This is a genomic window from Vibrio sp. V09_P4A23P171, from assembly GCF_963875615.1.
In the GTDB taxonomy this organism is placed as follows: domain Bacteria; phylum Pseudomonadota; class Gammaproteobacteria; order Enterobacterales; family Vibrionaceae; genus Vibrio; species Vibrio anguillarum.
Genome location: NZ_CAWNMR010000070.1, coordinates 115,344 through 162,258, shown reverse-complemented (window position 1 = coordinate 162,258; position 46,915 = coordinate 115,344). Strand labels below are relative to the sequence as shown.

Here is a 46,915-nt window from a genome sequence, read left to right as displayed (position 1 = left end):
AAGAGACAGGGGTTAGGGTGGGGTGTCTCTTTTGATTGATTTTGTACTTTTCGAATTACACCCCCTCCCAGCCTCCCCCTAGAAGGGGGAGGAGCCAAAGAATGTTTCCTCTAGAAAGGGTAGATGACAACGAATGTTTCCCCATTTCTAGCCCATCATTTCCCCATCTGTATTCATTTTGTAATTGGTCTGACCAATAATATTGCTGTTTTAATCGACTATTGTTATCAAAGTGTTTAAGCGTGGGCTGTTCTATGATTTAGGTCAACTTTTGGCTGGACAGCTACGTTTTAATTATGTTAATTTCTGCACCAACTTGAAATTGGTATTACCAATTGACTGCAAAGAGTAGAAGAATAATAAATTATGGCTTATCAAAGGATTCGTCAGCCAAAACTCTCTGATGTAATTGAACAGGAGTTAGAAAGGCTGATAGTGGAAGGAACACTCTCTCCGGGGCAACAATTGCCTCCAGAACGAGAACTGGCAAAACAGTTCGAGGTGTCTCGTCCATCCATTCGTGAAGCCATTCAACGCCTCGAAGCCAAGCGTTTATTAACCCGCCGTCAAGGTGGAGGTACGTTTGTCAGTGAGAACATTTGGCAGAGTTTTTCTGATCCTCTGCTAAATTTATTGTCTAGCCACTCTGAAACCCAGCTCGATCTATTGGAATCGCGCCACGCGATGGAAGGTATTTCAGCTTATTTCGCAGCATTGCGTGGTACTGAGGAAGATTTTGCTCGCATTCAAGCCTGTTTGGCGAGAATTGGTGAACAACAAGCGAAAAAAGAGGTCGAAGCAGAAGCGTCTGCGGTGGTCGCGTTTTTAGTCGCTCTTACTGAAGCGGCCCACAACGTGGTGCTTTTGCATATTGTTCGCAGCCTCGCTCCTTTGCTTGAGCAAAATGTTCTACAGAATTTAAAACTATTACACCGCCGCCATGAAGTGGTGGAGAAAGTAAGTAGACACCGAGCTAATATCGTGGATGCGATCGTTTCTGGTCAGCCGGAAAAGGCGCGCGAAATGTCCCATTCTCACTTAGCTTATATCGAAGAAACATTGCTGGATTTGACCAAAGAAGAGTCTCGTCGTGAGCGTTCGTTGCGCCGAATTCAGCAGGGTAATGAGTCGTAACCTACGGCGAATTGCTTGTTTTATAGATCCAACCAATAGAAGGATAGATCGCCATGTCTGACATGAAGCATGACGTAGATGCACTGGAAACTCAGGAATGGCTAGCCGCCCTTGAGTCAGTTGTACGTGAAGAAGGTGTAGAACGCGCTCAGTTCTTACTTGAGCAAATTCTAGATAAAGCACGTCTAGACGGTGTTGATATGCCAACCGGTATTACCACGAACTACATCAACACCATTCCAGCTGCGCAAGAACCAGCATACCCAGGTGACACAACGCTTGAGCGTCGCATTCGCTCAATCATCCGTTGGAACGCGATTATGATCGTTCTACGTGCATCGAAAAAAGACCTCGATCTTGGCGGCCACATGGCGTCATTCCAGTCTTCTGCTTCGTTCTACGAAACATGTTTTAACCACTTCTTCCGTGCGCCTAATGAAAAAGATGGCGGTGACTTGGTTTATTATCAAGGTCACATCTCTCCAGGGATCTACGCACGTGCGTTCGTTGAAGGCCGCCTAACGGCTGAGCAACTTGACAACTTCCGCCAAGAAGTGGATGGCAAAGGTATTCCTTCCTACCCACACCCGAAATTGATGCCTGAATTCTGGCAATTCCCGACCGTATCTATGGGTCTGGGTCCAATTTCTGCAATCTATCAAGCGCGTTTCCTCAAATATCTTGATGGCCGTGGTATGAAAGACACTTCTGAACAGCGTGTATACGCGTTCCTAGGTGATGGCGAGATGGATGAGCCAGAATCACGCGGTGCGATTTCATTCGCCGCTCGTGAGAAGCTTGATAACCTATGTTTCCTTATCAACTGTAACTTGCAACGTCTAGACGGCCCTGTCATGGGTAACGGTAAGATCATCCAAGAACTTGAAGGCCTATTTAAAGGCGCAGGTTGGAACGTTGTTAAAGTGATTTGGGGTAACAACTGGGATTCTCTACTGGCGAAAGACACCACAGGTAAGCTGCTTCAGTTGATGAACGAAACCATCGATGGTGACTACCAAACATTTAAAGCGAAAGATGGTGCTTACGTGCGTAAACACTTCTTTGGTAAATACCCAGAAACAGCGGCGCTTGTTGCTGATATGACTGACGATCAAATTTTCGCGCTGAAGCGTGGTGGTCACGAGTCTTCTAAACTGTACGCAGCCTTTACTAATGCTCAAGACACGAAAGGCAAGCCAACCGTGATTCTGGCGAAGACCGTTAAAGGTTACGGCATGGGTGAAGCGGCAGAAGGTAAGAACATCGCTCACCAAGTGAAGAAAATGGACATGACTCACGTGCTGCAACTGCGTGATCGTCTTGGTCTACAAGATCTTCTGACGGATGAAGCTGTGAAAGAGTTGCCATACCTAACATTGGCAGAAGGCTCGAAAGAGCACGAATACTTACACGCTCGTCGTAAAGCGCTAAAAGGTTACACACCTCAACGCTTGCCTAAGTTCACTCAAGAACTTGTGATTCCAGCGGTTGAAGAGTTCAAGCCTCTGCTTGAAGAGCAAAAACGTGAAATCTCAACCACAATGGCGTTTGTCCGTGCGTTGAACATTTTGCTCAAAGATAAGAGCATTGGTAAAAATATTGTGCCAATCATTGCAGATGAAGCACGTACTTTCGGTATGGAAGGTCTGTTCCGTCAAATCGGTATCTATAACCCACACGGTCAGAACTACACTCCTCAAGACCGCGATATCGTTTCTTACTATAAAGAAGCGACTTCAGGTCAGGTACTGCAAGAAGGGATCAACGAGCTGGGCGCTATGTCTTCATGGGTTGCTGCTGCAACTTCATACTCGACAAACGATCTGCCAATGATTCCGTTCTACATCTACTATTCTATGTTTGGTTTCCAACGCGTTGGCGACATGGCATGGATGGCAGGTGACCAACAAGCACGTGGTTTCCTATTGGGCGCTACCGCTGGTCGTACGACGCTGAACGGTGAAGGTCTACAGCACGAAGATGGTCACTCGCACATATTGGCGGCAACGGTCCCTAACTGTCTTTCTTACGATCCAACATTTGCTTACGAAGTTGCAGTCATCATGCAAGACGGTATTCGCCGCATGTATGGCGATCAAGAGAACGTGTTCTACTACCTAACGCTGATGAACGAGAACTACGCAATGCCTGAAATGCCACAAGGCGCTGAAGAAGGTATTCGTAAAGGTATCTACAAATTAGAAAGCTACGCTCCACAAGGAACGACTGGCTCTAAAGGTAAAGTTCAGTTAATGAGCTCAGGTACGATCATGAACGAAGTACGCAAAGCGGCTCAAATCTTAAGTGATGAGTACGGCGTGGCTTCAGATGTTTACTCAGTAACATCATTCAATGAAGTTACTCGTGATGGCCAAGCATGTGAGCGTTACAACATGCTTCACCCTGAAGCGCAGCCGCAAGTACCTTACATTCAAACGGTAATGGGTAGCGAGCCTGCCATCGCAGCAACTGACTACATGAAGAACTACGCTGAGCAAGCGCGTGCGTTTATCCCGGCTGAATCATACAAAGTACTAGGTACTGATGGTTTTGGTCGTTCTGATAGCCGTGAAAACCTACGTCGTCACTTCGAAGTGAACGCAGGTTACGTGGTGGTTGCCGCGCTAAGCGAACTAGCGAAACGTGGTGATGTTGAGAAATCAGTTGTGGTTGAAGCGATTAAGAAATTCAACATCGATACTGAAAAAACAAACCCGCTATACGCTTAATTAAGGTAGGAAAGAATAATGGCAATCGAAATTAATGTACCGGATATTGGTGCGGATGAGGTTGAAGTTACTGAGATTCTTGTCAGCGTTGGCGACAAGGTTGAAGAAGAGCAATCTCTTATTACTGTAGAAGGTGATAAGGCTTCTATGGAAGTACCGGCTTCTCAAGCGGGTATTGTAAAAGAAATCAAAGTAGTCGCTGGCGATAAAGTATCGACCGGTTCACTTATCATGATTTTTGAAGCAGAAGGCGCAGCGGTCGCAGCTCCAGCAGTGGAAGCTGCACCAGTTGCGGCTCCTGCTGCCGCGGTTGTCGCTGAGCTTAAAGAAGTTCACGTGCCAGATATCGGCGGTGATGAAGTGGAAGTCACTGAAATCATGGTCGCAGTCGGCGATTCAATCGCAGAAGAGCAATCTCTACTGACGGTTGAAGGTGACAAAGCCTCAATGGAAGTACCTGCTCCATTTGCTGGTGTACTGAAAGAGATCAAAGTGGCCGCTGGCGATAAAGTATCGACAGGCTCACTGGTGATGATCTTTGAAGTGGCGGGTTCCGCTCCGGCGGCAGCCTCTGCTCAAGTGGCAGCACCTGTAGCTGCAGCACCAGCCGCTTCGGCAGCAAAAGAGATCCACGTACCGGATATCGGTGGTGATGAAGTCGAAGTGACGGAAATCATGGTGGCGGTTGGCGATACCGTGAGTGAAGAGCAGTCTCTTATCACCGTTGAAGGCGATAAAGCATCAATGGAAGTTCCTGCGCCGTTTGCTGGTGTTGTGAAAGAAATCAAAGTTGCAGCTGGCGATAAAGTGTCAACAGGCTCTCTTATCATGGTGTTTGAAGTTGCCGGTGCAGCGCCCGTTGCCGTAGCGGCCCCTGCGCAAGCAGCGGCTCCAGCCGCATCAGCGCCAAAAGCGGAAGCGGTAAAATCAGCGGTGGCAGCACCTGCCGAGTTTGAAGAGAACAATGAGTACTCTCACGCATCACCGGTTGTACGCCGTATTGCGCGTGAATTTGGTGTTAACCTAGCGAAAGTCAAAGGTTCTGGCCGTAAGAGCCGCATCCTAAAAGAAGACGTGCAAAACTACGTGAAAGAAGCGCTGAAGCGTCTTGAATCGGGTTCTGCCGCAGTGGCTTCTGGTAAAGGTGATGGCGCCGCGCTTGGCTTGCTACCTTGGCCAAAAGTGGACTTCAGCAAGTTTGGTGACACAGAAGTAAAACCGCTTTCACGTATTAAGAAGATCTCTGGTGCTAACTTGCATCGTAACTGGGTGATGATCCCACACGTTACCCAATGGGATAATGCGGATATCACCGAGCTTGAGAACTTCCGTAAAGAGCAAAATGCGATTGAAGCGAAGAACGACACTGGCATGAAGATCACCCCACTGGTGTTCATCATGAAAGCGGTAGCGAAAGCACTAGAAGCATTCCCATCGTTTAACTCTTCACTTTCTGAAGATGGCGAAAGCTTGATTCTGAAGAAGTACGTGAACGTGGGTATTGCTGTTGATACGCCAAATGGTCTTGTTGTTCCTGTCTTCAAAGATGTGAACAAAAAAGGTATTTATGAGCTATCAAGAGAGCTGGCTGAAGTATCGAAGAAAGCCCGTGCAGGTAAACTGACCGCTGCAGACATGCAAGGTGGCTGTTTCACTATCTCTAGCTTAGGTGGTATCGGCGGTACAGCGTTTACGCCTATCGTTAACGCGCCAGAAGTCGGTATCCTTGGGGTATCTAAGTCTGAGTTTAAGCCAGTGTGGAACGGTAAAGAGTTCGAACCACGCCTACAACTGCCACTATCACTGTCATACGATCACCGTGTGATTGATGGTGCGGAAGGTGCGCGTTTCATCACATTCCTAAATGGCGCGCTATCAGACATTCGTCGTCTGGTTCTGTAAGCCAAGTTTAGTGAAAGAGAGGGCGGCCGTTAAAGCCGCCCTTGTTAACACGAATAATTGAACAATTGGATTATGAAGGTTTTTTTCTTAATCGAATTGTCGTCTAGCTCACAGGCTAAATGGATTTACTTTTCACACCATTAACATCTCTGTAAACTGTTGCGGTCTGAAAATAATTCGTTTTAATTCATTTGTTTTAAGTAATTGGCTCAGTCATGGGTTTAATTCATTGGATTAAACACTAAAAACAACGAGAACATCCACTCAGCCTGTTAGGGATAATGACTACAAGAGGTCAAAATGAGCAAAGAAATCAAAGCCCAAGTCGTCGTACTTGGTGCCGGTCCTGCTGGTTACTCCGCTGCATTCCGCTGTGCAGACTTAGGTCTTGAAACAGTACTTGTTGAACGCTACAGCACCCTTGGCGGTGTGTGTTTGAACGTGGGTTGTATCCCATCAAAAGCGTTGCTGCACGTTGCAAAAGTTATCGAAGAAGCGAAAGCATTGGCCCAGCACGGTATTGTGTTTGGTGAACCACAAACGGACATCGATAAAATCCGCCTTTGGAAAGAAAAAGTTATCAACCAGTTAACGGGCGGTCTTGGCGGCATGGCGAAGATGCGCAAAGTGACTGTCGTGAACGGTTTCGGCAAATTTACTGGCCCTAACGCCATTGAAGTTGAAGGTGAAGACGGCAAAACTGTGGTTAACTTTGATAACGCCATCGTTGCAGCTGGTTCTCGTCCAATTAAACTGCCATTCATTCCTCATGAAGACCCACGCATTTGGGATTCAACGGATGCACTTGAACTGAAAGAAGTTCCTGGAAAACTGTTGATCATGGGGGGGGGTATCATCGGTCTAGAAATGGCGACGGTTTACCACTCGCTAGGTTCTAAGATTGATGTGGTTGAGATGTTTGACCAACTTATCCCAGCGGCGGATAAAGACATGGTTAAAGTCTACACCAAACGTATCAAAGACAAATTTAACCTGATGCTTGAAACCAAAGTAACCGCTGTTGAAGCAAAAGAAGATGGTATCTACGTTTCAATGGAAGGCAAAAAAGCACCAGCGCAAGCTGAGCGTTATGATGCGGTTCTTGTTGCTATCGGCCGTGTACCAAACGGTAAGCTGATGGATGCTGAAAAAGCAGGTATTGAAGTGGATGAGCGCGGCTTTATCAATGTTGATAAGCAAATGCGTACTAACGTTCCTCATATCTTCGCGATCGGTGATATCGTTGGTCAACCAATGTTGGCGCACAAAGGTGTGCATGAAGGCCACGTAGCGGCAGAAGTAATTTCTGGTAAGAAGCACTACTTCGATCCTAAAGTTATTCCTTCAATTGCGTACACTGAGCCAGAAGTGGCTTGGGTTGGTAAAACTGAAAAAGAAGCCAAAGCAGAAGGCATTAACTACGAAGTCGCGACATTCCCATGGGCAGCTTCTGGCCGTGCTATCGCTTCTGATTGTGCTGACGGTATGACTAAGCTTATCTTTGATAAAGAGACTCACCGCGTTATTGGTGGCGCTATCGTTGGTACTAACGGCGGCGAACTGCTTGGTGAAATCGGTTTGGCTATCGAGATGGGTTGTGATGCAGAAGATATCGCTTTGACGATTCATGCTCACCCAACGTTACATGAATCGGTAGGCCTTGCTGCGGAAGTATTTGAAGGCACGATTACTGATCTGCCAAACGCAAAAGCGAAGAAGAAAAAGTAACTTCAACGCTGATGCGTTAAATTGCCGGTTAGTTAAATAGTAAAAACCGCTGAATTCAGCGGTTTTTTTATGCTCATAATTCAGAGACTAGGAAGTTAAGCCTAGTGATCTTTTTTATAGATGCAGAGCATGCTGAGGTAGCTTTTCACGAGTACACCCATGCTGGCTTCGTCTTGTATGCGATTTGCTTGTACAAACAGTGAGTAGAAGATACCAAGAAAGAGCGTAGCAAGATGTTCTGGTTCATGCCGATCGCACACTTCGCCACGTTCAATGGCTTTGATAAACATATTTTGTACCAAAAGTTGATTAGTACGATTGGTGGAGACAAAAAGTGGCCACACTTCTTCGCGCGTTGAAGCGCTCCATTCAAACCATACTTTTAACCAGTGACAATCTTCAATCACAAGAGAAATCATCTTAGTGGTGATGTTGGTTAAGTTATCTTTCGCATGCAAATCAAGATCAATATTATCTGCGAGGAAGTTTGAAAACTGACGTACAACATGAGTGAGTACGTCGTCGACTAAATCTTCTCGGGTTGGAAAGTAGTTAAAGACAGTAGCGACTGAAACTTGGGCGATTTCAGCAATATCTGCGTGGCCACCTCGGCCTATTCCCCGTGTAGCAAACACTTCAAGGGCGATTTCCATCAGTTGAAGTTTGCGTTTTTGTGGTGATAAGCGAGTTCTGGGGCGTTTTTCTATCGATGTTTCCATGAGTTGTTAATCCTTGCCAATGACTGTTGAATTGAGCTTTTCGCTCTAATGATTATTTTGTTAGTTGCTTTAAAGCTTTATGAGTGTACTGCTGCATATGGTTGAGGTCAACGTTTCGAGTTTGTTTTTTGTGCGATTGTGTTAAATCTTATCGGATTCAACGTGTTTTATTGTGTGTTTTATTGATGTGACGTATGTGCTGTGAAGGTGTTCGCGGCAGCGTAGGAGCTTTTTTTCATCATATCCAGAGTTTTGCTAATTATTTAACTATCCTGTGTGGCAGTGGTACTATACGCGCCAAGCTAGTTACGCGACGCCATCATTAAACTGCGATGATCGTAGCGTGTCGCATCACCCGAAAAGAGAACAGTATGAAACATACAGTTGAAGTGATGATTTCTGAGCAAGTGGTTCAGGAACGAATTCGTGAATTAGGCAAACAAATCACAGAGCATTACCAAGGTAGTGAAGATCTGGTACTGGTGGGCTTGTTGCGCGGCTCATTTGTCTTCATGGCAGACTTAGCTCGCGCGATCGACTTAGTTCATCAAGTCGATTTTATGACCGCGTCAAGCTATGGCAACACGATGCAAAGCTCACGTGATGTGCGCATTCTGAAAGATCTGGATGATGACATTAAAGGTAAAGATGTGTTGCTGGTAGAAGACATTATTGATACGGGTAATACACTAAATAAAGTAAAAGAAATTTTGTCTTTACGTGAACCTAAATCCATTCACATTTGTACTTTACTGGATAAGCCTTCACGCCGTGAAGTACCTGTAGAGGTCAAGTGGATCGGTTTTGAAATCCCAGATGAATTTGTCGTGGGCGTAGGTATCGACTACGCGCAAAAATATCGTCACCTACCTTACATTGGTAAAGTTGTGCCGCAAGCGTAATTTTGCCAGCGATAATAGAATGCCCACTAAATAGTGGGCATTCTGTATTTTTAACTACAGTTTTAACGGCAATTAACACGCTGTTATCGACACAGCAAGTTATGTTGCGCATTAAGAATTTTTTCCATCGCTTTTTGATAGGTGTCGTTGACTCGCTCACGTGAATCGCAGCGAACGCCTAAGTATTCCAAACGTCCGTCTTCAATACCGTAGACCACGCCATGCAGCTCGACATCTTGGCCGCGCTCCCATGCGTTTTGCAGTACGGTTGAGTTACCTAAATTATACACTTGCTCGGCAACGTTGATTTCGCACAATTTGTCGGCTTTATCTTGTTCTGGCATTGCATCTAAGTAGGTACGGTGCTTAAGGTATAAGTCACGCACGTGCAGTAACCAGTTGTTGATTAAGCCCAGCGGTGGGTTATCAATCGCTGCGTTGACGCCACCGCAGTCATAGTGCCCACAGATGATGATGTGCTTGACCTTCAGTACGTCAACCGCGTACTGCACCACAGAAAGGCAGTTAAGGTCAGTGTGAATCACTTGGTTTGCAACGTTGCGGTGTACAAACAGCTCACCAGAATAAAGCCCAGTCAAACGCTCGGCCGGAACTCGGCTATCAGAACAACCAATCCATAGAAAATCTGGGTCTTGCCCGCGAGCGAGTTTTGCAAAGTACTCAGGACGTTCAGCCTTAATCGATTCAGACCAACGTGAGTTATTTTCAAAAAGCTGTTTCAGTTCTGGCATCTCACTTCCCTTAAAAATAGTTCAATCGCATCAATGGTAATGCGCAAGAATAGGCCTGACTATACACAATGTTACAATTCTGTTCTCTTATAAAATGACAAAACACTCACTCATCTGACGAGTTTTCCTAGTAAAAAAATTAAACTGCTTCCATCGCTATTTGGATGGTCAACAGAGAATCAATCACATGTAAAATAATGGTTAATTATTAGAATGATGATTTGTTAGAGTGAGACAACCTATTTTGAGTATGAGGAAAAGCATTGTGTTTAGAGGCCGTTTTGCCGATATCGACCTAAAAGGTGACGTCTTTGGTGGCGTCACGACCGCGATTATTTCACTGCCACTTGCCTTGGCTTTTGGTGTGGCGTCTGGTGCGGGTGCAGAAGCAGGGCTTTGGGGAGCAATATTGGTGGGGCTGTTTGCTGCCTTGTTTGGTGGTTCATCTACATTAATTTCTGAACCCACAGGGCCAATGACGGTCATTATGACGGCCATTTTAACCAGCATGGTGGCGCGTTATCCTGAAACGGGGCTTGCAGTTAGCTTCACGGTTGTCATGATGGCAGGCGCTTTTCAGATTGTACTTGGCACTTTAAAACTCGGGAAATACATCACCTTAATGCCCTATAGCGTGATCTCTGGCTTTATGTCAGGAATCGGGGTTATTTTGATTATCCTGCAGTTATCACCGCTGCTTGGTCAGGCGGCTCCCGCTGGGGGAGTGATGGGAACGTTAACCGCGTTGCCCGAGATCATTAGCCAGATGAAGTTCAGTGAGCTCTTTCTTGGTTTGTTAACCTTAGGCATTTTATTTTTTCTCCCGGCTCAATATCGCAAACAAGTGCCCGTTCAATTGGTCGCTTTAGTCGGCGTGACGCTTGTTTCGGTACTGTTATTTGATAGCGATGAGATCCGCCGTATTGGTGTGATCCCTGCTGGCTTACCCTCTTTTGTTATTCCAACCTTTAATGCCGAGATGTTCACCACCATGGTGATTGACGCTTTAGTACTCGGTACGCTCGGCTGCATTGATACTTTGCTCACCGCGGTAATTGGCGATTCTCTAACGCGTAAAGAGCATGATTCCGATAAAGAACTGCGAGGGCAAGGGCTGGCTAATATGATCGCGGGTTTATTGGGTGCGTTGCCAGGTGCAGGTGCAACCATGGGTACGGTGACCAATATTCAGGTCGGCGCGCGTTCTCCTCTGTCTGGTGTAGTTCGTGCCTTAGTATTAGCCTTAGTGGTGTTGGTGGCGGGAGGCTTAACCGAACCGATTCCAATGGCTGTATTGGCAGGGATTGCGGTGTATGTTGGTTTTAATATTCTTGATTGGAGCTTTATCCAACGCGCGCATAAAGTGAGTGTGCAGGGGATGGCCATCATGTATGGTGTGATGCTGTTAACTGTCTTTGTCGATTTGATTGTTGCGGTTGGCTTGGGCGTTTTTATCTCAAATATTTTGATCATAGAACGCTTGAGCCGCGAGCAAGCTCGCCAAGTGAAAGCCATTAGTGATGCTGATGAAAACGATGTGCCATTGACTGACAGCGAACGAGCTTTATTGGATAAAGCCAATGGTAAGGTGCTGTTTTTTTATCTCTCAGGGCCGATGATTTTTAGTGTATCTAAAGCGATCGCTCGCCAGCACAATCACATCAGTGACTATGAAGCGATGATTTTAGATCTTACTGATGTACCTATGATTGATGTGACGGTTGGGCTTGCTTTAGAAAACGCGATTAATGATGCCTTAGATGCCCACTGCGCGGTCTACTTACTTTGCCCAAATGTGCACACCAAACAGCAACTGGAAAAGTTTCATATTTTGGATCTGGTGCCAACCGAGCAGACTTTTTCGTTTCGTTATGAAGCGCTCAATGCTGCGGTTAAGCAGGTAGCCCAAAATCGTTAAGCGTTAAGGTTGTGCAAGAATGAATTACGCAGATCGCTGGATCTGCGTTTTTTTATTTTATCAATTTCTAATATTGGGTTGAAAAACGCGAGCCTTAGCAGCACATTGGATAGGTTAACATCACAAAGAGTGATCCGTGGAATGTACGCATTAGAAATAGAACAATTACGAAAAACTTACGCTGGTGGGTTTGAGGCCCTAAAAGGGGTGAGTTTACAGGTTGAAAAAGGCGATTTTTACGCACTGCTTGGGCCCAATGGGGCCGGGAAATCAACCACCATTGGCATTATCTCTTCGCTGGTCAATAAAACCTCTGGCACCGTTAAAGTGTTTGGTTTTGATATTGACAAAGATCTTGAACTGGCCAAGCAACATATTGGTTTAGTACCGCAGGAGTTTAACTTCAACCAGTTTGAAACGGTTGAACAAATTGTGTTGCAGCAAGCTGGTTATTACGGCGTGACGAAAGCGTTAGCGAAAGAGAGGGCAGAGAAGTACCTCTCAAAACTCGATTTGTGGGAAAAACGTAAAGAGCGTGCACGTAATCTTTCTGGTGGTATGAAACGCCGTTTGATGATTGCTCGAGCCTTAATGCATGAGCCTAAGTTGCTGATTTTAGATGAACCTACCGCCGGTGTGGATATTGAACTGCGCCGCTCGATGTGGGAGTTCTTAACTGAGATTAACGCGCAAGGGATCACCATTATCTTAACCACGCACTATTTAGAAGAAGCGGAGATGCTGTGCCGCAATATCGGCATTATTAACCGAGGTGAGCTTATTGAAAATACCTCGATGAAGGATTTGCTGGCCAAATTACAGCTCGAAACTTTTATTTTAGATATCGCAGAGAATTCTCCGCCAGCACCACAACTCAGTGGTGTGATCTCGCAAACCATGCTCAACGGTTCGTTACAAATTGAGTTGGAGAAAACGAAAGGGCTAAATTCAGTCTTTTCACAGTTAACAGAACAGGGAATTACGGTGCTTTCGATGCGCAACAAAGCGAACCGCCTTGAAGAGCTGTTTGTCAGCATCGTTCAACAGCAAAGCCGAGGATAATCATGATGTATCGTTTATATTGGACGGCTTTTTGCAGTTTGCTGACTAAAGAAATCAACCGCTTTACGCGTATTTGGGTGCAAACCTTAGTACCACCAGCCATCACCATGACGCTCTATTTCATTATTTTTGGCAACCTAATTGGTTCGCGTATTGGCCAGATGAACGGCTTTAGCTATATGGAATATATTGTCCCGGGCTTAATCATGATGTCGGTGATCACTAACTCATACTCGAACGTCGCCTCTTCTTTCTTTAGTGCGAAGTTTCAGAAAAACATCGAAGAGTTGTTAGTTGCGCCTGTACCTAACTACGTCATTATCGCCGGATTTGTGATGGGCGGGGTAGTGCGTGGCTTGCTGGTGGGTACGATAGTGACCCTTGTGTCGCTGTTCTTTGTTGATCTCAAGGTCGATCATTGGGGGATTATTGCGGCGACGGTTTTTCTCACCTCTGTTGTGTTCGCTTTAGGCGGCATGATTAACGCCATTTTTGCTAAAACCTTTGATGACATTTCGATTATTCCTACCTTTGTATTGACGCCATTAACCTACTTAGGTGGGGTATTTTATTCGATCAGCCTATTGCCTGACTTTTGGCAAGCGGTATCGAAAATCAACCCAATCGTCTACATGGTTAATGCCTTCCGTTACGGTTTTCTTGGTGTGTCGGATGTGGGAATTGTTACCTCGTTCAGTGTGCTTGGTATTTTTGTAGTGGCCCTGTATGGGGTTGCGCATTATCTGGTTTCGCGTGGTATTGGGTTAAGGACTTAATAGAGCCTCCCCCTTTTAGGGGGAGGCTAGGAGGGGGTTCACCCCACCCTAACCCTCCCCTTGAAGGGGAGGGAATTAGTTTTGTGAGCGTTGGGAGTAAGCTATTTATGATGATAGATGTGGTTTGCTAAAACCGTGTGGCCCCATTTTCTCGCCCATAAGTACGTGTCTGTAGATAGCCGAATTTTGCCCTGAAAATCGCTCTGAAGGCTGTTTTTGACAGTTAACTCGCCCGTTTAACATAATGGGAATAATAAACACCATAATATATTCACGGACAAAAAAGTAAGCTCTCGGTAAAGAGATTTGCTGACGTATGTTAGAACTTAACGTTTAGTCCTACGAAGACAGCATCGGACTCGAAATCGTTGGCTAAGAAAAATTTACGGTATTCGACATTAAAGCCGACCGTGTTGAAGGCAACTACTTCGGCCCCAAGTCCATAATATGGGTTGAAACCCTTGTGCGATTCGGTTCTCTCTGCCTGACCCGTAGGGGTGAAGGTTTTCTCAACGTTTGAGTAGTTTGCACCACCTAGCGCATAAAGATTAAAAAACGGAATAGGAGAAAGGCTGGCTTTGAGGCCAAGGTAGCCTGTTGAATAATTTACTTGCTGTTTGGTTTGGCCAAAAGTGGTGGAAATAATATTGTTGGTCATACCATCGACTCCTGCATAACCAATCTCTGTAGAGAAATTAGGGTGAAACTGGTAAGAATAGTCAATTTTTCCCGCGAAGCCTGAATCATCCCAATCATTTGGCCCTTCGGTACCACCGTAACCAATCCCAACGCCAATTTGATGGTTTACCGCGTAGGCGCTAGAAGAAATAAGCAATAACAATGTTAAGAAAGGTATTTTCATAGTGATTTTTGTTCAATACTAAATAAGTAGTTATCTACATTTATAATAGATATAGCTGTTATGCACATTGTGTTTTGTTTTATTTTTGAACTAAATTGGCAAAAAACTAGATTTGATATGTTGATTTAACATAATTGTACTCAATGTTTATTGTCATTTCATAAATCTTAGCGGTAGTAACTAACCTCAAAAATGATCAAATTTTAACTCTCTAATCGCTATAGGTAGCTTGAAAAAGGCACATTTCCAATCAAACTATATTGTTCTCCGATAATCGCGTTAACCTCAGTTAAATAACGATACAAAAAAGGTCGCTCCTTATGGGCGACCTTTTAAATATATGGTTTTGAAGTGAAAATGAGTCATCACTTGAAATAGCAATTACTCTTCTTCAGGGTCCGCTTTCGTTTCGGCGCTAAATTCCAACACTTGGTTGTCGATTAAGCGTACTTTACCCAGAAATGCAGACACTAAGATCACCGCTTGTGTGGTCTCATTCGAGATCAGTTGCAGCGTTTTGGCATCGCGAATAAACAGCTCATCAGGGTGCAGACCTGCGGCGCGCAGTTGATCACTGGCATCTTCAATGATCGAGGCGTAATCGTCGCGGCCACCACGCAGTGCACTGCTTATCCAACGCATGGTACGAGCAAGGACAGGCGCACGTTGGCGTTCATCTAACGTCAGCAGCCCGTTACGTGAACTCATCGCCAAGCCATCCATTTCACGGACGGTAGGGACGCCGACAATCTCGATATCCATACAAAGATCGCTGACCATTTGACGGATCACCGCTAACTGTTGAAAATCTTTTTCACCAAAACAGGCAACATTCGGCTGCACTATGTTGAACAGCTTAGCGACTATGGTTGCAACGCCACGGAAATGCCCTGGTCTTGATGCGCCTTCTAGCATATGAGAAAGCCCCGGTACTTCAACAAAGGTCTGTTTTTCTAATCCTTGCGGGTACATTATTTCTGGGGTTGGTGTAAAGACCAAATCAACCGCTTCCGCGTTGAGTTTGCTTAAGTCTTCATCCAGTGTTCTCGGGTAGTTATTTAAGTCATCCGCGCGGTCAAATTGCATCGGGTTAACAAAAATACTGACCACGACCACATTGCCCTCTTCACGTGCTTTACGCACTAGGGTTAAGTGGCCTTCATGTAAATTGCCCATGGTCGGTACAAAAGCGACTCGGCGGCCTTCACGCTTATACTGTTTGATCTGCTCGCGAAGAGCTGAAATGTCAGCAAAAGTTTGCATGAATATCTCCTTTAGGCGATGGTATGAGCGTCATCAGGGAAAGCGGCACTTTCTACATCTGCGATGTATTTTGCGACGGCTTTACGCATATCCCCTGTTTCAGCAAGAAAGTTTTTCGAGAATTTTGGCATGTAATTCGCCGAAATTCCGAACATATCGTGCATTACTAGAATTTGTCCATCGGTCACGTTACCTGCGCCAATGCCAATCACTGGCACATCAAGCACTTCGGTAATTCGCGCTGCTAGGCTGGCCGGTACACACTCTAATAACACAATTTGTGCGCCCGCTTCTTGGAGCGCCAACGCGTCTTTGACCATTCGGTCTGCTTTTTCTTGGTCGCGGCCTTGTACTTTATAGCCACCAAAAATATTGACCGATTGTGGTGTTAAACCAAGGTGTGCGCAAACCGGAACCGCGCGTTCAGTCAGCATTTTCACCGTCTCGACCAGCCAATCACCACCTTCGATTTTGACCATATTTGCACCCGCTTGCATCAATTTAGCGGCGCTTTCACAGGCTTGTTGTGGTGTGGCATAGCTCATAAAAGGCATATCAGCCATCAATAAACAGTTAGGGCTACCAGCACGCACGCTGCGTGTGTGGTAGGCAATCTCTTCGACGGTGACGGGTAGGGTATCTGTGTGACCTTGTAGCACCATGCCCAGAGAATCGCCCACTAATAATACAGGCATCTCTTGGCTTTCAAAAAGCTGAGCAAAGCTTGCGTCATACGCGGTGACGGTTGCAAATTTACGACCTTGTTGTTTCCATTGGATCAGATCGTTTATGGTGATTTTTTTCATTAAATGTCCTTACGAGGCGCTGGCGAGTGCCAAATACCGAGCCCGTTACGTTCGACGAGCGGTAACAGTTGATTAAGCTCAGTCCCATCAGGGAGTTGTAAACTTGGTGCAATTTCGGCGAGCGGATAGAGCACGAATTCACGTACTTTCATTCCGTAGTGAGGAATGGTCAATCGCTCGGAATCGATCACCTCATTGCCGTAAAGAAGAATATCCAGATCGAGTGTTCTTGGCCCCCAACGTTCTTCTTTGCGAACACGCCCCTGTTCTAACTCGATGCTTTGGGTACAATCGAGCAGTTCAAGTGGCGTTAAATCGGTTTCTATCGCAACCACCGCATTGATGTAATCGGGCTGGTTTTGTGGCCCCATCGGTGTACTACTGTACAAGGATGAGGCGCTTAAAAATCGAGAGTGTGGCAAACATTTCAAGGCTTCAATGGCCTGCTTAGCTTGCGCGATTGGGTCGCCTAAATTACTGCCAACAGCAATATAAACGAGAATCATGATTCTGGGCGGCTCTTTTTATTACGTGGGCTTCTGCGGCGGCGTACATTCGGCTTGTTACTTGCGCCACTTTCCAAATCATTTGCCATCGCTTGGCGCATATCCCGCCCGGCGCTTTCAAAGGTTGTCCACCAGTCAGCCAGCTTCTTCGTCTCTCCGCCTTCGATCTCGCCACGCATTTGTAGAAAATCAAAACCCGCTCGGAATTTGTTGAGCTCCATAAGGCGGAAGGCTCGTTTCCCATTGCGACGTGGTAAGCGCAACTGCAATTGCCAAATTTCGCGAATTGTCGCGGTATGACGACGAGGTATCGCAAGGGTTTTCACCACTTGGTCAAGGATGAGGTTACTCGCTTCCATGACGGCGTCGTAATAGGCGAAATTACGCTGCTGCATTAACGCATCAGCCAGTTTCACCGTCGGGTACCAGAACATGGCAGCAAACATGAAGGCTGGGTTGATGCGTTTACCTTCTTCAATACGCAGGTCGGTTGAATCTAAGACCAGATCCAACATCTGTTCTGTGTGCGAGTCGTAGTCTGGAGTGAACTCTTGAGCTATCACAGGGAACAACTGCTGGAACAGGTTGTACTCACGCATTAAGTGGTAGGTTTCTAAACCGTGGCCAGTTTGCAGCATCTTTAGCGATTCTTCGTACAAACGTGCCGCAGGAATATCTTGCAGTAAAGGAGCAAGATGTTCGATTGGGTCGGCTGTTTCTTCTTCGATATCGAAATCGAGCTTGGCCGCAAAACGAATCGCACGCAACATGCGCACTGGGTCTTCACGGTAGCGCGTTTCAGGATCGCCAATTAAGCGGATGAGCTTATCTTCTAAGTCGTCCATGCCGCCAGCATAATCATGAATGCTGTAATCACCGATGTTGTAATACATGGCGTTAATCGTAAAGTCCCGGCGTTCTGCATCTTCATCAATGGTGCCGTAGACGTTATCACGCAGCAGCATACCCGCTTCAGATTGTGCTGAGACGTTTTGGCTCGGTTCTTGATGGTGTCCACGGAAAGTCGCCACTTCCACTACGTCGCGGCCAAACATGATGTGCGCTAAGCGAAAGCGACGGCCGATCAAGCGGCAGTTTCGAAACTGTTGGCGTATTTGCTCTGGTGTTGCATTAGTGGCGATATCAAAATCTTTTGGTGTCTCACCTAATAGTAGGTCGCGTACTCCACCACCGACTAAATAGGCGTCAAAACCTGCGCCATGAAGTCGGTATAGCACCTTGAGCGCATTATCGCTGATTTGCTTGCGCGAAATATTGTGTTCATCACGAGTGATAATATTTAGAGCTAAGTCTTGGTAAACGCGATTTTCGCGTGGTGTATAGTCGTTTTTATTCATGTGCATCTGGCAATAATTGGTTTTTGCCAACCTTGCTTTTGTTATTTAAAGTGCCCGTTCGGGACGATTTTGCGGCTAATCATAGCGTAAGGATAGCCTTTTGAGAATCACGGTGTGATCTCGATCTCCCGAGGGAGTTGTTCAACGTGCCAATTCTGACTGCCCCAAAAGATAATTTCATCGATGGAAGCGTCGCTAATCTCTTGTTTTATCTCAAACCCTAAAAAGCGCATTGCCTTAAGCAAGGTAGGTTTAGGATTTTGAATATCAATGGCTGTGGCATGATTCTGTTTGGATAATTTATTGCCATTACCATCCATCGCGAGCGGCAGGTGAAGGTAGCTTACCGGAGTTTTATGTAAGCAATGATACAAGCTGATTTGTCGTCCTGTTGGTTCAATTAAATCGGCTCCCCGCACCACTTCCGTCACTCCTTGATTGATATCATCGAGCACTACGGCAAGATTATAAGCAAATAAACCGTCACGTCGCTTAATGATGAAGTCTTCCTGTGCTAATGCTTTAGGAATGTGAATTTCGCCATGTTTTTGGTCGAAAAATGACTCTACCGGTGTATCAACACGCAACCTAACCGCGCAATCTTCGGTTAATGTTGGTTTTTTATAGCGGCATGTACCGGGATAAAAGCCACCCATCTGTTTAATTTGTTTACGCGTGCAATCACAATAATAGGCTTGCCCTGATTCAAGCCAAGCCTCAATTTGATCTTGGTATAAAATGTGGCGCTGGCTTTGATAAACTACCTCGCCATCCCAATGCAAACCATAGGCTTCGATGGCTTGAAGTATCAGGGTGGAGGCTCCTGGCATTTCCCTTGGCGGATCTAAATCTTCGATGCGAACCAACCACTTACCTTGCTGTGATTTTGCTTGAAAGTAGCTGCCAAGTGCAGCGATCAAAGAACCAAAATGAAGTGGGCCTGAAGGTGATGGGGCAAATCGGCCAATATAGTGCATTGCGATTCATCCAAGTTACAAGTTATTTGGGTATCGAGTGAAAACAAAAAGGGAGCTTTAGCTCCCTTTTTTAACACAAACAAAAGGTAAGATTAACCTTGCATCTGTTTTTCTTTAAGTTCGGCTAGCGTTTTGCAGTCAATGCAAAGGTCCGCTGTTGGTCGAGCTTCTAAGCGACGAACGCCGATTTCCACGCCACAAGATTCACAAAAACCAAAATCATCTTCTTCAATTTTGCTTAATGTTTTTTCAATTTTCTTGATCAAGCGACGTTCACGGTCACGGTTACGCAATTCCAAGCTGAATTCTTCTTCTTGAGAAGCGCGATCAACGGGATCGGGAAAGTTTGCGGCTTCATCTTGCATATGGTGAACGGTACGCTCAACTTCTTCACGAAGTTGGTTGCGCCAAGCACTTAAAATTTTTGTAAAGTGAGCTATTTGCTCAGGTGACATATACTCTTCACCTGGCTTTTCCTGATACGGCTCAACACCTGCAATGGCTAGGATGCCTATCGCTTTTTTCTTTAATTCCGGCATGCAGCATCTCCTACTAACACCTAGTCAACTGCGCGAGCAGCTAATTTTAGGCGGGTATCTATAGCAAAAAGATCTATAGGAGGCAAACACTCAATCGTAAACTTATTGTCAATGTGAAGGCGCCATCAATTTTTTGTCACTAATGGGCGAATTCTACAGTGTTAACGAGCTTGATTTCATTCCTTGAAAGTACAGCCTTGTAGCACAGTACTTCCACCCCTTCTTTTTGCGCTTGTTTCAATAATAGTGAATAGTTTGCGTCTATATGGAGTGCAGGCGAGACTTTTTCAATCCCTGAATGCAAAACAGCAAACAAAAGTACTGCTCTGCTTCCACTTTTTGCCATTTCCGTTAATTCACGCAAATGCTTTTGTCCACGCGTTGTAACGGCATCGGGGAAATAACCTTGTCCTGAATTGCAGGCGACATCGTCGTGTGGAGAGTAACGCTCATCCAATAAGGTGACGCTTTTCACTTCTATATAGCACGTCGGTTTAGAGGGTGATTTGAGCAAGATATCAATTCGGCTATTTTCTTGGCCGTAGCGCACTTCAGTTTGTAATTGCTCATATCCTTGCAGCTCTTTGATGATGCCGTTTTGAATCGCTTCTACTGCCAGCGTATTCGCCCGAGCCGTGTTGATGCAAATGCAGTGGCCTTGCTGGGTTTCAGCCAGCTCCCAACTGTGTGGGTATTTACGTTTAGGGTTGTCTGAGGTGGAGAACCAGACACGATTACCCGCCTCGGCGCAGCCCGTCATCGCGCCAGTATTGGCGCAGTGAATAGTCTCTTGTTGACCATCGGCAAACTCAATGTCGGCCAAAAAACGCTTGTAGCGTTTGAGTAAGGTCGCGGATCGAAGTGGAGGATTGAACTGCATTTATCTACTGTTTTTATGTACAATGTTGCCGCCATTTAACCATAAGGATTGCACATTGTCACAATTGCCCATTCAAGCTGTGATGCCCGATCTGCTGGCGGGAGTACAAGCTCACCCACAGATGATTGTCAAAGCCGCTCCCGGTGCGGGTAAGTCGACCCATTTCCCGTTACAGCTATTAAAAGAGCAATTATTCACGGGTAAGATCATCATGCTTGAACCGCGTCGTTTGGCGGCGCGCAGTATTGCTTGCTATTTAGCGCAGCAATTAGGTGAGAGTGTTGGGCAAACCGTCGGCTATCGTATGCGTGGTGAGAGTAAAGTCAGCGCAGCGACGCAGCTTGAAATTGTGACAGAAGGGATCATGACACGTATGATCCAAACCGATCCTGAGCTAAGCGGAATCGATCTCTTGATCTTCGATGAGTATCACGAGCGGAGTATTCACGCGGATACGGCTCTCGCACTCAGTTTGGAAGTGCAATCAGCGCTGCGAGAAGATCTTAAAATCGTCGTAATGTCAGCAACCTTAGATCAACTGGCACTGCAGTCATTATTACCCCAAGCGCTTTATGTGCAATCTGAAGGTCGAGCTTATCCAGTTGAAGTGCGCTATGCACCGCTGCGAGCCAATGATTATCTTGTGCCGACGATGAGCAAACAGATTGAAGGCTTGATGCGAGCTGAAAGTGGCTCTCTGCTGGCATTTTTACCTGGCGTTTCAGCCATTAAACAGCTTGAACAGCAGCTCGCACACTTAGCCGATGAGTTTGATATTTGTCCTTTATACGGGCAGTTGAGTCTACAAGCGCAGCAAAAAGCGATTGCGCCTGCAGTAGCTGGCAAACGAAAAATTGTGCTAGCGACCAATATTGCCGAAACATCGCTGACCATTGAGGGGATACGCTTAGTGGTGGATGCAGGGCTAGAGCGGATAGCGAAGTTTGATCTTAAAACGGGCATCACTCGTTTAGAGCAAGTGAAAATTGCCCAGTCATCGGCGCAGCAACGCACGGGGCGCGCCGGACGTCTAGAATCTGGCATCTGTTTGCGTCTTTACAGCGAAGCACAATATAAGCAGCAACCCCAAGTGCCGAGCGCGGAAATATTGCACAGTGACTTAGCGCCTTTGGCGATGGAGCTTGCGCAGTGGGGTGTGGTGTCGGTCAACGATTTGCCTTGGCTGGATACTCCACCACCAGCATCGATGCAGCAAGCTTGGAGTCTATTGCATACACTTGGTTTGATGGACAGCAAACAGCAGCTCAGCGCATTGGGTAAAAAAGCGCAGTCACTTGGTGTGGAACCAAGGCTGGTGAGTATGCTGCTCAAAGCCCATAAAACGAGTGATTCAATGCTAAATACGGCGCTCGCTGTGACCGCTTTATTGGAAGAGCCTGAGCGTAATGTGCTGGATTTACAACATAGCTTAATGCGTTGGCAGCAAGCGACTCACCCTAAAACACAAAACCTACATCAGCGTGCCACGACGCTTGCGCGCGCACTCGGTGGCCAATTTCAGCTAACACAAGTAGATGAATCATTGTTGGCGTTGGTGCTGAGTTTGGCTTTTCCCGATCGCATTGCCCAGCGTCGCAGCGAGTCGCAACGGGGGCAGTTCTTACTGGCGAATGGTCACGGCGCGCAAATGCGTGACGATGAACGCCTCGCGGGCGCGCACTATTTAGTGGTGGTGGATTTAATGCGCAGCGGCTCACAAGCGAGCCAAATCTTTGTTGCGACAGAGTTGGATATTGATGCACTGCAAGCCCATTTCCCAGAGCTATTTAGTACACAAGAACGAGTCGATTGGGATGAGAAAGCGGGGAAACTGTGCGCGGAAAGGCTAACCCTGTGCGGTAAATTGGTTATTGAGCGTGAAGCGCTGCCAGAGCCTGCTCATGAAAAAATGACGCAAGCCTTGCTCAATTATGTCCGTCGCAAGGGGTTATCGGTATTACAGTGGAGCGAAGCGGCGAGCGCTTTATTAACGCGCATGCGTTGCGCTGCGCAATGGCTACCGGAAGCGGCATGGCCTGCTGTCGAGGAACAAGCGCTGCTTGATGATCTTGAAATTTGGTTAGCCCCCTATTTAGTCGGAGTAAAATCGGTCAAAGCGTTAGCGAAAGTACCGCTTTTTGATGCGCTCAATGCCTATTTAGGTTGGCCATTAAACCAAGAGATTGATCGCTGGCTTCCAACTCACCACCCGCTACCCACAGGTAATCGAGCCGCCATTCGTTATCAACTGGGCGCGGAGCCGATGCTGTCGGTTCGTATGCAGGAGATGTTTGGCGAGCAAGATTCCCCCACCATCGCTCAAGGGCGTAAAAAAGTGGTAATGGAACTGCTCTCACCTGCGCAGCGGCCTTTGCAGGTAACTCAAGATCTCGCCGGTTTCTGGCAGGGCGCTTATAAAGAAGTACAAAAAGAGATGAAAGGGCGTTACCCAAAACACGTTTGGCCTGATGATCCTGCCAACCACATAGCGACGACGAAAACTAAGCGGCAATTAGCACAATGACAACCCAGAAAAAGCCTACGGGCATTCAAAAAAATAGCGTAAAAAAACCTTCACGTCGCCCGGCCAAGAAGCCTTCACCGCCACGCAAAGCATGGTGGAAAATTGTGTGGGGTATTGGCTGGAAACTGAGCCTTGCACTGGCTGCGGTGCTGTTGTTTGTTGGTATTTACCTAAATAGCGTGGTCAAACAACGCTTCGAAGGCCAGCTTTTTGATTTACCGACCGTCGTGTATGCGCGCATTTTGAATTTAGCTCCCGGTGATGACATCCCGCTGCAAGAGCTGCGCAATGAGCTTGATGTACTCAACTATCGCAAAGTGAACCAACCACGCTATGCTGGCGAGTACTCTTCATCATCAAGCAAAATTGAGATCATCCGCCGCCCTTTTGAGTTTGCCGATGGCCCTGAGCCTGACCGCCATGTGATGCTCCATTTTAATGACAGCGGTTTAGTTCGTATCCAATCTCTTGAGCAAAAAGGGGATTTGGGTTACTTGCGTATTGAGCCCAAAATGCTCGGCATGCTTGAAAAAGGCAACGATGAGCAGCGGCTATTTTTACGTCGTGATCAGTTTCCTGAAGTGATGGTGGATGCGTTGCTTGCGACCGAAGATCGCTATTTTTATCAACATGATGGCATCTCTCCATTTGCGATTGCCCGTGCTTTAGTGGCCAACATTAAGGCTGGGCGCACCGTGCAAGGCGGCAGCACGTTAACTCAACAGCTGGCAAAAAATATTTTCTTATCTAGCGATCGAACCTTATGGCGTAAAGTGCGTGAAGCTTATATGGCGCTCATTATCGACTATCGCTACAGTAAAGATCGCATTTTAGAAGCCTACCTAAATGAGGTCTATTTAGGGCAAAGTGGCGGTGAGGCGATTCACGGTTTCGGCCTCGCCTCACGGCTTTATTTCGGTCAACCATTACAAGAATTGCGCATTGATCAATTAGCGTTGTTGGTGGGCATGGTTAAAGGGCCTTCTTATTATAACCCTGCGCGTTACCCTGAACGTGCTAAAGAGCGTCGCGACTTGGTTTTAAAGCTGATGATGCAGCAAGATATTTTGACGGCTAAACAGTTTGAACAAGCGGCCAGTCGACCGTTAGATGTGCAAAAGCATCCTCACATTGCCAGCCGGCAACCCGCGTATTTTCAGCAGTTAAAAATTGAACTGAAAGAGAAAGTGGGCGAGATCTTCAAAGCGGATACTGGCTTGCGCGTTTTTACCTCGCTCGATCCTGTTTCGCAAGCCAAATTGGAGCTGGCGATTGATCGACAAATTCCAGTGCTTTCCAAAACGGCGGGGAAAAACTTAGAAGCCGCAGCAATCGCTGTTGATCGAACCAGTGGTGAAATCCGTGCCATGGTTGGCGGTAAACAGACCGGTTATGACGGCTTTAACCGCGCTTTAAATGCAAGCCGTCCTATCGGCTCGTTAGTCAAACCAGCGGTCTATCTCACCGCACTCGCACAGCCAGATAAATACAACTTAGCCACCACGCTTATCGATAAACCCATCACACTCAAAGGGAACAAAGGCGAAGTGTGGTCACCGCGCAATTTTGATCGTCAGTTCCGTGGTGAAGTGCCGCTGTATCTCGCGTTAGCTAAATCACTTAATGTGCCTACGGTACAATTGGGCATGCAGCTTGGGATTGAACAAGTTTCTGACACTTTAGTGCGGCTCGGTGTCAACAAAGAGGAGATCCGTCCTGTACCGTCGATGTTTCTTGGCGCGTTCTCTCTGACGCCTTATCAAGTGGCGCAGATGTACCAAACCTTAACCAACTCGGGTAAAAAAGCGCCCTTATCGGCGCTGCGCTCGGTACTGGATTTAGAGGGCAATGTGCTCTATCAATCAATTCCCAAAGTATCCCAAGCCGTTGAGCAGCAAGCGGCGTGGCTTACAACTTATGCGATGAAGCGAGGAGTACTTGAAGGGACCGGGCGCTATCTCAATAACCAGTTCGCTTGGGCGGCATTGGCGGGGAAAACTGGTACCACTAACGATAGCCGCGACAGTTGGTTTGTCGGGGTGGATGGTCGTGAAGTCACCACGGTTTGGCTTGGCCGCGATGATAATCAGCCGATCAAACTTACGGGTTCGAGTGGTGCATTACGGGTGTACGCGGAATATTTACAACATCGGATCCCAGAAAAATTACTTCTTCCTTGGCCGCAAGGCATTACTACGATTGGCTTTAAAACCAGTGCCGAGGGTGAATTAATCCAAGATTGTCACAACGAATTTAAACTGCCCATGTGGGATAAAAACGGCGCATTGAAACAGAGCTGTGATAAACAACCAGGACAATGGTTAAAAAATCTCTTTCAGTGGTAGCTGGGGGAGTTTATATTAAATTGATTTCAAAGGGATTTAAGGAAGAGTCGTGAAACAGTTTTTAAGTAACTTATTGTTCTTGGTATTCATGTTTCCTGCGACTTTCGCGGTGGCTGATGAGCCACAAGCTGAAAAACCTATGCTGGACAGTGCTGCGCGCCCCAAAGTTGCCGTCGTTCTTGCGGGAGGAGGGGCAAAAGGTGCAGCGCACATTGGCGTTCTCAAAGCGCTGGAAGAGATGCGCATCCCCGTTGATTTCATTACTGGTACCAGCATGGGCGCTTATGTGGGCGGCCTCTATGCCAGTGGTATGAGCGCCGATGAAATTGAAAGTTTAATTTACAGCGTGGATTGGAATGAAGGTTATCGTGACCGGGTCAACCGCAGCCAACGTCGTGTTCGGGATAAAGAGTACGAAGACCGCTATCAACTGACCACCGACCTTGGACTGCGTTGGGGGGAGATCCGCGCACCACGCGGTGTGGTGCAAGGGCAGAATATGTTGCGTATTTTGCGAGAAACGTCGGGCAATCTCTCTGAATTTCAGTCCTTTGATCAACTGCCTATTCCTTATCGCGCGGTAGCCACTGATATCATTGCTCTTGAGGAAGTGGTGCTGGATCGTGGCTATTTAGTGGATGCGATGATGGCGAGTATGTCAGTACCTGGAGCACTGCCACCTTACGAAGTTGATGGTCGTTGGTTAGTCGATGGCGGTGTGACCAATAACATGCCTGTTGATGTTGCACGTGCCTTAGGGGCTGATATTGTTATCGCGATCGATATCAGTACCGATTACAAAAACCAAGAAGCTTTCACCACCTTTTTGACGGTAGCCGATCAGCTTTCCAACTATCTCGTACAAAGAAGCACTCAAAAACAAGCACGTTTATTGAATGAGCGAGATGTATTTTTACGCCCTGATGTCGGCAGTATGGAAACCACTGAATTTGATAAAATGCCTACGGCTTATAGGAAAGGGTACGATATCGCAATGGCGAACCAATCGGTATTGGCTTCGTTGTCATTATCGAGTGCTAGTTATCAACGTTATGTGGAAGCAAAACAAGCTCGCCGCAGGGCTTTAATTTATGGCGATGATGTAAAGGTTGATGAAATCGTACTCAACAACCGCAGTCATTACAGCGATCAATTGTTAAAAAACCGTTTACATTTAAAGACAGGACAACCGCTATCAACCGAGCAGATTGAAGCGACGGTCGAAAATCTCTATGCATTGGATCGCTTTGAGTTAGTGACCTATGAATACCGAGAATTTGAAGGAAAGAACCAACTGGTCATCGATGTAAAAGAGAAATCTTGGGGGCCAAATTACCTCAATTTTCGCTTTTTCTTAGAAGATGATTTTCATACAGATAGTCAATATGCGCTGGGTATCTCTTCCAATTTCACTAACTTAAATTCGTTTGGTTCTGAATTACGTTTCAATCTAGAAATGGGCACCGATAAGATCATCGAAGCGGAGCTTTTTTCTCCTCTGTTCTCAGGGCAAAAAGCGTTTACCTCTGCCTTGGTCACGTTTAGCAATGATAAACGTAATAAGCCAATGCAAGGGTTTGATGACACCAGTCTAGAAGCCAGTAAAGATTATTTACCGATCGCGTATTTAGAATGGATTGGAGAATTGTCGCTTGGTTATCAAGATAAATTATGGCGAGAGTTTAAGATAGGGATCCGCTATACCGATGGGGAGGCCGAAGTCTCAAATTGGCCATCCATGGGAAATATGGATTACACCCGTGCTGGTGTGTTTGCTAACTACCGCATTGATACCTTAGATGACTTCAGCTTGCCTACCCGCGGTGTTTATCTTGATCTTGAGTATCTTGCATCGCACGATAAAGTTTCTGGTGTCTCTTCCGATCTTGAATCAAACGATACGGTGTATGAATTTTCCGGTGAATTGATCGCTGCTTATAGCCTTGGTAGGCATACTTTGGTCGGTAATCTTGATTACGGTGTGGTGCAAAGTAAAAATTCCAGTGAGCCGATAAACCCTAAATCGATTGGTGGTTTCTTAAATTTATCGGGTATCCCTCGTAACAGCTTAATTGGCCAGAACAAAGCGTTCACTAGTTTAGTGTATCGTTATCGCTGGTTTGATAATGACTTTGGCCTGTTCAGTTCCCCATTTTATGTCGGTGCATCAATAGAATACGGCGGTGTATGGTCTGATCCTGATCTAAGCTTTGATACCGCCCCATTATACGGTGCGGGATCGGTGTTTGCCGGTGTTGATTCGCCGATTGGACCGATTATGTTTGCTTATGGTCGAACCGAAGATAATTTTGATTCGATATACTTGAGTATTGGCACTACCTTTTAGCGAGAATTGAGCTGAAAAGTGGGCGGTAAGTGACTCAAAAATCATAGAACTTTAGTCTTAAGTTGCTATGTTGGTCAAAATGATAAGATTTTAATTTAAAGTTAAATTTGCTATTCTTCGTCCCACAGTTTGGCCTCTCTGCCGCTGATTACATAAAAATATCTGGCAATGGAGAGCCAAGTTTCCAAGGATGTTTGCCCATCATGTCAATAATAATGGGGTAAACCGCAATGAGAGGAAAAAGTCGTGCTTGAAGCCTACCGTAAACACGTCGCAGAGCGTGCTGCCGAAGGAGTTGTTCCTAGACCCCTAAATGCTGAACAAGTCGCAGGACTTGTTGAACTGTTGAAAAATCCCCCTCAAGGTGAAGAAGCGTTCATGCTTGATCTCCTTGAAAATCGAATTCCTCCCGGTGTGGATGAGGCCGCTTATGTTAAAGCGGGCTTTTTAACCGCCATCACTAAAGGTGAGGTCTCTTCACCGTTAGTGAGCCGCGCAAAAGCTGCGCAACTACTCGGAACTATGCAAGGCGGTTATAACATCGAGCCGCTAGTTTCATTGCTTGATGATGCAGAGCTGGCACCGATTGCGGCTGATGCACTATCGCGTACTCTACTGATGTTTGATGCGTTCTATGACGTTGAAGAGAAAGCAAAAGCGGGTAATGCACATGCACAAAAAGTGCTGCAATCATGGGCAGACGCGGAATGGTTCCTTTCAAAACCGGCGCTTCAAGAGAAGATCACGCTAACCGTATTTAAAGTTACTGGCGAAACCAACACTGATGATTTGTCACCAGCGCCAGATGCATGGTCACGCCCAGATATTCCAGTGCATGCACTGGCTATGTTGAAAAATGAACGTGAAGGCATTCAACCCGATAAAGCAGGCAGCATTGGCCCTATCACTCAAATCGAAGCGCTAAAAGAGAAAGGCCATCAGCTAGTCTATGTGGGTGATGTGGTCGGTACAGGCTCGTCTCGTAAATCCGCGACTAACTCTGTTTTGTGGTTTATGGGTGACGACATCCCATTTGTGCCTAATAAACGCGCGGGTGGCTACGTGCTCGGCGGTAAAATTGCACCTATCTTCTTCAACACCATGGAAGATGCTGGCGCGTTGCCGATTGAAGTTGACGTTACCAAGCTTAACATGGGTGATGTGATTGATGTTTATCCATTTGAAGGCAAAGTGTGTAACCACGACACTGGCGAAGTGCTTGCCACGTTCAAGCTTAAAACCGACGTATTGATTGATGAAGTGCGCGCTGGCGGCCGTATTCCACTGATCGTTGGTCGTGGTTTAACGGATAAAGCACGCGAAGCACTAGGCTTAGAAGCGTCAACAGTATTTCGTCGCCCAGTTGCAGTGGCTGATACAGGCAAAGGTTATACACTGGCTCAGAAAATGGTCGGTAAAGCATGCGGCGTGACGGGTGTTCGTCCGGGGACTTACTGCGAACCTAAAATGACCACGGTTGGATCGCAAGATACCACTGGCCCGATGACACGTGATGAATTGAAAGATTTGGCGTGTCTTGGTTTCTCTGCTGACTTAGTCATGCAATCTTTCTGTCATACCTCGGCTTATCCAAAGCCTGTCGATGTTAATACCCACCATACCTTGCCTGATTTCATCATGAACCGTGGCGGTGTTTCACTGCGTCCGGGTGATGGCGTTATTCACTCATGGCTAAACCGCATGTTGTTACCTGATACCGTCGGTACTGGTGGTGACTCGCATACACGCTTCCCGCTTGGCATTTCATTCCCAGCCGGTTCTGGCTTGGTTGCTTTTGCGGCCGCAACGGGTGTGATGCCACTTGATATGCCAGAATCTGTCTTGGTGCGTTTCAAAGGTGAAATGCAGCCGGGCATCACGTTGCGCGATCTAGTGCACGCGATTCCTTATTACGGGATTAAGCAAGGCCTGCTCACGGTGGCGAAAGCGGGGAAAATTAACGAATTCTCTGGCCGTGTGCTAGAAATCGAAGGGGTTGAGCACTTAACGGTTGAGCAAGCGTTTGAACTTTCTGATGCCTCGGCAGAACGCAGTGCGGCGGGTTGTACGGTTAAATTGTCACAAGCCTCAATTGAAGAGTACCTCAACTCTAACATCACTATGTTGAAGTGGATGATCGCCGAAGGTTATGGTGACCGCCGTACTATTGAGCGTCGCATTACGGCGATGGAAGCGTGGCTAGCCAATCCTGAGTTGATGCAAGCGGATAGTGATGCAGAATACGCACATGTGATTGAGATTGATCTTGCTGAGATTAAAGAGCCGATTCTATGTGCGCCAAATGACCCAGACGATGCGCGCTTACTTTCTGATGTACAAGGTACGCCTATTGATGAAGTCTTCATCGGTTCTTGTATGACCAACATTGGTCACTTCCGTGCGGCAGGTAAATTGCTTGAGAAGTTCAATGGTCAGTTAGACACACGTTTGTGGGTTGCGCCACCGACTAAGATGGACAAAGATCAGCTTATCGAAGAGGGCTATTACGGCATCTTTGGTCGCGCTGGGGTACGTATTGAAACTCCAGGATGTTCGTTATGCATGGGTAACCAAGCGCGTGTTGCCGATAAAGCGACCGTTATGTCGACTTCGACTCGTAACTTCCCGAACCGTTTAGGGACCGGCGCGAATGTTTACCTTGCTTCGGCAGAGCTGTCGGCCGTGGGTGCCATCTTAGGCCGCATTCCGACACTGGAAGAGTACCTAGAGTACGCGAAGCAGATCAACGCAACTGCAGCTGACACCTATCGTTACCTCAACTTCCATCGTATGGCGCAATACACTAAAAAAGCGGACAGTGTGATTGTCCAGCAAGCGGTGTAAGAGCTATCCAAGCTAACCTCCTAATAAAAAAGCCACCGATTCGGTGGCTTTTTACCATTCTAGCTTCTCACTCAATGCTGAAATAACATTAGATTAAGTTCGATTGGTGGCTGCAATGCTCCGCCAACAATGACTTGACCCATAATTCATAACGTTGTTCTGTCAATGGAGTTAAAATGAGTGTGAACGTCATATGGTATTCAGCGAAATAGTTATTGCCTGTAAGACAAGCTAAAAACACACGCGACATTACGCGCGGTCATTTCTACGTTTTGCGCCGCTTCGGCAAGGGCTGTAGGCAAGTCGACCGAGCGTGGAACGACACTGAATACCGCATCAATGCCATGTGGGTGAACAACGGCGCAGTCTGCTGACAAGCAGCCTGCAATGCCGATCACTGGCACGGAAAAAAGTTTGGCAGTGCGCGCAACACCGATTGGCGTTTTACCGTGAATGGTTTGGCTATCAATGCGTCCTTCCCCAGTGATGACTAAATCGGCATCCTTTACTACATCGCTAAGGTTCACGGCATCCATCACAATTTCAATGCCCGGACGAAGGCTCGCTCCTAGTAGACCAATCAGCGCCGCACCTAAACCGCCTGCCGCGCCAGCACCCGGCATCTCTTTAACATCACGACCTAATTGCGTTTTGATGATGTTTGCATAATGCGCAAGGTTGGCATCAAGTTGCGCGACCATCTCGGGTGTTGCTCCTTTTTGTGGGCCAAAGACGTGCGAAGCGCCTTGTACGCCGCACAGTGGATTATCGACATCGCAGGCGACCTCCAGTTTGATGTGGGCTAAACGTGGGTCCAGTTGTGTGAGATTAATCGAGGCCAGTTTCGACAATTCACCGCCACCAAAGCCTAATGGATTGCCATCTGAATCAAGCAGTTGAATGCCGAGGGCTTGCGCCATGCCGAGGCCACCATCGTTGGTTGCGCTACCACCAATGCCGATGATGATGTGTTCAACACCTTGATCAAGCACGGTTTTAATCAGCTCACCAGTACCGTAGCTGGTGGTGTTCATAGGGTTGCGTTGCTCTGGCGGCACCAGGTGTAAGCCCGATGCGGCCGCCATCTCAATGATCGCTGTTTTACCATCACCCATTAAGCCATAAAAAGCCTCGACTTGTTCACCTAGCGGCGCCGTCACCGTTGTGGTAACAATCGATCCATTAGTGGCATCAACCAGTGATTGGACCGTCCCTTCACCGCCATCGGCCATTGGTAACTTAATGCAGTGCGCATCGGGCAACACTTGTTTGAATCCATTCTCTATCGCGGTGGCGACTTCCATTGCCGTTAGGCTCTCTTTATAAGAATCTGGAGCAATAACAATTTTCATTTTTTAACACCTTAACTGCGTTAAACAAACAGACCAAATACGCCAAAAATCATCACAGAAATGAAGGCAATCACTAAACCTACTGCCGATTCATAAGGAATTAAGGTAAGACGCTCACGAATGTCCATATGTACCGCTCCGCCCGTGGCGTGGAAGAAACTACCGTGTGGCATATGATCAAGTACGGTCGCACCTGAATGGATCATGGCAGCCCCTGCCAGTGCGGGTACGCCTAGTTCGAGTATAGTGGAGCTAAAGACGCTGGAGGCAACGGCTGTACCTGCGGTGGTTGAAGCGGTTGCCAGTGACATCATTGCACCTGAGATCGGTGCAAGCAGGTAAGAAGGCAACCCAGAAGCGGTCAGTACTTCGATTAAACCGCCTTTAAGACCTGAATTGGCGATGATGCCGGCTAAAGTACCAGTACCAAGCAGCATAACCGCAACCGGAGCCATGCGTGTTAAACCTGAAACCGCGAAGTGGTTAGTGTCTGCAAATCGTCCCATCACGACCGCACCGACTAATCCGCCTAATGGGAGTGCAATTAAAGGATCCACATTGATGCCAGCGATAGGGCGTAGTGCGAGTAACACAATCGCCACTAATGGTGCGATGATCGCTGAGCTAAAGCGGGGGAGCCTAGAATGATCCACCGCAACGACTTCACTGGCGGAGACTTTACTTCCTTTATTGACTAAACGTTTGGCAATCAAGTAAGCCACAATAAGCCCGCAGATCCCAGGAATAATACCTGCCGCCATTACAGAAGTAAGTGGCACGTTAAACGCGTCGGCTGCGGCAATCGCATTAGGGTTAGGTGACATTACGTTACCCGCTTTACCGCCGCCAATCATCGCTAGCAGAATGGCCGCCTTGGAGAGATCGGCACGGCGAGCGATTGCCAGAGCGATAGGAGATACGGTGATTACTGCTACGTCGACAAACACGCCGACCGCAGTCAAAATTAAGGTTGCTAAGGCCAAGGCAAATAAAGCGCGAGTTTCTCCAACCTTTTTCACTATGGTTTCTGCAATGGAAGTGGCAGCGCCTGATTCAATCAATACACCAGCCAAAATACCTGCTGCAAGAATGCGTAGTACTGCGGTCACAATGCCTTGTGCGCCACCAATCATCAGAGCAACGGTGTCGGTCAGCGATACACCGCCGATCACGCCACCGACCAACGCGCCGATGATCATGCCATAGGCGGGTGGTACTTTTTTTAGAATGAGCGTGATAGCCACGACTAATGCGGCCAGAGCTCCGAGAGTTGAAACTTCAATCATCTTCTATATCCATATTTTTTATCAGTGATTGGCTGCAATATAGGGAGCAAAAATAAAAGAGTCTTCAGTCTATTGCACAGATTACTGGCTTTGACGCGACTGATTAATTGTGCAAATGCACAATTTTATGTTTTTATTTGAAGCAAGATAAAGCCAAATAAAGGTGAGTAATGTCATTTAACTGATTGAATTTTAAAGCGGTTACTTGCTCAATTTTTTCAAGCCTATAGCGCAAGGTATTACGGTGAATATGCAGTGTTTGGCAAGTTTGATGAACATCGCAGTTTTGCTCAAAATAATGGCGGAGGGTTTTAATTAATATTCCCTTAGTGTCATACCGTTCCAGCAGGGTATAGGGTTGGCGTAACTGCTCGCGGCTCCATGGCTCATGCTGTACGCTATTGAGCAGTACAGGTAACTTATCATCTTGATAAAAGAAGACGTCTCCCTGTTTATGGTGGGAGGCTTGCATCGTCAACTTGGCGGTTTGATAAGATTGAGCCAGCCCTGAGAGCGTTGGAAAATAATCACCTAGTGCAATTTTGATGGTGAATTTGCCCTCTTTTTTCACTCGCTTCAACAGTTGATTGACTCGTTTAGTTTCGGCCTCTTGTGACCAACCTTTTTCGGTGAGTGAGATGGGTTTTAAAACCACCACTTCGTTGTGAGAAACTGAAATGATCCCCACCAAATTGTCCCGTTCAGGGTATTCCAGCAGATGCACCAACTGCTGTAAGTGTTCTAGCGATAAGGCGGTATCGTTATCTGGGATCAATTTGACCACGGCAGCGATACGCGGCTGGGAAAGATCGAGCCCTAATCGCTCGGCGATTGAATTGAGCTGTGTTTCGTTGAGAGTGGCACCTTGAATTAGTTGTAATAGCAGCTCTTCACGGTGGCGCTTATTCCACTGTACTTGTGCCATCAGTGCGGCTTGTTCAACGATAAGCTCCGCCGTCATTTTGACCAGCTCGCCATAACGGTGAACCTCCGTTGGGTTACCGGAAATTCCAACTACGCCGATCACTCGTTGTTGATAAATGATGGGGAAATTGATGCCGGGTTTAACGCCTTTTAGGTAACTGGCGGTGGCATGATCAATTTCAACCACTCGATTTTCATTGATGGCTAAAATCGCCCCTTCGTGTTTCTGGTGTAAACGAGTGGGATCACCTGAGCCAATAATGCGTCCCTTTTCATCCATTACGTTGACTGAATAAGTGATGATCTTCATCGCTCTTTCTACAATCTGGCGTGCGGTGGTTTCTGTGATCTGCATAATCTCAAGTGGTTTCGTTAGCCATAATCACCGATAATAACAAAGTTATCCGTATCCCCAAGCACCAATATCGAGAACCCGATGGACTACGAATTTAAAAAAAACACCCTAGATGGGAGCTATTACTGCTCTTTTTCGATGGGGCACGAAATTATTGGCCGTTGGCTACAAGAGGAGATCAGCAACGATCTTCCCAAAATAGATCAAGTTATTGCGCTAATGGCAGCATCGAAACGTGCATTTAATCAAGAGCAGACGCTTGAGGGGCAGGAAATCAGCGTGATGATTCTTGCCGATGAGGTCACGGTTCAGGCCAATGTTTTGACGCATGGTGAAGCGCTTGATAGTGACAGTGAGTTTGATTTTTACGATTGTGAAAGCACCGCAAGCTGCGGCATTGATGATTTTGCTTTGATGATCAAGCAGTGGTGCGAATTTGTACGTTACTCACCTGCGGACTTCACTTAGCGCTGCACAAAACTGGTGAAGATTAAACACTTCGCTTTATTTGTGGGAAAGGGTTGCACCTCATTTGTGCAACCCTTTTCTTTTTGGCATAAGAAATGGTTGAAAATCTTTTAAAATCATTAAGTTAAAAAGTTGGCACGCGGCTTGGATTGTATTGATCGTAAACGGACTACTGCTTGTGAGAGGATGCAATGAAACTGATCAACGCGATAATTAAACCATTTAAGTTAGACGATGTGCGTGAAGCTTTGGCCGATGTCGGCATCGAAGGGATGACGGTTTCCGAAGTGAAAGGCTTTGGTCGCCAAAAAGGGCACACCGAGCTCTACCGAGGCGCGGAATATCAAGTCGATTTTCTGCCTAAAGTGAAATTAGAAATAGCGACACAAGCTGAAAATGTCGATCGCGTCATAGAGGCGATCATCAAAGCGGCGCACACCGGAAAAATTGGTGACGGAAAAATTTTTGTGTATGACCTCAGCCAAGCTGTGCGTATTCGTACTGGCGAAATGGACAGTGAAGCACTGTAAAGATTCAAAGGATTGGAGATAACCATTATGGAATTAGCAGCAACGGTAACAGAGCTACGTTACGCACTCGATACGTTTTTTTTCTTGATTTCGGGTGCGTTGGTGATGTGGATGGCGGCTGGCTTTGCCATGCTAGAGGCAGGTTTAGTTCGTTCTAAAAACACCACTGAAATTTTAACCAAAAACTTTTGTTTGTACGCGATTGCCTGTACCACGTATTTAGTGGTTGGTTACAACATTATGTATGTTGATAACGCAGAAGCAGGCTGGCTGCCTTCATTCGGCTCCTTGATAGGTAGTCAAGCAGAAGGCGCGGATCACTCCCTTGAATCAGACTTTTTCTTCCAAGTGGTGTTTGTGGCAACCGCGATGTCGGTGGTTTCTGGCGCTGTCGCTGAGCGAATGAAATTGTGGTCGTTCCTTATTTTTTCCGTCATTTTGACCGCATTCATTTACCCAATGGAAGGCTATTGGACTTGGGGCGGTGGCTTTCTTTCTGCTGCCGGTTTCAGTGATTTTGCAGGCTCTGGTATTGTTCACTTAGCGGGTGCATCGGCGGCGCTAGCTGGGGTCATCTTGTTGGGAGCACGTAAAGGTAAATACGGTAAAAATGGTGAAATTTACCCTATTCCGGGCTCCAACATGCCACTTGCGACTTTGGGTACATTTATCCTGTGGTTTGGCTGGTTTGGTTTTAACGGTGGTTCACAACTAATGCTGTCTGATTTTGAAAACGCAACAGCGGTTGGTCAGATTTTCCTCAACACCAATGCCGCTGCAGCAGCGGGTTCTATCGCGGCTTTATTAGTGTGTAAAACCACTTGGGGTAAAGCGGATTTAACCATGGTACTCAACGGTGCGTTGGCCGGGTTAGTGGCTATTACCGCTGATCCTCTCTCTCCATCACCACTGTATGCGGTAGCGATTGGTGCTGTAGCGGGTGTGTTGGTTGTGTTTAGCATTATTGCCCTTGATAAAGTGAAAATTGACGATCCTGTGGGCGCAATTTCAGTACATGGCGTATGTGGTTTGTTCGGTTTAATGGTTGTGCCAATCAGCAATACTGATGCGACTTTTGGCGCTCAACTACTTGGAGCCGCAGTGATTTTCGCTTGGGTATTTGGTGCAAGCCTTGTGGTTTGGGGCATCCTGAAGGCAACGATAGGCATTCGAGTTTCGGAAGAAGAAGAATTAGAAGGGATGGATATGCACGACTGTGGGGTGGGGGCCTACCCAGAATTCGTGACAATAAAGTAATATTTCCTTACAGATAACCTACCTAAAAACCTGCCGATTAAGGCAGGTTTTTTTATTGATTGAATTGTTTTTCAATCTATCATCAATATAATAACGAAACTGATAAACATTATCATTACCAATTTTAAAGGGAACTAGAAATGAAGAAACTGCTTACTCTGTCTGCGATGGCATGTAGTGTGATGGCTCCGAGCGCGATGGCGGCAGAGGAGGTCAACGTTTACTCATACCGCCAACCATTTTTGATTGAGCCGATGTTTAAAGAGTTCACTCAACAAACGGGCATTAAAGTGAATGTGAAGTTTGCGAAAGAAGGGATTGCTGAGAAATTGGTACAAGAGGGTGAGTACAGCCCTGCTGACGTGATTTTAACCTCAGAATTTAGCCGTCTTTTTGAGTTATCTGAAAAAGGTTTAGTCCAAGCGGTGGATAACAAAACCATTGAAACTAACATTCCTGCCCAATATCGCGATAGCGCAGATGAGTGGTTTGCACTAACAATACGCACCCGTAGCGTCTACTCATCACGCGATCGCGTAGGCAAGCTGGGTGATGACTTCAACTACGCTGACCTCGCGAAGCCTGAATTTAAAGGCAAAATCTGTACTCGTAGTGGTAAGCACCCTTACAACGTGGCGCTGGTTGCATCCATGATTGCAGAGCAAGGCGAAGCGAGCACTAAAGTTTGGCTTGAAGGTGTCAAAGCCAATTTAGCACGTAAGCCTCAAGGTAATGATCGTGACCAAGTTAAAGCGATTAAAGAAGGTTTGTGTGATGTCTCATTGGGTAATAGCTATTATTTAGGGAAAATGTTAGCTGATGAGAAGCAAAAATCATGGGCTGAAGCCGTCTACATCAACTTCCCCGGCCAGAATGCGCAAGGCACGCATGTTAACGTGAGTGGTATGGCGATGGCGAAGTACGCGCCTAACAAAGAAAACGCAGTTAAGCTGATGGAGTTTTTGACCAGCGATAAAGCACAGCACATGTACGCTGACGTCAACTTTGAATACCCAGTAAAAGCAGGTGTTGAGCGTTCTGCACTAGTCGCTTCATGGGGTGATTTTAAAGCGGATCCACTGCCGCTCGAAAAAATTGCCGACAATCATGCCGCGGCAATTAAGCTGCTTGATGAAGTGAAATTTGACCTTTAATCGGTTCTAGGGGTATAACAGTGCCCCTATTCTATTGAAGGGGCATGAGATGTATTTGCAAACGCATTTATGTGTCAGTAAGCCTTATTGTAATTAGGCAATGAAAGAAAAAAATACATTATGGAAAACCAGTAGTGCCAGTGTCACTGTGCTACTGGTTTTGCCGATCTTAGCCATCTTTATTACCGCTGCGGGACAAAGTGATGAGGTTTTTTCTCATCTCATGTCAACAGTGATGCCCACCTATACCTTTAATACCGTCGTATTAACGTTCAGTGTGATGGGGCTTTCTTTGCTATTTGGCATTCCCACTGCTTGGTTAATGGCGATGTGTAAGCTGCCTACCGAACGCATTTTACAATGGGCTTTGGTGTTACCACTTGCGATGCCCGGCTATATTATCGGTTACATCTTTACCAGTTGGTTTGACTACGCAGGCCCAGTGCAAGTGTTACTTAGAGATCTTACTGGCTGGGGCGCAGGTGATTACTGGTTTCCCGACATTCGCAGTTTGGGCGGGGCAAGCATTGTGCTTGCGCTGGTGCTTTATCCATATGTTTACCTACTGTGCCGTGCAGCATTCATGGAACAAAACGTCTCCTTATTGCAATCCGCTCGTCTATTAAAATGCTCTCCGTGGCAGAGTTTTCGTCTGATTTCACTACCGCTTGCACGGCCCGCGATGGCGGTTGGCCTCTCCTTAGTGGCGATGGAAACGGTGGGTGATTTTGGTACGGTGAGTTACTTTGCCGTTAATACCCTAACGACTGCGGTGTATGACACTTGGCTCGGTTATTCTAATTTGAATGCGGCAGCGAAAATATCCGCCATCATGTTGGTGATTGTATTATTACTGCTGAGCGCAGAGCGCTATAGCCGTCGTAAACAGAAATTATTTCAAAGCCAATTTAACAGCCATGAAGATTTTCGCTATCAGTTGCAAGGGTGGAAAAAATGGGCCGCTTTGTGTTGGTGTTGGGGGCTAGTTGCGCTCGCGTTTCTTCTGCCTTTATTGCAGTTGGTCTCATTCGCTTATCACTATTTTGCGAAAAGTTGGACTTCGGAGTTCCAAGACTTTGCGATCAATAGCTTAACGGTTTCGTTGACGACAGCGCTGGTGGCGGTGTTGATTGCTTTGGTCGTGAATTTTTGCCATCGGTTGAACGCCAATGGGGTGACTTTAGCCTTTATGCGCTTGTCTTCTATGGGTTATGCGGTTCCCGGAACCGTGCTAGCGATTGGTGTGATGGTTCCGGTGCTGTTTATGGATCATTGGGTCAATGATGTTGCTAAAGCGATGCAATGGGGGCGACCGGGTCTTATCTTTTCTGGTTCGATGTTTGCTATTATTTTTGCTTTAGTGGTGCGTTTTTCGGCCGTGGCGATTGGTAGCATAGAAAGTAGCCTCAATAAAGTCTCACCTTCTTTGGATATGGCGGCTCGAACTATGGGTTATCGATCGAACGCTATGCTGTGGCGAGTTCATCTGCCATTGATCCGCCGTGGTACGCTTATCGCTGGGTTGTTGGTGTTTATTGAGTCAATGAAAGAGCTGAATGCCGCTTTGTTATTGCGTCCGTTCAATTTCGAAACCTTGGCGACCTATGTTTATAACTACGCATCGGATGAACAATTAGAAGTGGCTGCTTTGCCTGCGATACTCTTGGTCGCGGTTGGTTTAATTCCGCTTATCGTCGTTAACCGTTCACTGGAGCAAAATCACTGATGAGTTGTGCGCTGTCTATCCATGATTTGACTTGCAAATATGAAAACCAAACGGTTTTACAATCACTGTCGCTGGAAGTCAAACAGGGAGAAATCGTCTGTTTATTAGGAGCAAGTGGTTGTGGGAAAACGACCTTATTGAAAGCTATTGCGGGTTTGCTGCCGCTTAGCTCTGGGGTGATGAGCCTTAATTGTGTGACGATTGACGATGGTCAACATTGGTTGCCACCGGAAGCGCGAAACATAGGGATGATTTTCCAAGATTATGCGCTGTTTCCTCACTTAACTGTTGCGGAAAATATCGCGTTTGGATTGCGTCAACTCTCTCAAACCGAGCGCAAAGCAAAAGTCGAAGAGATGTTGGCGTTAGTGCACTTAGCGGAGCTGGGAGATCGTTATCCTCATCAACTATCAGGTGGGCAGCAGCAGCGAGTGGCGATTGCTCGCTCCTTGGCGTATAAACCGGATCTACTACTGCTTGATGAGCCGTTTTCCAACATCGATACCCAAGTTCGCCATGAGTTGATCGGTGAAATTCGCAACATTTTTAAAAAGCAGGGTGTGACGGCTATTTTTGTGACCCATAGCCGCGAAGAAGCTTTTGCTTTTGCTGATAAAATGGCGGTAATGAACCACGGTGCCATTGAGCAATATGGCACCGCATCAGAGCTGTACTACCAACCGTCGAGTAAATTTGTGGCCGATTTCTTGGGTGGTGGAAGTTATTTAAGCGCCAAACGAATTTCAGAATGGCAATTTGAGACCGATTTAGGTGTGGTTGACGCCAAAGCTCAGCAACCCATTGAGCTTGAAGCCAAATGCGAATTACTACTGCGGCCACAACACATTCAAATTAGTGCGCAGCAAGAGAGCAAAGTCCGCGTGTTAGAGCAGCAATTTATGGGCGATCACTGCCGTTATGTGATTGATGCGTATGGCAGTAAGTTGCTGGCGAGTTCTTCACAGCCGTTGAGCGTTGGGCAAAATGTTGCAGTCAGCATTGATACGCAAGGTGTGTTGGCTTTTTAAAAAAAGCCCGGCATGACGCCGGGCAAGTGTTCTTCATCGATATACCTACAACCTCTTCATACTGTGCGGGTATAGCGACTCAAATTTGAGTCGAAGTGGGTAAAAGCTATAACGATAGAAAATCTTTCACCTGTTGAAGAACACGTTCTGCAGTGTCTTTATCCGCCATTTCAGCAAAAATGCGTAGCAATGGTTCAGTGCCAGAGAAACGAGCAATAACCCAGCCGCCGTTTTTAAAGTAGACTTTGGCTCCGTCTTCGTAACTGACTTTCTCAATCTCATACTCAAATTGAGGCAACTGTTTCTCAACGTAGATTTTGTTATACAACGACTCTTTTTGTGCGGCCTTAAATTTGCAGTCACCTTCTGCGGTGTAGGCGTAACCGTATTTCGCGTAAATTTCCCCCAGTAATTCGGAGAGTTTTTTACCTGTCACGCTGATCATTTCAACCAACAAACTCGATGCAAAAACCCCATCTTTACCTTTGATGTGTCCACGAATGGTTAAACCGCCGGAGCTTTCACCACCAATCAGTGAATCATCCGCTTCCATTTGTGAGCTGATGTGTTTAAAGCCAACGGGGACTTCAAAACTTTTCTCATCGTGGTCAGCGGCAATTTTATCCAGCAGGTGGGTGGTGGCGATATTACGCACCACGGATCCTTTCCAACCCTTATATTCAAGCAGGTAGTAGTAAAGCAGGATCAGTACTTCATTAGGATGGATGAAGTTGCCTTTCTCATCAATAATACCAAGTCGGTCTGCATCGCCGTCGGTACCTATCCCAATATCGTAACCTTCTGCGGCTACTAAATGTTTGAGACGATAAAGAGTCGCTGCATTAGGGGAAGGCATTAAACCGCCAAAATCGGGGTTTTTGCCATCATTGATCACATCCACATCGCAGCGGCCATTGATCAGAACCGTCTGCAATGCATTTTTCGCGACGCCAAACATAGGGTCAATCAACACACGCAGGTTGGCTTTTTTGATCGCTTCAATATCGATAAAGTTGATGATTGAATCGACAAACTCATTCATTGGATTGATGATGACAATCGATTTATCTTGCAGCGCTTGTTCAAATTCGACGTGTTTTACATCGGCAAGCGTCAGTGACGCGATTTGCTGTTCAATTTTTTGCGTGATCACCTCATCAGCGTCTCGTCCACCTTCAATGAACACTTTAATGCCGTTGTAGTCCGCAGGGTTGTGGGATGCCGTAATACACGCCGAATAGGCGCAATTCATTTCTTTGGCCTTGAACATCACAATAGGGGTAGGAACAAACTTATCGATAAAACTTACCACCACGCCATTCGCTGCTAAGACTTGCGCAAACCAACGTGCGGCTTTGTCAGAAAGAAAGCGGCGGTCGTAGCCGATAACGAACCCGTTGTTAGCCACATTTTCGTGGTTAATGATGTTGGCAAGTGATTGAGCCACTAGACAGACGTTGTCTTTGGTAAACTCTTCACCAATAAAGGCGCGCCAGCCACCTGTACCAAATTTGATCATAATAAAATCCTTGTGGGACGAATGTTGAGCCTCAGCTCCTTCGTGCTGAGGCTCAAATCGCGTTAACCGAGAATAACCACTACATCGTTGACAGTGCCTTGTGCCATGACAGGAATCACGCCTTCTACTGCTTCGCCATTCACTGTGATTGTTTTCACCCCTTTACTGACGGAGTTCGGGTTTTGCACTGTGATGTTGTAAGTCGCGCCGCGCCATTGGCGAGTGACTTCAAAACCAGGCCAATTGGTTGGAATGCATGGGTCGACGACGAGGCCATCAAAACCGACACGAACACCCAAAATGAAGTTGGTGACGGCAAAGTAGGCCCAACCAGACGTACCTGTTAACCATGGATGGTTTGCACGGCCGTGATCTTGGTGATCTCGTCCCATAATGAACTGCACGTATGAGTAAGGTTCGGCAACGCGCTTTTCAATGATGTCGTTTTGGTTATAAGGGTTTAATGCGTCGTAGAACTTCATGGCTCGATCACCACGGCCAAGCTTCGTTTCTGCAACCCATGCCCAAGGGTTTGGATGTGAGAAAATAGCGCCATTTTCTTTAACACCTTGATAAACACGAGTAACGAAACCGATGTCATCATTAGGGGTTGAGAAGGAAGGTGCGTTCAGATGTAGACCGTATTCGGAGAATAGATTCTCATCAACGGCATCCATCGCTTTTTCACCACGCTCTTGCGACACTGCGCCCGATAAGACGGCGAGTGTGTTTGATTCAAGATGAACTCGACCTTCAGTTTGCTGAGCGGTTCCTATCTTGTCGCCATTTTTCGTCAGGCCACGGATATACCAGCCGCCTTCTTCATCCCAAAGGTGAGTTTCACAAGCTTCACGTACGTTCGCCGCCATTTCGGTATATTTCGCAACATCCTCTGCATTGTCACGGTATTTTGCAAGGTCGATAAACTCTTGCAGCGCCCAAAAGTGGAGGAAAGAAACCATAGATGATTCGCCACCACCTAAGTTCAAGCAATCGTTCCAGTCAGCACGTAAACCTTTGCAGATACCTGTTTGCCCTACGTATTCTGCTGAGAAGTTAAGCGCCGCCTTCATGTGTTCGTAAACCGTTGCATTGCCACCATCGGCGTAAGGGATCACTTCATCAAAGAAGGATGTTTCACCCGTTTCCATCACGTATTTACAGATGGTTGGAACGAGCCAGAGATGATCGTCAGAACACGTATCTTCAATGCCGTGGATCTTATCTTCATCACTTGGTGTTGGTACAACGGTTGGTGATTTTGATGGTTTGACATCCGCTTTTTCCGGATCAAACCAGTCAGGATCAAATAGGTGTAGGCCATAGCCCGCTTTGACTTGACCACGAAGCAGATCAACCAAGCGTTTACGGGTCATCTTCGGGTTTGCGTGCGGTACTGAAATGGCATCTTGCGCCGTATCACGGTAACCAAGGCCAGTACGACCGCCCACTTCAATGAAAGAGGCAAAGCGAGACCACACCACACACGTTTCCGCTTGATAAAGCGTCCAAGTGTTGATCATGGTATCAAGGCCTTCATTCGGTGATTTTACTTGGAATTTCGCACAACGTTCATCCCAATGCGCTTTGATCCCAGCAAAAGCGGCATCGACATTAGCCAAGTCTTGGTACTTAGCACGCAAACGCGCGCCATTGCCTTTACCAATTCCCAAAATATAAGCAAAGCGAACTTCTTCACCCGGTTGGATCACAAATTGTTTGTGCAGCGAACCGCAATGGTTGTAGCAGGTTTGCGCGCTGTTCGAGCAGTGACCACGTTCTACTGCAATGGGATTGGCTTCGTCACGATACAAGCCGAGGAAGGTATCGCGTTGTCCATCATAAGAGTCTGGATCAAACGTCGAGGCTAAGTAGTAAAAGCCTTCGAAATCATTGGTGTTGTAGTAAAGATCGTACTCAATCACACCCGCGTGATAAGCGGTACCTGCAGAGTAAAGCGACATCTGATGGTTTTGGTTATCGGATTGAATGTGACTAAAAGAGAATTCAACAAACGAAAAAGCGCTGATAGTGCGAGTCTCAGTGGAATCGTTTTTAATGACGACATCCCAAATTTCAGCATCTTCGCCTTTCGGTACAAAGAGAGTTTTAGTGGCAGTAATGCCGCTGTATTCACATTTGAATTTGGAGTAAGAGAGGCCGTGGCGGACTTCATATTTCGCTTCTTCTAAGCTTTTTGCTACGGGTTGCCAAGAAATAGACCAATAGTCGCCAGTTGCATCGTCACGTAAGTAAACATAGTGCCCGGGGCGATCAAAAGAAGCGTTCGGGCGAAATTTGGTAACACGGTTATATTCTGGTGAATTGTAAAAAGAGTAACCGCCCGCGTTATGAGAGATCACGGTGCAGAATTTTTCTGTCCCTAAGTAGTTGGTCCAAGGCGCTGGAACGTCAGGGCGTGTGATGACATATTCACGATTGTCGTTATCGAAATAGCCGTATTTCATTGTCATTTCCTTTTAAACAAACTGCGTCTTTTGCAGCCAAAAATTATGCTAGTGAAAACTAAGGAGAGGTAATGCCGACTCCAAGTGTTGTGTTTATTTCCATGGTGCTCGGTAACGGATGCCTTGCTTGTCCAGCATAGGCAGATGTCCTTTGAGCCGTGACAGATAATCTTGCCAATCACGATGCACTTTATGAGTCCATCCTGCTTCGGCGAGTGCAGTTAAGCGTGGGTAAATCATGTATTCCATACGCTGTGGGTTATTGATTAATTCACACCATAAAGCGCACTGAATACCGAGAATTCGCTTACGGAGCGGATCGTTTTCGGGCACTTCGGCTAAAGGTTCATAGCGATAGGCTTTTTCTAATGGGGTAACACCAGCCCAGTCAACGCCCGGTTCTTCTGGCGCATAATCTTGAGCAATATCCAGATACGTGTACTGACCGGGTTGTAAAATTACATCAAACCCTTGTTTCGCGCAGTTCAATGCCGCCGCTTCAGAAAGCCAAGAGTAGATAACGGTATCTTTACTGACCTTATTGCCATGATGTGCTTCTTCCCAGCCGACCATGCGCTTGCCAAGCGTACGCAGTTTTTGTTCGGCATAACGTAATAAGTGTCCTTGCAACTCTTTGGCCTCGGTATAGCCATTGTCTGCCATCAGTTGTTGACATTTAGGGCTGTTAATCCAGACCCCATCGGGCACTTCGTCGGCACCAATATGGATAAAGGGGGATGGAAATAGCTCAGAGACTTCTTGCAAGACGATATCTAAGAACTCATACGTACCTTCAAGGGCGGGGGAGAGGACGTTATCGTTATAATATTGAATGCTGCGATAGTGTGATTGATCCTCTTTATCGGCCAGCAGATGAGGCAGAGATTTGATCGCGGCGCGGCAATGTCCGGGAACATCAATTTCAGGGATCACTGTGATACCACGCTCTTGAGCGTATGCGATAACCTCTTTGATCTCTTGTTGTGTATAGAAACCACCGTGGCGCTGCGTTAACAAGCTGTATTGAGGTTCGAGCACTTCATCAACCCCTCGCCATGCACCGATGTCGGTGAGTTGTGGCAGTGCTTTAATTTCGATACGCCATCCTTCGTCATCGGTCAAATGCCAATGGAACGTATTGAATTTGTAATGCGCTAATTGGTTAATAAGCCGCTTAACTGTCTCGATTCCATGAAAATGGCGCGCACAATCGAGCATCATGCCTCGGTACTTAAAGCGTGGCGCATCACTGATTTTGACGCAGGGGACTAACCACGATTGATCTTGAACTTGAATCAACTGCAACAGGGTCGCGCTAGCATACATAAAGCCTTGATGGCCACTCGCCTCTAAGCGAATGCCGGTACGATCGACGTTGAGTTGATACGCGCCCTCGTCAAAGGTCGGGTTAGTGCGGTAGATAATATCAGCGCTGCCAATGGGTTTGGGCTGAAAATCAAATATACGGTTGAGTTCCTGTTGTAACCAAGTCGCAGCTTGCTCAGCGCATGTGGATTGCAAGGTAATCTGGCTCGAAGTTGTTAAGGTGTAATGCCCTGTGCCGGATTCAATCTTGTTTGGTAATGGAATGAGACTGAGGCTCGCGGCTTCTGTTGTGGGTATTTCACTGCGCTCACGATAAGGCGAGGCGAGAGCAATCGGAGTTACGATCACATCATGACGTTCGAGCGGTTGCTCACCATTGCATTGAACAAAAGCGTGCTTTACGCCATCAGTGTAAAAATGGAAAGGGGCGGTTTTGATGCTAAATTCACAGTAAAAATGTGAGTTTGCAGCAAGCACGGTCATATCTGGCGTTAATGAGCAGAAACTGCCTATTTGCACTACGTTGCCATGGGTGATGCTGTCTGGCTGAATGAAGCGATCAATCACAAAATGTAACGACCAGTCTTTTAGGTCTTGATCGCTTAAGTTATGGAACGTTAAACCAAAACGGCAAAATTGCTTCTGTTCT

34 protein-coding genes (1 of these 34 running past the window's edge) are annotated in these 46,915 nt (G+C 46.6%); 18 read left to right on the top strand and 16 right to left on the bottom strand.

Annotated features, from left to right (window positions below; all coding sequences use genetic code 11):
- Positions 1-366: 366 nt before the first annotated feature.
- From pdhR to lpdA, 4 genes are all read left to right on the top strand, one after another.
- Positions 367-1,134: a pyruvate dehydrogenase complex transcriptional repressor PdhR gene (gene pdhR / locus AACT23_RS16650; protein WP_013857676.1), complete on the top strand. Its 768-nt coding sequence runs from the start codon at positions 367-369 to the stop codon at positions 1,132-1,134.
- Positions 1,135-1,187: 53 nt separating this feature from the next.
- Complete coding sequence (aceE, locus tag AACT23_RS16645; protein WP_013857675.1) at positions 1,188-3,863, top strand: pyruvate dehydrogenase (acetyl-transferring), homodimeric type; 2,676 nt, start codon at positions 1,188-1,190, stop codon at positions 3,861-3,863.
- Positions 3,864-3,881: 18 nt separating this feature from the next.
- Complete coding sequence (aceF, locus tag AACT23_RS16640) at positions 3,882-5,765, top strand: pyruvate dehydrogenase complex dihydrolipoyllysine-residue acetyltransferase (RefSeq protein WP_094128785.1); 1,884 nt, start codon at positions 3,882-3,884, stop codon at positions 5,763-5,765.
- 300 nt (positions 5,766-6,065) lie between these two features.
- The gene (gene lpdA, locus AACT23_RS16635) at positions 6,066-7,493 is read left to right on the top strand and encodes a dihydrolipoyl dehydrogenase (RefSeq protein ID WP_013857673.1); all 1,428 of its coding nucleotides are present in this window, start codon (positions 6,066-6,068) and stop codon (positions 7,491-7,493) included.
- Positions 7,494-7,594: 101 nt separating this feature from the next.
- Here the strand turns inward: lpdA and AACT23_RS16630 are convergent, their stop codons facing one another.
- Entirely contained in the window at positions 7,595-8,212 is a 618-nt protein-coding gene (locus AACT23_RS16630) for a LuxR/HapR/OpaR family quorum-sensing transcriptional regulator (protein WP_013857672.1), read from the bottom strand.
- Positions 8,213-8,583: 371 nt separating this feature from the next.
- Here AACT23_RS16630 and hpt point away from each other — a divergent pair, with 371 nt between their 5' ends.
- Positions 8,584-9,114 (top strand): hypoxanthine phosphoribosyltransferase, encoded by a 531-nt coding sequence (gene hpt, locus AACT23_RS16625; protein WP_010319544.1) that lies wholly within the window; start codon positions 8,584-8,586, stop codon positions 9,112-9,114.
- 83 nt (positions 9,115-9,197) lie between these two features.
- Here the strand turns inward: hpt and can are convergent, their stop codons facing one another.
- A complete protein-coding gene (can, locus tag AACT23_RS16620; RefSeq protein WP_013857670.1) occupies positions 9,198-9,866 on the bottom strand; it encodes a carbonate dehydratase in 669 nt (222 codons plus the stop codon).
- A gap of 250 nt (positions 9,867-10,116) precedes the next feature.
- Between can and AACT23_RS16615 the strand changes: the two genes are divergently transcribed.
- The 3 genes from AACT23_RS16615 (at position 10,117) to AACT23_RS16605 (ending at position 13,622) form a co-directional block, all read left to right on the top strand.
- Complete coding sequence (locus tag AACT23_RS16615; protein WP_094128782.1) at positions 10,117-11,784, top strand: SulP family inorganic anion transporter; 1,668 nt, start codon at positions 10,117-10,119, stop codon at positions 11,782-11,784.
- A 141-nt stretch (positions 11,785-11,925) separates the two neighbouring features.
- Positions 11,926-12,846 (top strand): ABC transporter ATP-binding protein, encoded by a 921-nt coding sequence (locus AACT23_RS16610; RefSeq protein WP_026027559.1) that lies wholly within the window; start codon positions 11,926-11,928, stop codon positions 12,844-12,846.
- Positions 12,847-12,851: 5 nt separating this feature from the next.
- Positions 12,852-13,622 carry an ABC transporter permease gene (locus tag AACT23_RS16605; RefSeq protein ID WP_010319547.1) on the top strand — a complete coding sequence of 257 codons (771 nt, stop codon included), beginning with the start codon at positions 12,852-12,854 and terminating at the stop codon, positions 13,620-13,622.
- A gap of 319 nt (positions 13,623-13,941) precedes the next feature.
- On the opposite strand, the gene AACT23_RS16600 is transcribed toward AACT23_RS16605, so the two are convergent.
- The 8 genes from AACT23_RS16600 to sfsA form a co-directional block, all read right to left on the bottom strand.
- Positions 13,942-14,484: an outer membrane beta-barrel protein gene (locus AACT23_RS16600; protein WP_017045880.1), complete on the bottom strand. Its 543-nt coding sequence runs from the start codon at positions 14,482-14,484 to the stop codon at positions 13,942-13,944.
- Positions 14,485-14,865: 381 nt separating this feature from the next.
- On the bottom strand, positions 14,866-15,747 hold the full coding sequence (gene panC, locus AACT23_RS16595) for a pantoate--beta-alanine ligase (protein WP_094125450.1): 882 nt from the start codon (positions 15,745-15,747) through the stop codon (positions 14,866-14,868).
- Between the two features lie 11 nt (positions 15,748-15,758).
- Positions 15,759-16,553: a 3-methyl-2-oxobutanoate hydroxymethyltransferase gene (panB, locus tag AACT23_RS16590; protein ID WP_010319550.1), complete on the bottom strand. Its 795-nt coding sequence runs from the start codon at positions 16,551-16,553 to the stop codon at positions 15,759-15,761.
- Positions 16,553-17,059 (bottom strand): 2-amino-4-hydroxy-6-hydroxymethyldihydropteridine diphosphokinase, encoded by a 507-nt coding sequence (folK, locus tag AACT23_RS16585; protein WP_017045879.1) that lies wholly within the window; start codon positions 17,057-17,059, stop codon positions 16,553-16,555. The genes panB and folK overlap by 1 nt, the downstream gene beginning before the upstream one ends.
- On the bottom strand, positions 17,056-18,417 hold the full coding sequence (gene pcnB / locus AACT23_RS16580; protein WP_026028232.1) for a polynucleotide adenylyltransferase PcnB: 1,362 nt from the start codon (positions 18,415-18,417) through the stop codon (positions 17,056-17,058). Before pcnB ends, folK begins: the two co-directional genes overlap by 4 nt.
- 107 nt (positions 18,418-18,524) lie before the next feature.
- Positions 18,525-19,394, bottom strand: a complete 870-nt coding sequence (gene gluQRS / locus AACT23_RS16575) for a tRNA glutamyl-Q(34) synthetase GluQRS (protein ID WP_094128779.1) — start codon at positions 19,392-19,394, stop codon at positions 18,525-18,527.
- Positions 19,395-19,486: 92 nt separating this feature from the next.
- Complete coding sequence (gene dksA, locus AACT23_RS16570) at positions 19,487-19,933, bottom strand: RNA polymerase-binding protein DksA (protein WP_013857662.1); 447 nt, start codon at positions 19,931-19,933, stop codon at positions 19,487-19,489.
- A 139-nt stretch (positions 19,934-20,072) separates the two neighbouring features.
- Positions 20,073-20,813, bottom strand: a complete 741-nt coding sequence (sfsA, locus tag AACT23_RS16565; RefSeq protein ID WP_094128776.1) for a DNA/RNA nuclease SfsA — start codon at positions 20,811-20,813, stop codon at positions 20,073-20,075.
- Positions 20,814-20,868: 55 nt separating this feature from the next.
- Here sfsA and hrpB point away from each other — a divergent pair, with 55 nt between their 5' ends.
- The 4 genes from hrpB to acnB all read left to right on the top strand — a co-directional run bounded on the left by hrpB (position 20,869) and on the right by acnB (position 30,873).
- Complete coding sequence (gene hrpB / locus AACT23_RS16560) at positions 20,869-23,337, top strand: ATP-dependent helicase HrpB (RefSeq protein ID WP_094128773.1); 2,469 nt, start codon at positions 20,869-20,871, stop codon at positions 23,335-23,337.
- A complete protein-coding gene (mrcB, locus tag AACT23_RS16555; RefSeq protein WP_094128770.1) occupies positions 23,334-25,682 on the top strand; it encodes a penicillin-binding protein 1B in 2,349 nt (782 codons plus the stop codon). Before hrpB ends, mrcB begins: the two co-directional genes overlap by 4 nt.
- A gap of 88 nt (positions 25,683-25,770) precedes the next feature.
- A complete protein-coding gene (locus AACT23_RS16550) occupies positions 25,771-28,029 on the top strand; it encodes a patatin-like phospholipase family protein (RefSeq protein ID WP_176428666.1) in 2,259 nt (752 codons plus the stop codon).
- A gap of 246 nt (positions 28,030-28,275) precedes the next feature.
- Complete coding sequence (gene acnB / locus AACT23_RS16545; protein WP_013857657.1) at positions 28,276-30,873, top strand: bifunctional aconitate hydratase 2/2-methylisocitrate dehydratase; 2,598 nt, start codon at positions 28,276-28,278, stop codon at positions 30,871-30,873.
- Positions 30,874-31,085: 212 nt separating this feature from the next.
- Here the strand turns inward: acnB and AACT23_RS16540 are convergent, their stop codons facing one another.
- The 3 genes from AACT23_RS16540 to AACT23_RS16530 form a co-directional block, all read right to left on the bottom strand.
- Complete coding sequence (locus AACT23_RS16540; RefSeq protein WP_094128764.1) at positions 31,086-32,225, bottom strand: glycerate kinase; 1,140 nt, start codon at positions 32,223-32,225, stop codon at positions 31,086-31,088.
- A gap of 20 nt (positions 32,226-32,245) precedes the next feature.
- Positions 32,246-33,511, bottom strand: a complete 1,266-nt coding sequence (locus tag AACT23_RS16535; protein ID WP_013857655.1) for a GntP family permease — start codon at positions 33,509-33,511, stop codon at positions 32,246-32,248.
- 133 nt (positions 33,512-33,644) lie between these two features.
- Complete coding sequence (locus tag AACT23_RS16530) at positions 33,645-34,790, bottom strand: sugar diacid recognition domain-containing protein (protein ID WP_013857654.1); 1,146 nt, start codon at positions 34,788-34,790, stop codon at positions 33,645-33,647.
- An 81-nt stretch (positions 34,791-34,871) separates the two neighbouring features.
- On the opposite strand from AACT23_RS16530, the gene AACT23_RS16525 reads away from it, so the two are divergent.
- The 6 genes from AACT23_RS16525 (at position 34,872) to AACT23_RS16500 (ending at position 40,953) form a co-directional block, all read left to right on the top strand.
- A complete protein-coding gene (locus tag AACT23_RS16525; protein ID WP_010317535.1) occupies positions 34,872-35,258 on the top strand; it encodes a YacL family protein in 387 nt (128 codons plus the stop codon).
- Positions 35,259-35,449: 191 nt separating this feature from the next.
- A complete protein-coding gene (locus tag AACT23_RS16520) occupies positions 35,450-35,788 on the top strand; it encodes a P-II family nitrogen regulator (RefSeq protein WP_010317537.1) in 339 nt (112 codons plus the stop codon).
- A 27-nt stretch (positions 35,789-35,815) separates the two neighbouring features.
- The gene (locus AACT23_RS16515; protein ID WP_026028234.1) at positions 35,816-37,045 is read left to right on the top strand and encodes an ammonium transporter; all 1,230 of its coding nucleotides are present in this window, start codon (positions 35,816-35,818) and stop codon (positions 37,043-37,045) included.
- A 140-nt stretch (positions 37,046-37,185) separates the two neighbouring features.
- On the top strand, positions 37,186-38,199 hold the full coding sequence (locus AACT23_RS16510; protein WP_013857651.1) for a Fe(3+) ABC transporter substrate-binding protein: 1,014 nt from the start codon (positions 37,186-37,188) through the stop codon (positions 38,197-38,199).
- A 100-nt stretch (positions 38,200-38,299) separates the two neighbouring features.
- Positions 38,300-39,925: an ABC transporter permease gene (locus AACT23_RS16505; RefSeq protein WP_094128761.1), complete on the top strand. Its 1,626-nt coding sequence runs from the start codon at positions 38,300-38,302 to the stop codon at positions 39,923-39,925.
- Positions 39,925-40,953: an ABC transporter ATP-binding protein gene (locus AACT23_RS16500; protein WP_094128758.1), complete on the top strand. Its 1,029-nt coding sequence runs from the start codon at positions 39,925-39,927 to the stop codon at positions 40,951-40,953. Before AACT23_RS16505 ends, AACT23_RS16500 begins: the two co-directional genes overlap by 1 nt.
- 106 nt (positions 40,954-41,059) lie before the next feature.
- On the opposite strand, the gene AACT23_RS16495 is transcribed toward AACT23_RS16500, so the two are convergent.
- The 3 genes from AACT23_RS16495 to AACT23_RS16485 form a co-directional block, all read right to left on the bottom strand.
- The gene (locus AACT23_RS16495; protein WP_013857648.1) at positions 41,060-42,472 is read right to left on the bottom strand and encodes a phosphoglucomutase/phosphomannomutase family protein; all 1,413 of its coding nucleotides are present in this window, start codon (positions 42,470-42,472) and stop codon (positions 41,060-41,062) included.
- 62 nt (positions 42,473-42,534) lie between these two features.
- A complete protein-coding gene (locus tag AACT23_RS16490; RefSeq protein ID WP_026028235.1) occupies positions 42,535-44,940 on the bottom strand; it encodes a GH36-type glycosyl hydrolase domain-containing protein in 2,406 nt (801 codons plus the stop codon).
- Positions 44,941-45,033: 93 nt separating this feature from the next.
- Positions 45,034-46,915, bottom strand: the 3' portion of a protein-coding gene (locus AACT23_RS16485; RefSeq protein ID WP_094128755.1) for a beta-N-acetylhexosaminidase. The gene runs 32 nt beyond the window's last position; only the last 1,882 of its 1,914 coding nucleotides appear in the window; its start codon lies off the right edge, out of view; its stop codon occupies positions 45,034-45,036.

What these genes read in the sequence shown, in the direction of transcription:
- pdhR (WP_013857676.1), top strand. Translation starts at nt 367, where the DNA reads ATGGCTTATCAAAGGATTCGTCAGCCAAAACTCTCTGATGTAATTGAA.
- aceE (WP_013857675.1), top strand. Translation starts at nt 1,188, where the DNA reads ATGTCTGACATGAAGCATGACGTAGATGCACTGGAAACTCAGGAATGG.
- aceF (WP_094128785.1), top strand. Translation starts at nt 3,882, where the DNA reads ATGGCAATCGAAATTAATGTACCGGATATTGGTGCGGATGAGGTTGAA.
- lpdA (WP_013857673.1), top strand. Translation starts at nt 6,066, where the DNA reads ATGAGCAAAGAAATCAAAGCCCAAGTCGTCGTACTTGGTGCCGGTCCT.
- AACT23_RS16630 (WP_013857672.1), bottom strand. Translation starts at nt 8,212, where the DNA reads ATGGAAACATCGATAGAAAAACGCCCCAGAACTCGCTTATCACCACAA.
- hpt (WP_010319544.1), top strand. Translation starts at nt 8,584, where the DNA reads ATGAAACATACAGTTGAAGTGATGATTTCTGAGCAAGTGGTTCAGGAA.
- can (WP_013857670.1), bottom strand. Translation starts at nt 9,866, where the DNA reads ATGCCAGAACTGAAACAGCTTTTTGAAAATAACTCACGTTGGTCTGAA.
- AACT23_RS16615 (WP_094128782.1), top strand. Translation starts at nt 10,117, where the DNA reads ATGAGGAAAAGCATTGTGTTTAGAGGCCGTTTTGCCGATATCGACCTA.
- AACT23_RS16610 (WP_026027559.1), top strand. Translation starts at nt 11,926, where the DNA reads ATGTACGCATTAGAAATAGAACAATTACGAAAAACTTACGCTGGTGGG.
- AACT23_RS16605 (WP_010319547.1), top strand. Translation starts at nt 12,852, where the DNA reads ATGTATCGTTTATATTGGACGGCTTTTTGCAGTTTGCTGACTAAAGAA.
- AACT23_RS16600 (WP_017045880.1), bottom strand. Translation starts at nt 14,484, where the DNA reads ATGAAAATACCTTTCTTAACATTGTTATTGCTTATTTCTTCTAGCGCC.
- panC (WP_094125450.1), bottom strand. Translation starts at nt 15,747, where the DNA reads ATGCAAACTTTTGCTGACATTTCAGCTCTTCGCGAGCAGATCAAACAG.
- panB (WP_010319550.1), bottom strand. Translation starts at nt 16,553, where the DNA reads ATGAAAAAAATCACCATAAACGATCTGATCCAATGGAAACAACAAGGT.
- folK (WP_017045879.1), bottom strand. Translation starts at nt 17,059, where the DNA reads ATGATTCTCGTTTATATTGCTGTTGGCAGTAATTTAGGCGACCCAATC.
- pcnB (WP_026028232.1), bottom strand. Translation starts at nt 18,417, where the DNA reads ATGAATAAAAACGACTATACACCACGCGAAAATCGCGTTTACCAAGAC.
- gluQRS (WP_094128779.1), bottom strand. Translation starts at nt 19,394, where the DNA reads ATGCACTATATTGGCCGATTTGCCCCATCACCTTCAGGCCCACTTCAT.
- dksA (WP_013857662.1), bottom strand. Translation starts at nt 19,933, where the DNA reads ATGCCGGAATTAAAGAAAAAAGCGATAGGCATCCTAGCCATTGCAGGT.
- sfsA (WP_094128776.1), bottom strand. Translation starts at nt 20,813, where the DNA reads ATGCAGTTCAATCCTCCACTTCGATCCGCGACCTTACTCAAACGCTAC.
- mrcB (WP_094128770.1), top strand. Translation starts at nt 23,334, where the DNA reads ATGACAACCCAGAAAAAGCCTACGGGCATTCAAAAAAATAGCGTAAAA.
- AACT23_RS16550 (WP_176428666.1), top strand. Translation starts at nt 25,771, where the DNA reads ATGTTTCCTGCGACTTTCGCGGTGGCTGATGAGCCACAAGCTGAAAAA.
- AACT23_RS16540 (WP_094128764.1), bottom strand. Translation starts at nt 32,225, where the DNA reads ATGAAAATTGTTATTGCTCCAGATTCTTATAAAGAGAGCCTAACGGCA.
- AACT23_RS16535 (WP_013857655.1), bottom strand. Translation starts at nt 33,511, where the DNA reads ATGATTGAAGTTTCAACTCTCGGAGCTCTGGCCGCATTAGTCGTGGCT.
- AACT23_RS16530 (WP_013857654.1), bottom strand. Translation starts at nt 34,790, where the DNA reads ATGCAGATCACAGAAACCACCGCACGCCAGATTGTAGAAAGAGCGATG.
- AACT23_RS16525 (WP_010317535.1), top strand. Translation starts at nt 34,872, where the DNA reads ATGGACTACGAATTTAAAAAAAACACCCTAGATGGGAGCTATTACTGC.
- AACT23_RS16520 (WP_010317537.1), top strand. Translation starts at nt 35,450, where the DNA reads ATGAAACTGATCAACGCGATAATTAAACCATTTAAGTTAGACGATGTG.
- AACT23_RS16515 (WP_026028234.1), top strand. Translation starts at nt 35,816, where the DNA reads ATGGAATTAGCAGCAACGGTAACAGAGCTACGTTACGCACTCGATACG.
- AACT23_RS16510 (WP_013857651.1), top strand. Translation starts at nt 37,186, where the DNA reads ATGAAGAAACTGCTTACTCTGTCTGCGATGGCATGTAGTGTGATGGCT.
- AACT23_RS16505 (WP_094128761.1), top strand. Translation starts at nt 38,300, where the DNA reads ATGAAAGAAAAAAATACATTATGGAAAACCAGTAGTGCCAGTGTCACT.
- AACT23_RS16500 (WP_094128758.1), top strand. Translation starts at nt 39,925, where the DNA reads ATGAGTTGTGCGCTGTCTATCCATGATTTGACTTGCAAATATGAAAAC.
- AACT23_RS16495 (WP_013857648.1), bottom strand. Translation starts at nt 42,472, where the DNA reads ATGATCAAATTTGGTACAGGTGGCTGGCGCGCCTTTATTGGTGAAGAG.
- AACT23_RS16490 (WP_026028235.1), bottom strand. Translation starts at nt 44,940, where the DNA reads ATGAAATACGGCTATTTCGATAACGACAATCGTGAATATGTCATCACA.